This window comes from Euryhalocaulis caribicus, from assembly GCF_000412185.1.
GTDB lineage: Bacteria > Pseudomonadota > Alphaproteobacteria > Caulobacterales > Maricaulaceae > Euryhalocaulis > Euryhalocaulis caribicus.
The window spans coordinates 56,396-109,377 of sequence record NZ_ASJA01000006.1 but is presented as its reverse complement, the minus strand read 5'-3'; the positions used below and the strand labels follow the sequence as shown (position 1 = coordinate 109,377).

Here is a 52,982-nt window from a genome sequence, read left to right as displayed (position 1 = left end):
CCGGTCAGCCAGCCGGCCATCCAGAACGCGCTGACAATCCCGACAGCGAGGCCGAGCAGGATTGCGGCGAACCAGAGGATCAGCGTCTTCATTCGGCCGCCCATTGCTCTAGATACGAAACCACGGACTCCAGCGATCGGCTGTGCGAATTGCGCAATTCCCGGACGCTTTCAGGGTTCAGAAGCGTCTCGTCCGGAGAGACGAGCAGAACGCTTGGCGTATTGGTGATTTCCATGACGCCGAAGCGTTCGGCGACGTCCAGATTGCGATTGCGCATGCCCACATCGACCCAGACCAGCTCATAATGATCGGCGATCAGGGATTTCAAAGGCTCCTGCTGTGTCTTGGCGGCCAGGCCGCGGCTGTCATGACACCAGTTGCCGCCCAGAACCAAAAGCGCATTGACGCCGCGCGCCTCAGCCGCCGCCAGCGCGGCGTCGACGTCCGCCATGGCGTCAGCAGAGGCGGAAAACGGCCGCGGCTCGGCCTCGCCGCTGACATCGGTGGCGTGGGACGCGGCGCAGGCCGCCAGGGCCGCGGCTGTCAGGAGAACAAAAACGCGAAGCAATCCGGTCATGGACCGATTAGAACGCGACTCCGCCGCCGCGCCAATGCCTATTCGATCAGTCGCGCCGCTTCGGTTCCCGTGAGCGCGCGCAACTGTTGCAGTTGCCAGGGCTGCACGCGCCCCTGCCCGTGGACATTGTAGAGGCTGTCCACTTCCAGCTCAGACTCGTCCAGCCACTCGACGAACCACGCCGACAGGGGGACGGATTCGACAAGCGGAAAATCGCTTTCCGGAACCGGATAGATGAACGCCGTGGAATAGAGCAGCTTCTCGTCCGGCAGATAGACCACAAGATGGCCTTCCGATTTCGGATTATCGCCGGGCAGTTCAATCAGCCGAACCTCCATCGACATGTCCTGAATCGTGCGCTGGTTGCGGACCACCAGAATGCCGGAATCGTCTTCATCCGCCTCGCCGTCCAGCGCAACGGGAGCGCCGGTCTTGCCGATGGCGCCGCGCGCCAGCTCGGCGGCGGCCTCGCCCGCCAGAATGGTCGCGCCCTGCCGCACGAACGGCTCAAGCCCGCCGATATGGTCGCTGTGATGATGGGTCAGAACCAGATAGCGCACCGGCTTTCCGGGCGCGGTCTGCCGGATGGCGCGCAGGAATTTCTCGCCCAGCGAGCCCGCGTCATCGCCCTGCGCCCAGTTCATCGGCGGGATTTGCGTCATCTCGTACCAGCCGGCGGGGGCGTCGACCGCCATCACGAAATCGTTGAACTCGATAAACACCGGATGGAAGCCGGGCCGGAGATTGCGCACCATGTGCACGCCCGGCGCGATGGTCTCCACCTCCGGCGCGCGGTCGCCATAGGGCACGAAATCATCGCGGCCGCCCGGCGGCGGCGCGGCCGGGGTTTCGATCCCGCGCGGGGCGGAGAAACTGCGGTCATAGACATCGGTCGTGGTGATCATGTCCGCCCGGCTCAGCAGCTTGCCGTTCAGGAAAGACATGAAGCGCCCCGGCACGGTCAGGCCGTCCTGTTCCTTATATTCCGACCAGCGCCACTGAATGACGGAGGCGCCCAGAAGCGGCATGTCCAGCGGCGCGCTGGCCGCGCTCAGAAGATAGGTTTGCGGATCAATGAAAAGGGTCAGCGGATCGCCGGCGGCGCTCTGATAGGTCACGGCCAGCGCCGGGCCGTCCTCACGCTGAACGGTCTCGGCCCGGGCGCTTTCCGGCGTGTGCGCCAGCGCGTCCGCCAGGAAGAAATTGGGCAGGATGCGCTTGAACCGCGCCTGATCGTCCTCGACCGGCGCGTAGGGCATCCATTGGGCCGTTTCGTTGCGCTTGTCCGCGAACAGGATGCGGCCCTCCGCGTCATGCACCTCGCGAAGGTCCTGTTCGGACTGATAATAATTACGCCAGCGCAGATCATAGGCGACGCGTTCGCCCGCCGTATCGACCGCGATCATCTGGCGCATCGGCGTCATCTCGCTTTCCAGGGTTTGCCCCTGAAGGCGCACGCCTAGATCGAATTCGCCATCCAGAAAGAAGGTCGCGCCGCCCGCGGCTTCTATCTCGTCCAGTCCGCCATGCGCCTCGAAGCTGCGCAGCAGCGTGTCGCGGGCCGATTGCGCGGCGGCGGCCGCCGGCGACAATACGATCAGCAGAGCCAGCGCGGCGCGCATGGCCTGATTAATACAACGCATCAAACAATCCCCTTGGCGTCCCTCGCCATCCCTTGCCACTCTAGCCGGTACGGCGCGCGGTGCGAACATACAAGCCTGTTAGCGGTTTCAGACATTGCTGAATACAGCCCGCGCCCTTAATTGATCGGCCCATGGCCGCGCCCCTTCTCTCTCTCCAGGACATCCATCTGCGATATGGCCGCGACGAATTGTTCGCGGGCGCAGACATGCAGGTCTTTGAACGCGACCGCCTTTGCCTTGTCGGGCGTAATGGCTCGGGCAAATCGACCCTGATGAAAATCGCCGCCGGGTTGGTGGAATCCGATAGCGGGGAGCGCGTCGTCGGCAATGAGGCGACGCTGCGCTATCTGGAGCAGGAGCCGGATTTCAGCGGCTTTGCCTCCACCTATGAATATGCCGCCGCCGGTCTGACGGCCGGCGACGAAGCCTGGAAGGCCCGCGCCCTGCTGGAAGAGCTGGGCCTGACTGGCGACGAGGACCCGGCGCGGCTGTCCGGGGGAGAAGCCCGGCGCGCCGCCCTGGCCCGCGCCATGGCGCCGGAGCCCGACATCCTGCTTCTGGACGAGCCGACCAACCATCTGGACCTGCCCGCCATTGCCTGGCTGGAGGATCGCCTGAAGCGGACAAAATCCGCCCTTGTCCTGATCAGCCATGACCGCCGCTTCCTACAGACCCTGACAAAACGCACGCTGTGGATCGACCGCGGCGTCACCCGGGACCTCAATCGCGGCTTCGAAGCGTTCGAAGCCTGGCGGGATGAGACGCTGGAGGCCGAGGCGCTGGACGCCCACAAGCTGGACCGCAAGATCGCCGCGGAAGAAGACTGGGTCCGCTACGGCGTCACCGCCCGGCGCAAGCGCAATGTTCGCCGCATGAAAGAGCTTCAGGGCCTGCGTCAGCAACGCAAGGAGGCGCGGCGCACGCCCGGCTCCGTCACCATGGAAGCCGCCGAAGCCGGCAAGAGCGGCAAGCGGGTGATCGAGGCGGAGACCATCTCCAAGACCTATGATGGCCGCCCCGTGGTCGATGAATTTTCCACCCGCATCCTGCGCGGCGACCGCATCGGCTTTGCCGGCCCCAACGGCGCGGGGAAGACGACGCTGCTCAACATGCTGATCGACGAACTGGCGCCCGATAGCGGCGAGGTGACGATGGGCGCCAATCTGGAGCGGGTGACTCTGGACCAGCGCCGCGCCGCCCTGAAGGAAGACCAGCGCGTGGCGGACGCCCTGACCGGCGGCGACAGCGATCAGGTCATGGTAGGCGGCAAGCCGCGCCATGTTGTTTCCTACATGAAGGATTTCCTGTTCCCGGCGGACCGCGCGCGCCAGCCCGTCTCCGCCCTCTCCGGCGGGGAGCGCGGCCGCCTGGCTTTGGCGATAGCGCTGGCGCGGCCCTCCAATTTGCTGGTGCTGGACGAACCAACCAATGATCTGGATCTGGAAACGCTGGATCTGCTTGAGGAAGTCCTGAACGATTATGCCGGCACGGTCCTGCTGGTCAGCCATGATCGGGATTTCCTCGACCGTACCGTCACCAGCCTGATCGCCCCCGATCCGGACCGCCCAGGGCGCTGGACCGAATATGCCGGCGGCTATTCCGACATGCTGGCCCAACGCGGGGGCGACGCCGGCATGACCGCCCTGACCCGCGATCCTTCGGGCCGCGCAGCGTCAAAATCACCGGATGCGTCCGCGCCCGCCCGCGCCGCAAAGGCCAAGCTGAGCAATAAGGAGCGCTACGCCCTGAAGGAGCTACCGGGCAAGATGGAGGCGGCTCAAACCAAAATCGGCAAGCTTCAGGAGGCCCTGGGCGAGCCAGACCTTTATTCCAGCGATCCGGAGGGCTTTCACGCCCTGACCGAGGCGCTGGAAAAATGCCAGACCGAGCTCGACCGGATGGAAGAGGAATGGCTGGCCGCCGAGATGCGGCGCGAAGAAGTCGAGGCGGGGTGAGTCGCGCCGTGTGCAGTTCGCCGGGCGCGTCCGGAACAGGCGTTATATCTAGTAATATTTCACGCGCCGCGATTGTATTCGGCACTCGCCGCCGGGCAAATCGCCGCAATCGCCCGGCCTGCCGCCAATAGCGCGAAATCACGCATGAGAATTAGGCGCGGCGACCATCCTTTTACCAAGGAATTGCCCGCCAGATCGCCAGAAATCGCCGCATTCGATGCGTTTTTCTGCCCATGAACAACTGTCGAAACCACGACGCTTTTTCCGATTTCGGAAAGGAGTCCCGGATAGCCATGGGCAATAATATCGCTCATACGCTTAATCACAGCCCGTTCGCGCGGCGTCTGCAGAACTGTGGCGGCATGGCCGACGCAGATCTGGGCGCGCTGGACGGCATCCATCAGGATCTCGTGCGCCTCGGCAAGGGAGAGACCCTTGCCACGGCCGGCCATGCGCCTGACCGCATCCTGGTGATCGAGGATGGCTGGGCGTTCCGTTTCCAGCTTCTGGATGACGGCGGCCGCCAGATCACCGAGATTCTGGCGCCCGGCGACATGCTGAACTGCGAGGCGCTGTCGCGCCTGTCGCCCGGCCATGCGGCGGAGGCCCTGACCCCGGTGACGATGCGCGCCTTTCAGGCGCAGGAATTCCTGAAGACCGTCCAGACGACGCCGGGCATTGCCGCGGCGCTGTGGTGGAGCGAATTCCAGATCGACAACATGTTGCGCGAGCAGATCACGCGCCTTGGCCGCCGCGACGCGCAGAGCCGCATCGCGCACTTCTTCCTTGAGCTGTTGATGCGGGCGCGTTGCGCAGGCGTCATCCGCGGCGGAATGATCGAGGCGCCGCTGAGCCAGTCGCACCTGGCCGACCTGCTGGGCCTGACGCCGGTTCATGTCTCGCGCACGCTGCGCCGGCTGAACGGCATGGTGAAATGGACCCGCCGCTCTGTCTGCGTGACCGATGAGGACGCCCTGTGCCGTGTGGCGGGCTTCGATGCGGCCTATCTCAACCTGCAGAACTACGCGAAATACCGCATGCGCGGTCAGCAGGCCGTGGCGGAATAGGCGCCCTTCGGATCCGGCATATGAAAAGGCCGTCCCGGATAATCCCCGGGACGGCCTTTCTTCTGGATGGCGTCTCGCCCTAGCGTTGGTCGGCCAGCGCCTGGACGATCAGCTGCGTAGCGGCCTGCACCAGCAGGACTTCGCCATCGACCTGCGCGTAATAATGGCCGCGGGGCGGCGGCGCGTAGCCATAGCGCTGGTAATCGCGGATCACGCGATAATCGACATCGTCGCGCAGATACTGGCCTTCGCGAATGCCGTCGCGGAAGCCTTTTTCATAGGCGCGGCGTTCCTCGTGATAATCGTCACGGTCGTAGCGATCATAGCGGTCGCGGTCATAGCGGGCGTCGCGGTCGCACCAGCCTTTCTTGGCGTGGCCCGGCGGGCAGTGCGACGGATCAGCGAACGCGGCGGCCGGGGCGGCCAGCAGCGCGCCCGCGCCGGCGACGATCAGAATGGGTTTCAGGGCTTTCATGGCAGCCTCCTTGAGTTAATCCCTCGGCGGGAGAACGGCTGCCGCTAAAGCGGGTTCCGGCGTGGCTTAGGCGCTGGCGGGGTGATTTGGCGCCGGAAACAAGGCGGGCGGCGCACAAATCGCGCGCCCCCCGCTGTTTTTTCCGGCTTTCCGGAGAAAAACCTATTTGGCGCCTTCGGCGGCGTCTTCCACGGCGTCGCCGGCGGATTCCACGTCACGGCCCGCGCCGGCGATGGTGTTGCAGGCGGTCAGGGTGAGGGCCATCAGGCCGGCCAGGATGATTGCGAATTTTTTCATGATCTCGAAAAACTCCCGATTCCCCGTCGTGCCGGGGGTGTGAATGAAGGCGGTCAGGATAGCCCGCCCGGCGGATAAGAGAAGCGAAACTTCGCCTTGACCGGTGGAAATCCCTGCCGCTAGGTCGGCGGTCACGCGAAACGGCGGGCGGCAGGGGCAAGACATGGCGCGGACACTGGATTTCATCGTCTATGGCGTTCCGCGCAGCGGCACCTCGGCGCTGGGCCACGCGATCAATCTGGAGCCGGAGATTTTCTGCGGCCTGGAATATTTCCCGCTGTGGCATGATTTCGAGGGTGTGGACGTTCCCGCCGCCTTCCTGAACGCGGTGCCGCGCACCGACGCGGACAAGGCGGAGGCCAGCCGCAAGGTGCTGCGCCAGAAGCTGCGCGCGGGCGCGGTGAAACGCTATGGCGACAAGAATCCGCGCTTCTATCTGACGCTGGACGCGGTGAACCGGGCCAATGACGGGCCGGCCAACGTGTTCCTGCACCGCCCGGCGCGGGAGACCTGCGAATCCTGGACGCGGCGGGCGCAGGATCCGGAGACGCCGTGGCGCAGCGGCGAGAGCGGGATCTACGCCATCGCCGAGAGCGTCTTCGCGCTGGCCGAGGCGTTCCACCCGGACCGCGATACGCTGGTCGCCGATTATCAGACGCTGTTCTTCGGCGATGAGGGCGCCATGCGGCGCGTTGTGGGCGCCATCGCAGGGCCGCCGCCGCATGAGTTTCCCTACCCCGCATTCAAGAAGCAGTTTTTCGACCAGGAGAAATTCCGCAATCGCGCCGGGGCGCCGCGCGAGACGGAGGCGGCGCTGATCGAAGCGCTGGGCCTTGGCGGGATCGACGCGGCCATCGCGGCGCGGGGCGTGGCGCCGGCGCGGGATTTCTACGCGGAGATCTATGGCGCGCTGGCCCCGGCGGCGGCGCAGCTGGGCGCGCGGTTGGCGGAGGCATTGCCGGGCCTGCCCGCCGAAGAACAGGCCTTCTTCCGCAACTGGAAGATGATGGTGCTGCGCGGCGCCTATCGCAGCGACATCGCCCGCATGGCGGCCAGCGGCGTCGCGGCAGTCGAGGCGCCGAAACCGGGCGGCTGACGAAAGCGCGGATTCCCTGCAACCGCGCGGAACGTGGACAAGATTTAATCGCCCGGCGTCTTGAGCCGATTCCGCGCTGCGGCAATGATTGGCGTCGGGGACGGGGCTCGAGGAGAGCGAGCAGGTTTTTGTCATGTCGCAGGAAGAATCCAGAGTCGTCGCCTTCACCGCCATGGGCGCGGCGGTCGCCGTCTTTGCCGCGCTGATCGCCAGCCTGGCGGCGCTGGCCGCCGTGGTCTCGCTGGGCGAGCGCGAATCCGCCGCCCTCGGCGGCGGCGCGGACGCGCGCTTCATCGTCAGCGCCTACCCCGCCTATATGGAGCCCCGCGCCTCCGCCCCCTGCCCGATTGAGACCCGCGCCATAACAGTGCGGGTTTAGGGTTTCCCCTCGCCCCCTTAGAGGGGGAGAGAGTTTTCTTTTTCGCCCTCCACCTCTTTCTACCGTCATCCTCCGGCTTGACCGGAGGACCCAGGGATCGTGGGGCGGGGAGATTTAAACTGGGTCCTCCGATCTCCGCTTCGCTTCGTCGGAGGATGACGGGGTTGGTTGGGTTTCCGGTTACGCGTTTGGCTCCACGGCGCATCCGCCGCAGAGGTTAGGGAAGAAACACGACCCCTCTGATCAAGTCAGAGGGCAAGGGTGGCGCGGCGCGTCTTTCGGGACGCCGGTTACCGTGTGTTTGTATGTTTCGCGCCCACAAAGAGACGCGCCGCGCGGTTCTTTTGCGGAGGGCGGGAGTCGCCTCGACCGGCCTCTCCATCCGCTGCCGCCAGAGTCTTAATAGCCAGGGCATTTCAGCCTCAGACTGGCGCCTGGCGGTGCGCCGGGACGCGCACGGACTCGGTCGAGCCATGCCGTATCCCGGGAACCGCGTTCACTCCGTCCCTCGGGCGACCGGATCCGAAGCCCCTCGCATGACGGCGAACAGGGACGAGCTTACGCCGTCCCGGAGGCCGGTCTGATATTTTCGGGATTGTCCCTGTTTTCTGGCCCTTCGAGACGCCGCGCCCTCGGCGCGGCTCCTCAGGGAAAGGGTGATAGGAAGGGATGGAGAAACAATAACCTACAACCCCACCCTTAGCCTGAGGAGCTGCGGAGCAGCGTCTCGAAGGCGGACTTCGGAAAGCACGACTGTCCTCGGGAAATCCGGCGGAATTTCCACGGCGCAACCGGGTCCTCCGGTCAAGCTAAGAGGATGACGGCGGGAGAGCGGGGTCAGCGATACCGCCGCATGAACCGCTCATCCAGCCAGCGTTTGAGCCATTGCATCGCCCTCCCCTTCGCCCAGAGGGGGCCGTAGCGGGCGAGGGCGGAACCGTTGCCGAGGTCGAGGGCGGAGAACCATAGGGGCTGCGGGCGGTAGCGGCGCAGGGGCTGGCCGTTGGCGGCGGCGAGGAGGTTGCGGGCGAGCGTGGGGGCGGCGCGGACGCCGAAGACGCCGAGGTTCGGGCGCGAGTGGCCGGCGATGGCGGCGCAGTCGCCGGCGGCGAAGATGGCGGGGTCTTCGGGGCTTTGCAGGGTCTCGGTGACGGTCAGCCCGGCGCGGGGGTCTTGAGGGAGCCCTTCGTGACGCCCCGGCAAGCCGGGGCTCCTCAGGATGAAAGATTCAATGAGAGGCGGCACCTTCAGGCCGGTGGCGATGAGGGCGTGGGTGAAGGGGAGGGTTTCGCCGGATTGCAGGCGGGCGGCGCCGGGCGCGAGATCGGCGACGGGGGCGTTGAGGCGGAGGGTCGCGCCATGGCGCGTAAGGAAAGCCGCCATGGCGCGGGCGGCGTCGGGCGGCCAGTCTTCGAGCAGGCGCGGGGCGGAGCTTGCGAGCGTGACGCGGAGATCGCGGCCCGTGCGGCGGGCGAGCGCGAGGAGATTGGCGGCGCATTCGCACCCCGCCGCGCCGCCGCCGATCACCAGGATATCCGCCGCGCCCTCCCCCGCCTCCAGCGCGGCGCGCAGGCGGTAGAGGTTCTCGATCGGCTTGACCGGCCAGACACCGGGGGCGTCGAGGGCAAAGGGGGCGGCGGTGACGCTGCCGATGTTCAGGGACAGGAAATCGTAGGGGAGCGTCTCTCCGCTCTCCAAGGTGACGGTCTTCGCCGCGCGGTCGATGGCGGCGGCGGCCCCGGCGACAAAGCGCCCGCCCGCGCGGCGGATCAGCGGGGCGGGGTCCAGCCGGTCGGCCTCCGCGCCCCAGGCCCCGCCGAGCATCCCGGTCGCCATGCCGGAATACCAGAAAGCGCCCGGATCGATCAGAGTGAGGCTGTGGCCGGCCGCGGCGAACTCACAGCCGCGGCGGGCGACTTCGAGATGCGCGTGGCCGGCGCCAAGGAGGAGGATGTTGGCGGGACGCGATGCCCTCAAAAAGCAATTCCAAAAATCACTAAAACCAATCCAATGTTACTCTTGGAACGATCTAGCCCAATGTAGAAAGCGCATAGCATCGTATCACTCCCGCCTTTACACCATTTGACCAAGCCCACACACCCTTGCATAGTCCGCTAAAAATCTGTACGTTCCTCTTTTGTTCTCTTGGAGGTTGTGTGCGCGGCGTCACAAGAACCCTTTTCATCGGCATCGGCCTCGTTGCTCTGTCTCTCATCTCGGGATTAGTCGGCTCCTTTATATCTAAAACCTATATCTCTTCGAGCCCAAATATTTCTTATACAGATTTTATTTCGCTGATGCTTACAGCAATATCTGTATTAATGACTATTTTAGCTATATTTCTGGGTGCACTAGGTATTATTGGATGGAACGCCATATCCTCTAAAGTTCGCAGTAAAACTGACGAATTCTTGTCCGATGGATTCGAAGAAGGAAATCACCTTCACGATATCCTTAGAAGGCGAGCCACTGAAATTATGTATGAAGGCGTTGCGCCACTAAGACCCGAAAATGGCGAAGAGGAATATACAGATGAAGGAGCCGAGGAATAGAAATGGGAGAATTTTTGTTCAATCGTATCGATGACGATAAGTTGGAAATCGTGCGTCGACATGTGGCCACTCATCCGGTCAAAGTTGGCGCTTTAGCTAACGCACTTGGCCTTAAGGTTGTTAGAGCACCCTTACCTCCCAAAATATCTGGACTTATTCAACCATGTAAGGAATCCGCATCAGGATACGAAATAAAAGTTAATAAATTTGAAGTACCAGAACGACAAAGGTTTACGGTGGCGCATGAAATTGGACACTACTTACTACATGAACCTCACATTAAGAGTGGCATTGTGGATAGTATAATGTACCGATCTAATCTTTCTTCAAAGAAAGAGACTGAAGCGAATAAAATTGCTGCCGAGATTATTATGCCGAGAATCGAGTTAGAAACGGCTCTGGACAGAATGGGCGGCTTGACATCTGATGATGATGTTTCTCAACTTGCACATGATTTCCGAGTCTCGCTCCCGGCAATGAAAATTCGACTGGGTGCGCAATGATGGATCGTCATGATAGAGCATATCGAATATTGTCCGACGCTTTATACGCGTATTTCTGAGGTCAAGGCCCTTTTAAATTTACCAACCTCTTCAAAGGACCGTATTTTCCCACTGCTGCTATTACGTCCTTGGCCTAATGCAAATTACTTACAATCGTCGTGGGATAAAATTAGAGAAGCGATCGGTGATCGACCGTTTGCAGTCGATCTTGATTTCAACAAATTCCAATCAGGCAGCCATAAGCAAGCTGCAACGGAATTCGATCACTTATTTAACTCCAACAGCGGATTCGAAAATTACTTTGATGCAATCGAACGCATCGAATCAGCTGTGCCGGTCATCCAACTTGAAGCCAAAGGTAGCGATTACTCTAAACAGCTGGCTCACGCTGAACAGTTAGATCGCGGGTTTTTTATCCGCATACTTAGTGGCAAGCCGAGCACGGCACGGATGCTTAGCGAACAAACTCTTGGAAATGACATTCCGAAAGTAGTCTTTATAGATGCGGAGTGGACGCGCGATCCATTGTCGCGGGAAGCTTGGCTTTCGGGAGCTATCAGACGTGTGACGGATATTGATCCTGGAACGGAGATCGTAGTTGCAGGTAGCAGCTTTCCCGAATCATTTTCTGAATACGGCCCTCGCGGTGAGGAGCCGCTTCTCGAACGGCAGCTATTCAATCGTCTTGTACGGCAACATAACGCCGCATCCCTCACGTACGGAGACTGGGGCAGCACACGACCTCCTATGGAGCCTACCCCTATGAAAACTGTTCCGAGGATCGATTTACCCAACTCTAATGGGTGGCACTTTTTTCGGAGTACTGATGAAGAAACTTACGCGGATGTTGCTGTTCGCACGATGAATGACAAGGAATGGCCAAAAGACCTAGAAATTTGGGGAACATACGCAATCGGCTGCACGGCTAGTGGCGAACCTGGTGCTATTAAAGCCCCCTCGACGGCAACAGCGGCCAGAGTAAACATTCATCTTCATCTACAGGCACAGCACGGGGCAGAAATCATCGAAAGCGATAACGAAGAACCGTTCACTGACGATCTTTAGTTACTTTGGCCTCCACATAAATCTCCCCGCCCTTCGCCTTGAACTCCTCCGCCTTCCCGGCCATGCCCTCCTCGGCTTCCGCCTCTGAGGCGGCGCGTTCGGCGGTGGCTAGCGCTTCCGGGTTCGCCTTCGCAAAATCTCTCACTTCCTGGCTGATCTTCATGGAGCAGAATTTGGGGCCGCACATGGAGCAGAAATGGGCCACCTTGTGGGCCTCTTTGGGGAGGGTCTGGTCGTGGTACTGGCGGGCAGTTTCGGGGTCGAGGGAGAGGTTGAACTGGTCTTCCCAGCGGAACTCGAACCGGGCGCGGCTAAGCGCGTCGTCGCGGAGCTTGGCCGCCGGGTGGCCCTTGGCGAGGTCGCCGGCGTGGGCGGCGATTTTATAGGTGATGACGCCGACCTTCACGTCATCCCGGTCGGGCAGGCCCAGATGCTCTTTCGGGGTGACGTAGCAGAGCATGGCGCAGCCGAACCAGCCGATCATCGCCGCGCCGATGCCGGACGTGATATGGTCATAGCCGGGGGCGATGTCCGTGGTCAGCGGCCCGAGCGTGTAGAACGGGGCCTCGCCGCAGGCCTCCAGCTGTTTCTCCATATTCTCCTTGATCTTGTGCATGGGCACGTGGCCCGGCCCCTCGATCATCACCTGGCAGCCATGATCCCAGGCGATCTGGGTCAGCTCGCCCAGGGTCTTCAGCTCGGCGAACTGGGCGGCGTCGTTGGCGTCGGCGATGGAGCCGGGGCGCAGGCCGTCGCCAAGGGAGAAGGAGACGTCATAGGCGCGGCAGATCTCGCAGATCTCGGCGAAATTCTCATAGAGGAAGGACTCGGCGTGATGGGCCAGGCACCACTTGGCCATGATCGAGCCGCCGCGTGAGACGATGCCGGTGACGCGGCTGGCGGTCAGCGGCACGAAGGGCAGGCGCACGCCGGCATGGATGGTGAAATAATCCACCCCCTGCTCGGCCTGCTCGATCAGGGTGTCGCGGAACACCTCCCAGGTGAGGTCCTCGGCGACGCCGTTCACCTTCTCCAGCGCCTGATAGATGGGCACGGTGCCGATGGGGACGGGCGAATTGCGGATGATCCATTCGCGCGTGTTGTGGATGTTACGCCCGGTGGAGAGGTCCATGACCGTGTCCGCGCCCCAGCGGATGGCCCAGACCATCTTCTCCACCTCCTCCTCCACCGAGGACGCGACGGCCGAGTTGCCGATATTGGCGTTGATCTTGGTGAGGAAGTTGCGGCCGATGACCATCGGCTCCAGCTCCGGGTGGTTGATATTGGCCGGGATGATGGCGCGGCCTCTTGCGACCTCGTCGCGCACGAATTCGGGGGTGACGAATTCGGGGATCTCGGCGCCGAAGCTCTCGCCGTCGGCGAGGCGGGCCTTCGCGTCCTTCAGCGCGGCCTGACGGCCGAGATTTTCGCGCTCGGCGGCATAGACCATCTCCTCGGTGATGAGGCCGGCGCGGGCGCATTCGATCTGGGTCAGGGGGGCGTCGCCGCGCTTGCGGTAAGGGGCGTTGCGGACGGGGAATTCGCGGGCGAGGTGCTTTCCGCTCGCGCCGCCATTGTCCTCCGGCTTCACCTCGCGGCCCTCGTAAGTCTCGACGCCGCGCTGGACGATCCAGTCATGGCGGTGGCGGGGGAGGCCGGCCTCGACATCTATGGCCACGTCCGGGTCCGAATACGGGCCGGAGGCGTCATAGACGGGCAGCGGGGCCTCGCCGCTGGAGGGGTGGAGCTCGATCAGGCGGCGGGGGACGCGAAGCTGCGGCGCGGCTGCCGGGTTCGTATAGTCCTTGCGGCTGGCGGGCAGCGGGCCGGTGGTGACCCTGGGCGTCTCGAACGCGGCCTGGTTCACGGGTTTGTTCATGGGGGATGGCTCCTCGTCAAACGTGACGACCCGGAGCCGGAGAAGGCGGTTCGGCGCGAAAGGGTTTGCGGGCGCCGAAGTGTTCCGTCCCTTCGCCGGTGCGAACCGGATCAGGTTCTAAGGGTGCTGGACCAGCATCAGGCCCATCTCAGCGGCGTGCGGCGCCGCGCCCCTCGGATTAATCGAAACGGAGACTAGCAGAGGGCGGCGAGTCGCTAAAGGGGGATCAGTCGCGCGGCGGGCGGGCGCGGATGCGCTCGGACATCGCTTTCGTGATCTCGGCCAGCGGGCCTGCGCCGAGGGCGTCCATGCGCGAAATGCGGAATTCGGCATAGGCCAGCAGCAGGTAATAGACCGCGCCCATGGCCAGCGGGACCTGCGGCATTTCGGGGAAGATGCCCTCGGCGGTCATCAGGTCGCGATAGCCCGAGGCGTCCAGATAGTCGCCGGTGAGACCGAAAGCGGGCACCAGCCCCGCGCCCATCGCGAACACGAAGACACAGGCGAAATAGATGCCGGCCGCGGCGACGGACGTGGCGACCGTGCGGGCGCGGACCTCGTCTGACGCGTCCGAAAAGGCGTGGCGGGCGCGCACGGCGACGACGGCGAGATAGATGAACAGGATGGAGAGATTGCCGGCCGAGGCGGTGAAGGCCAGCGCGAACAGGCCGTAGAACGGCACGAAGATCAGCATCGACCAGCGGCGCGGCATGACGGCCATGAAGACGCCGGAGTGAACCATCACGAATTCGAACGCCATCAGGATGGTGAGCGTGTAGATGCGCGCCGCATCGCCCGGCCCGGGCGCGATCCACAGGCGCAGCATCTCGAACGCCAGCAGGGCATAGAAGACAAGGTTCAGCCACTGGAACAGCGGTATGCGGCCTGGCGGCATGGCGCCCCTCCCCTTTCAGGCGTTTCCGGGCCTTTCGGCGCGGCGGGGGCATGATAGTCTGCGCGGCGGCGGGGCGCGAGAGGGACGCGAATTATGAGACGGCGGGATCTGTTGAAACTGGCCGGCGGCGCGGCGGCCGTGGCGGCGGCGCCGGGGCTGGTCCAGGCGCAGGGAGAGGCGGCGCCGGCGGTGCGCCTGCCGAAGCTGGATGTCTCCCCCGACCGTGTGACGCGCACCATCGTGGGTCTGCGCCCCTATCGCCCGGCGGGCTTCGTGGTGGCGGCCGAGCGCCTGACAAGGCGCAAGACGGTGGTTCATAATTACGGGCATGGCGGCTGCGGCATCACGCTGAGCTGGGGCACGGCGGCGCTGGCGGTGACCGAGGCGCTGGGCGCCACGGACGAGACGCGCTGGGCGGTGATGGGGGCCGGGGTGAACGGCCTGACCACCGCGCTGATGCTGCTGCGGCGCGGGTTCGAGGTGACGATCTATGCCGAGGACCTGCCGCCCTATACGACGTCCAATATCGCGGCGGCGGTATGGGGGCCGGCGACAATCTATGACGAGGCTTCGGTCAGCGACGCCTTCATGGCGCAGTTCGTCTATGCCGCGCGCTACGCCCAGCGGACTTTCCAGCACTATGTGAACGACCCGTCCTACGGCGTGCGCTGGATCGACGAATATTATTTCCAGCGCCGCGTGCGGTCCGGCCCCGGCGAACCGCCGCCGGAGGGCGCGGACCTGTATCCCGGCTCTCACGGCTATCGCGAACCGGACCGCTGGTTCGGCTTTCCGTCCGTACTGGCGCGCAAGACGCTGATGATCGACCCGGACATCTATCTGCGCGCCCTGATGCGCGACGTGGAGAACGCCGGCGGGCGCATCGTGCGGCGGCGGTTCGAGAGCATCGAGGATGTCGAACGGCTGGACGAGCGGGCGGTGATGAACTGCACGGGGCTGGGGTCGCGGGCGCTGTTCGGGGACGAGGCGATGATCCCGGTGCAGGGCCAGCTGACCATGCTGCTGCCGCAGCCGGAGATCAATTACGGCTATGTGACCGGCACGGACCAGGGCACGCTCTACATGTTCCCGCGTCAGAGCGGCATCGTTCTGGGCGGCACGCACAAGCGCGGCGAATTTTCCACCGATGTGGACTGGTCAGAGCGCGACCGGATGCTGGCCGGTCACGCCGCGCTGGCGAACCGGATCGGCGCCTAGACTTCCGCGTTGAACCCCGCCGCCAGCAGCCAGACGCCGAGCAGGATGGTGATGGCGGAGAAGATGAAGATGGCGGCGCGCGAACGGACCAGAGCCGAAGCGGCGGCCATGAGCGGGCCGGGGAAAGCCAGCATCACCGCGCCTTCGATCAGCGCCGCCCAGCCGATCAGGCTGATCGCGATGGATGGCGCGCCGGCCCAGATATTATGAAGGGCGACGGTGGCCCCGCCGACCGCGAAGGCGGCCGCGCCGCCCAGATAGGTAAGCGCGGCATTGTCGCGGAACTGCTCCATCGCGCGCATGTAGCGCCCGCCGCCCAACAACAGGCCCACGCCGCCGGCCAGCAGGTAGAGCCCGTAGAGCCGGGCGAAAATCGCGGTTTCAGGAACGGTGATGTCGAACATGGCGGCCTCCCTCGCCTGCTATTCACAAGCGAGGGTGACTCCGGGGCCGCTTCAAGTCAAAGCAGATCGAGCGCGCTTCGCGTGTCTTTCGCCCAGCCGACATGGATGGCGCCGCCCGCTTCGACCACCGGGCGCTTGATGAGGGTGGGCAGGGCGCAGAGCACCTTGACCGCGCCCTCTTCTGTCAGCGCCGCTTCCTTCTCCGCGTCCGTCATGCCGCGCCACGTTGTGGAACGCTTGTTGACCAGCTTGTCCGGGCCGGCGGCGGCCAGCCAGAGCGGAACCTTCTTCTTCAAATCCGCTTCGGTGCGGATATCGACGAAGGTGACAGTCCGGCCCGCCGCGTCCAGTTCGGCCAGCGCCTTGCGGCAGGTGTCGCAGCTTTTCAGGCCGTAGACGGGGATGTCGTCCATGCCCTACTCCGCCGCCGCTTCAACGGCGCGCATGACGCGGCGCAGGTTTCCGCCCCAGAGCTTTTCGATCTCTTCTTCCGAATAGCCGCGCTTGACCAGTTCGGCGGTGACGTTCGGGGTTTCGGCGGCGTTGTCCCAGCCGGTGACGCCGCCCCCGCCGTCGAAGTCCGACGAGATGCCGACATGGTCGATGCCGGCGACCTCGACCGCGTGGTCAATGTGGTCGACCACGTCCGCGACGGTGGCGGGCGGAAATTCCGCGTCCAGCGCGTTGATGCGGGAATAATATTCGCGGCGCTTTTCCTCGCTGGCGGCCTGACGATCGGCCGAGCTTTCCATACCCATTTCGGCGCGGATCGCCTCTTCCGCGTCGATGCGCGCGTCGGAGGGGCGCTTCACGTAGGAATCGAAGGCCACCATCTGCGCCACGCCGCCATTTTCGGCCAGCGCGCGAAGCTGTTCATCATCCAGATTCCGGGGATTGTCGGAAACCGCCTTGGCGCCGGAATGGGAGGCGACGACCGGGGCGGTGGAGAGTTCCATCGCCTGCATCGTCGTCTGTTTCCCGACATGGGAGATATCGACCATGATCCCGAGGCGGTTCGCCTCTTTCACCAGTTCGCGGCCGAGATCCGTGAGGCCGTCATTCTGGCCCGGCTCATCGCCCAGATCGAAGCGAAGATTGGAGGAATCGCCGAACTGGTTGTGCCCCATATGGGTGATGCTGACATAGCGGACCCCGCGGTCGCGCCACATCTCCAGATCCTCGACCGAGGGGCCGAGCGGATAGGCGTTCTCCATGCCGATCAGGGCGACGCGCTTGCCGGTGGCGGCGATGCGCTCCACGTCATCGGCGGTCAGCGCCAGCTCCACCTGATCCGGATAGGCGTCCAGCATGCGGCGGATGCGGACATATTTGTCCTCGGCCTTGGCGCGCGCCTCTGCATAGCCCGCCTCCGTGACCTCGTCTTGACCGACATAGACAATGAAGAACGCGGCATCGAGGCCGCCGGCGCGCATCTTGGGCAGGTCCACCTGCGCGGCCGTCATCGTGCCCGGGTCCAGCTCATACGTGGCGTATTTGCCGTCGATGTCGACATGGGTGTCCATGGTCAGCACGCGGTCATGAAGATCGCGCACGGACTCACCCGGCACCTGACTCTCAAATTCCTGAGCAAGGGCGGGCGTAGCGAGGCAGAGCGCGGCGAGCGCCACGCCGGAAATAATGGTCTTCAACGGAATTCCCCTGACAGGTGCTAGGTGCGTTTGATCGGCTCCAAGCTAACCCCAGGCTTGAACGCGCCGCAAGGCGGCGAAACGCGCTGGACGCGCAAACTTCTCAAGCTTTTGAGCCGCGAGGGTCTGAAGGCGGCGATTCAGCCTGTTTCGCGTGTTGGGCCAGCAACGCCATCAGCTCCCCGCGCGGTTCCGCCAGATCGGCCAGGGTCACCCTGTCCAGTTCATCCAGAAAGGCGTTCAGAGCGCGGCCCAGAGTCTGTTTGAGACGGCAAGCGGGCGTTATGGGGCAGGTATTGCGCTGGCTCGAAAAACACTCGACGAGGTTCAGATTCTCCTCGGTCATACGCACTACCGCGCCGGCCGTGACCGTTTCCGGATCACAGGCCAGCTCCAACCCGCCGCCCCGGCCGCGCATGCTGCGGATCAATCCATGCTCGGTCAAAGTCTGGGCCACCTTGGTGAGGTGGTTCTTCGATATGCCATAGGCGCGCGAGACTTCCTCCAGCGTCAGGCGTTGCGGCGCGTGCATGGCCAGCTGGATCATCAAGCGCAGGGCGTAATCAGTATGGAGGGTGAGCTGCATCGAACCTCTTTAAACAGGTATTTTATGTATTGCTTTTCTGCGGTGCCCGCAATAAAGATAAACAAGCATATCATATACCGCTTTAAAGGAGCGGCCCGATGCCCGCCATTGAATTCACCGCGAAACCCACGCGCCCCGGACGCAGCGCCCTGCATCCCGATTTCAGCGAGCATCTGATCCGCCGCGTCGTTTACCGCTTTTACGAGCGCGTGCGCGCCGATGCGGAGCTGGCGCCCATTTTCGGGCGGCGCATCGCCCCGGCGGACTGGCCCGCCCATCTGGAGCGGATGACAGATTTCTGGTCTTCGGTGCTGCTGATGAGCGGGCGCTACAAGGGAAAGCCCCTGCCCGCGCACCAGAGAATTAGCGAAGCCCGGCCCGACCATTTCGAACGCTGGCTGGCGCTGTTCTGTGAAACCGTCAAAGGCGAGTGCCGCGCCGAGGCGGCCGCCATCTTTATCGACCGGGCCGAACGCATCGCCCAGAGCCTGCAACTGGCGATGTTCTATTCCCCGGGATCGGCCCGCCCTTCTTCACCCCTCAGAGGAGACGCGAAATGAAAGCGGCTCACCTTCTCATTCTCGCCCTGTCCGGCTTCCTGGCCGCCACAATCGCGATGGCGGTCTGGATGTGGAACAGCATGGGCGCGACGCATATCAGCGGACATGGCTGGGCGGCGCTGACCGCCGGCGTGGCGATTTCCCTGCTGGTGGGCGGCGGCCTGATGGCGCTGGTCTTCATAAGTTCGCGGCGCGGTTATGACGACGGCGTCCGCTGACGCTTCGCTTTCACCAATCCATCCCGGTCCAGAACGGAGTCCTTCCATGACCGAACCCTTCATCGACCTCGACGTGCATCACAAGGCAAAGGGCGTGCGCGACCGCGTCGCGTTCGGCTTCGTCAAGGCGCTGCGCCTGTTCGCCGACACCTTCTTCGCCAAACGTTACGGCCACCGCGCAGTGGTCCTGGAAACCGTGGCGGCCGTGCCCGGCATGGTCGGGGCGACGCTGAACCATCTGAAATGCCTGCGCCGCATGTGCGACGACCGTGGCTGGATCAAGACATTGATGGACGAGGCGGAAAACGAGCGCATGCACCTTATGACCTTTATCGAGGTCGCGCGCCCCAACCTGTTTGAACGCGCCATGGTGCTGATCGCGCAGGGCGTGTTCTATAATTTTTTCTTCCTGCTGTATCTCGCCTCGCCGCGCACGGCGCATCGCGTGGTCGGCTATTTCGAGGAAGAAGCTGTCATCAGCTATACCCACTATCTGGCGGAGATCGACGAGGGCCGCAGCGAAAACGTGCCCGCGCCCGAGATCGCCAAGCGTTACTGGGGATTGCCGGACGATGCGCGGCTTCGTGACGTGGTGCTGGTGGTGAGAGCAGACGAGGCGCATCACCGCGACGTCAATCACGGCTTTGCCAATGAACTCGCCGGCCTGCCGCAAGGCGCGGTCGCGCCCTGCCCGCCGCATGAAGAATTGCAACCGAACTGGAAGGCGCAAGCCAGCGCGTAACCGCCTGCGCCATCAAAGTCGATACAGCCGGGACGGCGGGAACATTGTTTCCGCCGTCCTTTGCGTTGCAGAAAACGCCGCCTAACGCCCCCGGAACGGGTCCTTCATCAGGATGACGTCTTCGCGTTCAGGGGAGGTCGAAAGCAGGGAGACCTGGCAGCCGATCAGTTCCTCGATCCGGCGGACATATTTGACGGCGTTGGCCGGCAGGTCCGCCCAGGAGCGGGCGCCCTTGGTGGAGCCGTCCCAGCCCTCGAATGTCTCATAGACGGGCTGCAGGGCTTCCTGATCGACGCGGCTGACGGGGAAGCGGCGGATGCGCTTGCCGCCCAGCTTGTAGCCGACGCAGACCTTGAGTTCGGTGAAGCCGTCCAGAACGTCCAGCTTGGTCAGGGCCACGCCGTCAATGCCGGTGGTGGTGACGGCCTGTTTGACCATCACCGCGTCGAACCAGCCGCAGCGGCGCTGGCGGCCTGTGACGGTGCCGAATTCATTGCCGCGCTCGCCCAGCTTGTGGCCGATATCGTCCGACAGCTCGGTCGGGAACGGCCCCTCGCCCACGCGGGTCGTATAGGCCTTGGCGATGCCGAGCACGAAGGAGAGGTCGCGCGGTCCGACGCCCGAGCCCGCCGCGGCCTGACCGGCGACGGTGTTGGACGAGGTGACGTACGGATACGTGCCGTGATCGACGTCCAGCCAGACGCCCTGCGCGCCTTCGAACAGGATTTTCTGGTCGCAACGCACGGCCTGATCCAGCTTTTTCCAGACCGGGCCGACAAAGGGCAGGATCGAGGGGGCGATCTCCATCAGGGCGGCGACCAGCTCCGCCGGGTCGTATTCCTCCCGGCCATAGCCGCGGCGCAGCGCATTATGGTGATGCAGCAGGTCGTTCACGCGATTGGTGAGGAATTCCTCGTCCGCCAGATCGATGACGCGGATGGCGCGGCGGCCGACCTTGTCCTCATAGGCCGGGCCGATGCCGCGGCGCGTGGTGCCGATGGTCATGCCGTCATCGCGGCTTTCGCGCAGCTCGTCCAGGTCCCGGTGGACGGGCAGGATCAGCGCGGCGTTTTCGGCGATGACAAGGGTTTCCGGGGTCGGCTTGACGCCCTGGCCCTTCAGGCGCTCCAGCTCCTTGGCGAAGGCCCACGGGTCGATGACCACGCCGTTGCCGATCAGCGATGTCTTTCCGCGCACCACGCCGGAGGGCAGCAGGGAGAGCTTGTAGGTCGTCCCGTCGACCACCAGCGTATGGCCGGCATTATGGCCGCCCTGAAAACGGGCGACGAGATCGGCCCTGTGAGAGAGCCAGTCGACGATCTTTCCCTTGCCTTCGTCGCCCCATTGGGCGCCGACCACGACGACATTGGCCATGACCTAAAACTCCGAGTGCGGTGCTTGAACCGCGCCGCTCTAGCCCGGACCGGCCCTTCGCCTCAAGCGCGCATAGCCGTTAGAAGCGGCGGGCGACCCGCACGCCGACATTGTCCAGGCCCTCATTGGCGCCGTCGGAGAGGATATTTCCGTGGCTGAGATGCTCGTAAAACACCTCTCCCGACCAGGTCGGGGTCATGCGGACGCCAAGGGCCAGCTGTTCGCGGAACAGGATGCGGCTGCCGAATTCGATATTCTCCGAATTCTCGCGGATGCGGCGGGCGTTTTCCTCCGGCGACAGGCCGGGTTCGGCGTCCGGTATTTCCTTCTCGCCGTCATGGACGACAAGGCCGAATCCGAAATCGACATAGAAGCTGTCGGTGAAATTGGCGCGCCAGTTGAGGCCCGCGCCGCCGAAGCTGGTCTTGCCCTCAAGATGGATATTGCCGCCGATATAGGGGTGCGGAGACAGGAGCCAGTTGGGGCCGTCGAAGCGGTCCCACATATATTCCACATTGATCGCCGAGCCGCTTTCCTTGCCGCTGACGCCGGCGTCCAGCCCGTCAATGTCATGCGCCACGGCGCCCAGACGGATTTCATCCGCGGACGCGGCGGCGGGCGCAATCAGAATGGTCGCCGCAGCGGCGGCGCAGAACAGAGTTTTCATGTGGACCAGCCCCCTCGAGAAATGAATCGGGGGGAAGATACACCGCCGCCCGCGTGCGGGAAACCTGTATGCGTTGAAATCGCCGGTCAGGCGCCCATCAGTTCTTTCGCCGTATCGCGATAGGCCCAGTCCAGCCAGGGCAGCAGCTTGTGCAGATCGTCCGGGTCCACGGTGGCCGCCGTCCAGATGCGCAAGCCGGACGGGGCGGTGCGGTAGGCGCCGCAATCCACCGCGACATCTTCTTCCGCCAGGCGCTTCAGCATGCCGGCCTGAAGCGCGTCGTGATCCAGCGAACCGTCCGTGAAACGCAGGCAGACGCCGGTATTGGAGCGCAGCGCCTTGTCCTTGCACAGATGCACGCACCAGTCGCTGGCTTCGATAAAGTCGTCGATGATCTTGGCGTTGCTGGTGGCCTTGGCGTGCAGGGCTTTCAGGCCGCCCTGCGCTTCCGCCCAGTCGAGGGCGACGAGATAGTCCTCGGTGCAGAGCAGCGAGGGGGTGTTGATGGTCGAACCCTCGAACACGGACTCGTCCAGCTTGCCGTCCTTCACGAGGCGGAACAGCTTGGGCAGCGGGCGCGGGGGCGTGTAGGTCTCCAGCCGCTCCACGGCGCGCGGGGAGAGGATGAGCATGCCGTGCGCGGCCTCCCCGCCCAGCACTTTCTGCCAGGAATAGGTGACGACATCGAGCTTGTCCCAGTCGAGCGGCTGGGCGAAGGCGGCCGAGGTGGCGTCGCAGATCGTGATTCCCTCACGCCCGGCGCTGATCCAGTCCGCGTTCGGCACGCGCACGCCGGCCGTGGTGCCGTTCCAGGTGAAGACGATGTCGCGATCCGGTTGCGCGGCGGACAGGTCCGGCAGCTCGCCATATTCGCCCTCGAACGTGCGCAGATCATCCAGATCCAGCTGTTCGATGGCGTCTGTGATCCAGTCCTTGCCGAAGGCCTCCCACGCGAAGACGTCCACGCCGCGTTGCCCCAGCATGGCCCACATGGCCAGCTCCACCGCGCCGGTGTCGGAACCGGGGACGATGGCGATGCGGTGCGTGTCCGGCACCTGCAGCACCTCGCGCGTGCGGTCGATGGCGCGCTTGAGCTTGGCCTTGGCCGGGGCGGAGCGGTGATTGCGGCCCAGCGCGGCGTTTTCCAGCTTCGACAGGGTCCAGCCCTTCGGCTTGCGCGTGGGGCCGGGCGAGAAGCGCGGATCTTCGGGTTTGACGGTCGGCTTTGGATTGTTCGTCATGGCGGAAAGGCTTACCGAGGCACTGGCGCGGGTCAACCATGATTGACGCGGTGCAGCACAAATTCCGGCAGAGGCGAGGCGTCATGCTTTCCAATCAGCGTCATGTTTTCGAGGTTCCGGGCGATGTCGCCTATTTCAACGCCGCCTATATGGGGCCGCTGCTGAGCGCGGCGGCGAAGGCGGGGCGCGAGGGGCTGGAGAGCCGGGCCGCGCCCTGGAAGACCACGCCGCCGGACTTTTTCTCCACCAGCGAGCGGGTGCGGGAGCTGGCCGCGAAGCTGTGGGGGGCGAGCGCCGATCACGTGGCGCTGGTCCCCGCCGCCTCCTACGGCCTCGCCACGGCGGCGCGGAACCTGCCGGTGGAGAAGGGGCAGACGATCCTGACGCTGGCCGACCAGTTTCCCTCCAACATTTATGTCTGGCGGAAGCTGGCCGCGGCGCGCGGGGCGAATGTGCGCATGGCGGCGCGTGGCGCCAATGAAAGCTGGACCGACGCGGTGCTGAATGCGCTGGACCGGGGCTGCGCCGTGCTGGCGCTGCCGCAGGTGCACTGGGTCGATGGCGGGCGGCTGGATCTGGAGAGGATCGCCGCCGCCGCGCGCGAGGCAAACGCGGCGCTGGCGCTGGACCTGACGCAGTCGCTGGGGGCGCTGCCGTTCGACGCGGCGGCGGTCGATCCCGATTTCGCGGTGGCGGCCTGCTACAAGTGGCAGCTGGGCCCCTACTCCACCGGGACGCTGTATGTGGCCGAACGGCACTGGCGCGGACAGGCGCTGGAGGAGAACTGGATCGTGCGGCGCGGGGCGGAGGATTTTGCCGGGCTGACAAACTACGCCGACGATTACGAGCCGGGGGCGCGCAAGTTCGACATGGGGGAACGCTCTAATTTCCAGCTCCTGCCGATGGTCGAGGCGGCGCTGAGCCAGATCGTCGAGTGGACTCCGGAGGCGGTGAGCGAGACCCTGGGCGCGTTCAACGCGACGCTGGCGCGAGCGCTGGAGGAAGCGGGGCTGGATTGCGGCGGCGCGCCGGACCGGGCCAACCACTATCTGACCGCCGCCCTGCCGGATGGCGCGCCGGATACCCTGATCCCACAACTGGCGGAGAAGAATGTCTATATCTCCCAGCGCGGGCCGCGCCTACGCATCACGCCGCACCTGCACGCCAATGACGACGATATCGACCGGGTGACCGGGGCGCTGGCGACGGTGCTGGGCTAGCCACGCCCGAGATCGGACCCGGAACAGGGCCAGGCATGGTTGAGCGGGCCGGCCCCGGCGCCGTAGCCGGGCGCGGTCTCTATCGCGCGCAGCACATAGGCGCGGGCGTCATCGACGGCGGTGGGCAGGTCGTCGCCCTGCGCCAGCCGCGTGGCGATGGCGGAGGCCAGCGTGCAGCCGGTGCCGTGAGTGTGGCGCGTGTCGATGCGGGGGCCGTCGAACATGTGATCGCCCGCCGGGGTCATCAGAACATCGTGGATGGTGTCGCCGGGAATGTGGCCGCCCTTGATCAGCACGGCTTTCGCGCCAGCCTTCAATAGCGCCTCGCCCGCGCGGCGCTGGCCGTGCAGGTCTTCCACCGTCTCGCCGGTCAGCCGTGCGGCCTCCGGCGCGTTGGGCGTTACCAGCGATGCGCCCGGGATAAGGCGGTCCTGCATGGCGGAGACGGCGGCCTCGTCCAGCAGGCTCTGGCCGCCCTTGGCGACCATCACCGGATCGAGAACGAGAGGCGCGTCCAGCGCAGCGGTTTCCAGCGCGTCGGCGACCGCCTCCACGATCTCCTTCACGCCCAGCATGCCGATCTTGATGGCGTCGGCGCCGAGATCTTCCGCGGTGACGGCGATCTGCTGCGCCACGAAGTCCGGCAGGGCGGGATGAACGCCGTGCACGCCCTTGGTGTTCTGGGCGGTCAGGGCGGTGATGGCGGTCATGGCGTAGCCGCCCAGCGCGGTGACGGACTTGATGTCCGCCTGAATACCGGCGCCGCCGCCGGAATCAGAGCCGGCGATGATCAGGACGCGGCCCTTCATGCCGGATCCAGCATGATGGCCGACAGCATGCGGCCGTAATCGCCCTCGCCCTCATGCGTCACGCGGCGATAGGAATAGAAGCGCTCCGGGTCCGCATAGGTGTCGTGCGGGGCAGTTTCTATCGATCCGACGCCGGCCTGGGCGAGGCGCTCGGCGACAAAACTCTTGAGATCGAACTGGAAGCGTCCGCCCTGGCCAGGCGTGAAGAAGCGGTCGAAGGACCAGTCTTCCTTCTGGAAGGTTTCCTTGAATTCCGGACCGACCTCATAGCTGGGCTGAGCGATGCAGGGGCCGACCGCGGCGGCGATCTTCTCCCGCGTCGCGCCGAGCGAGACCATTTCGGAAACGGTGGATTCCACCACGCCGCGCAGCGCGCCTTTCCAGCCGGCATGGGCCGCGCCCACAACGCCGGCTTCCGCGTCCGCCAGCAGGACCGGGGCGCAGTCCGCGGTGAGGACGCCGAGGATCAGGCCGGAAGTTTCGCTGGCCGTGGCGTCGGCCTGCGGACGATCCGCAAAGGGTTCGTCCGCGCGCAGGCAGATGTCGGAATGGACCTGATAGAGCGTAATCAGGCGGTCGGAGGTCCCGCCCAGCCATTCGCTGGCGCGGCGGCGATTCTCCGCCACGGCCTTTACATCGTCATTGGAGCCGACGCCGCAATTGAGACCTTTATAGAGACCTTCGGAGACGCCGCCTTCACGCGTGAAGAAGGCGTGGCGGACGCCGGGCAGGCGGCTGAGGTTTTCGGCCTGTATGGGGATAAGGGTCATGGGCCTGACGCTAGTGATTGCCGGGACGGACTTAAAGATCAAAAGCCGGGCGCGGAGGGAAGTTCCGGCGCGCTGAGGCACATCGCCTTGAACAGCGCTCCCATCTGGTCGTCAGAGGTCAGGCGGTGAAGCTGGCGCACGATCAGGCCGCGATCGGCCTTGCCGGACATGGAGAGCGCGGCGGCGCGCTGTTCGATGCCGAGCGCGGTGAGCCAGGCGCCCTGCTCCACCGGCGCGCTGGCGGAAAGGCCGGCGGCTTCCGCGGCGCGCTTCAGGGCGCCGAAATCGACGCGCGCGGTCAGGTCCGCCTTGCCGGGATCGGTCAGCGGGTCGACTTTCTCGTGACTTTTGATCGCCTGGAACGTGTCTCCGGTTTCGCTGTCCGCCGGACCGTAATCAATCAGCAGGGCGCGGCCCGGATCGGCGCGGAACCGCCGGGCGATGGCATCCACAAGAGACGCATCGCCGGGGCGGGTTTCGACCAGCGCGCCCTCCGGCGCATCGCGCAGGGGCTCGGCGATCTGTTCGATTTCCAGATCGCTGGCCGGGGCGTGCGACAGGACAAAGGCGAGCGCGTCGTCCGTATCGGGCGCAAAACCGATCAGGCGTTCGCGCCATTCGCCGCCATGCTTCACGAACTGGCGCAGAGGCAGGCAGTCCAGAAATTCGTTGCCGAGAATGATGGACGGGCCGGCGGGGACATCTTCCAGCGCATCGGCCCAGCCGATCTGGAACGGCGCGCTGGCCAGCGTCTGGGCCTGCACGTTCTTGAGGGCCGGGCTGGCCTCGACCAGATGCACGCGGGCGGCTCTGGCGAACCCCTCGTCCAGCCTGGCGGCGCGGAGGGCGTCGCTCATCATCGTGCCGCGCCCCGGTCCAAGCTCGATCAGGTGGAACGGGTCCGGCGCGCCCATGCCGCGCCAGGCTTCCACGCACCACAGGCCAATCAGCTCCCCGAACATCTGGCTGACTTCCGGGGCGGTGATGAAATCCGCCCCGGCGCCGATGGGGTCGCGTGTCGCGTAGAAACCCTCCCGCGGGTCGAACAGCGCCTCGGCCATATAGGCGGCGATGGAGACCGGACCTTCGCTGCGGATGCGCCGGATCAGGCGTTCGCGGATTTCCGTCATGCCGTGGCGGGGGCGGCCGGCGTCTTGAACGCGAGACGGATCAGCCAGAGCCCGGCCAGCGCCATGGGAACAGACAGCATCATGCCCATGGTGATTCCGAACGTGTACTGGTCATAGAGCGCCTGCATGTGTTCATCGGGCGCGCGCACGAATTCCAGCAGGATGCGCGAGACGCCGTATCCGACAAGAAACAGACCGGTATTCATGCCGGGGCGGCTGAGCGATTTGAAACGCCAGGTGGCGGCGAAGATCACCGCGAACAGGATCAGCCCCTCCATCAGCGCCTCGTAAAGCTGGCTGGGATGGCGTGGGACATAGTCGCCCGCCGGGAAACGGATCGCCCAGGGCAGATCGGTCTGGCGACCCCAGAGCTCGCCATTCACGAAGTTCGCGATGCGGCCGAAGAAAAGGCCGATGGGCGTTGCGGCGGCGAACAGATCGGCCAGCCGCAGGACGCCGATGCCGCGCGAGCGCGCGAAGAACCAGATGGCGAGGCCGACGCCGATCAGGCCGCCATGGAAACTCATTCCGCCCTGCCAGGTCATCAGGATCTGTAACGGGTTCGTCCAGATCAGGCTGGTATCGTAAAACAGGACATAGCCGAGCCGCCCGCCCGCGATAACGCCGACCACCGCCCAGATGAACATGTCGTCCACCGCCTCAGGCGATATGGGGGATTTGCCCTTTGCGCCGGGTTCGCGCGTCCAGAGCCGGTCGCGCCGCACCAGCATCAGCACATAGCGCCAGCCCAGCAGCAGGCCGGCGATATAGGCCAGCGCATACCAGCGCAGCGGGAACGCCCATTCACGGCCGAACAGCTCCACCGGGCCGATGGTGAAAATATTGGGCTGGAGCCACTCGGGAAAAGGCAGGCCGGCTTCGATCATGCGTGTCGCCTCATGGCAATCGGAGTGTTGGGCCGGGATTAGCGGAAAGCGGACCGGGGCGAAAGGCGCGGCGCCGCGCCATGTGGACCGGAACGCCGCGCAGGAGTAGTTTTCACCCATGCAAAGCAAGAATCCCGTTTTCGAAGATTTCGCCAACCTGATGACCAACGCGGCCGGAGCGGCCAAGAGCGCCGGCGACGAAATGCGCGCCGTGGTGCGCGGCCAGATGGACCGGGTGATCGCGGACATGGACCTTGTGGGCCGCGAGGAATTCGAGGCCATGAAGCTGGCCGCGCTGGAGGCGAAAGAGGAAGCCGCTGCATTGCGCGAACGCGTGGATGCGCTGGAAAAAGCAATGTCCACAGCGAAGAAAGCCAGCCCGCGCAAGGCCTCCGCGGCGCGCAAGCCGAAAACCGACTGACATCTAGACTTAGTGTCCACAGGCCATAGCGGCGCAATATGTTGCGCGCGCTCCGGCGGACCCATACCGTTTCTCCTACAGGGCGATTCGAGCCCTGCCGAGCTGGGGGAAGCGACATGGACCAGACCATCGAACAGACATTCGCCAGCGACGAACCGCTGGACATTGTCGAGCAGGTTCTGATGGAAGAGCAGCACCCGTATGAGCGGGACATGCTGGAAGTGCATTTCGCCATCGCCGGGGCGTGGTCCGACCATCAGCTGTGGTTTGCGTGGCGGCCGGACGTGCAGACGCTGCACCTTCATCTGGGCCTGGACATCAAGACCCCGCCTTCGCGGCGCGCGGATCTGTGCGACCTGATGGCGCGCGTGAACGAGCGCCTGCCGCTGGGCCACTTCGATTCATGGGAAGAAGAGCAGGCGATCGTGTATCGCAGCACGCTGCCGCTGATCGGCCAGAATGCGGGGCCTTTGCAGGTTTCCACGATGATTGCCGCGGCCACCGAAGCTGCGGATCGTTTCTTCCCGGCCTTCAATTTCCTGATCTGGGCGGGTAAGTCTCCGAAGGAAGCCGCGGACGCGGCAATGTTCGAGACAGTTGGTCAGGCATAAATGGCAAAACGAGTACGCGCGGCGCTGATCGGCGCCGGCCGGATGGGCGGAGCGCTTCTGGAGCGCTGGCTGGAAGCCGGTTTCGAAGGATCCGAAGTTCTGGTCGTGGACCCCAATCCGGGCGAACGCACGCAGGCCGCGGTGAAAAAGCACGGCGCGCGGCTTGAGGCCGAATGGCCGGAGGGCGTCGAGGCCGATGTCGTCATGATGGGCGTGAAGCCCCAGATGATGGACAAGGTCGGCGGCGCAGTCGCCGGCAAGATCAATGAAGACGCGGTGATCCTTTCCATCGCGGCGGGCCGGACCATTGCCTCCCTGCAGGCGGTGTTCGGCGAGCGCGGCGTGATCCGGGTCATGCCCAACACGCCGGTCGCCATCGGCGCGGGCGTGTGCGGCTTTGTCTGCGCGGACAATGTCACCGACGACCAGAAAGCCAAGGCGCGCAGCGTTCTGGAGCCCGGCGGCTTTGTCGCCGAGGTGGAAACGGAAAACCAGCTGGACGCCCTGACCGCGGTATCCGGCTCCGGCCCCGCCTATATCTTCCTGTTCGCCGAGGCGCTGGCCGGCGCGGCGCGCGCGCAGGACCTGCCCGAGGAGCTGGCGAGCCAGCTGGCGCAGCAGACCGTGATCGGCGCGGCGTTGTTCATGCAGGCCGAGGGCAAGGACCCGGCGGACATGCGCAAGGAGGTCACCTCCCCCGGCGGCACCACCGCCGCGGCGCTGGACGTTCTCTCGCAGAACACCGACACCCTGCCCCGGCTGGTCCGCACCGCCGTCGACGCGGCGGCCCGCAAGGCGAAAGAGCTGGGCCGCTAGGCGCTAGACCGGCAGGCGCACCACGGCGCGAAGGCCGCCCAGCGGCGAATCATCCAGATAGAGGTCCCCGCCATGGCCGCGCGCAATGTCGCGCGCGATGGCGAGGCCGAGTCCGACGCCGTTGCGGTTCTGGTTGCGCGCGGGGTCCAGCCGGTTGAAGGGGGTGAAGGCTTCCTCCCGCATGTCCTGCGGGATTCCGGGGCCGTCGTCGTCGATCAGGATTTCCACTGCCCCCTCGCCCGCCTTCAGGGACAGGCGGACCGTATCGGCATGGGCGGCAGCGTTGGCGATGAGATTGCCGACCGCGCGCTTGATCGCCAGTTCCCGCACCGGGGCGCTGACTTCGTCGCTGCCCTCCACCGCCACGTCCATGCCGCCGCGGGCGGCGTCATCCGCGGCCTGACGCAGCAGGGCGGCGAGATCGGCCGGGGCGGCGTCCTCCACCCCCTGCCCTTTGGCGAAGGAGAGATACTCCTCCAGCATCGCCTCCATCTCCTTCACGTCCTTGCGGGCCGCTTCGCGCGCCGGGCCTTCCGGCATCAGGGCCAGCTGCAATTTCAGGCGAGTGAGCGGGGTGCGGAGATCGTGGCTGACGCTGGCCAGAAGGGCCGTGCGCTGTTCCAGATGGCGGCGGATGCGCTGCCGCATCTGGATGAAGGCGAGCGCGGCGCGGCGGACCTCGCTGGCGCCGGCGGGTTTGAAGCGTTCCGGATCGCGGCCCATGCCGAACTCCTCCGCCGCCTGTGCCAGACGCTCGATCGGCCGGACCTGATTCTTGATGAACAGGATGGAGACCAGCGCCAGGATCACCGTCGCCCCGAACAGCCAGACCAGGAAGATATAGCCGGTGGGCGCGAAGACCTGATCGCGCCGGGCGATGATGCGCATGACGCCCTCATCCACCTGCACGCGGATATCGACATGGTTGGGATAGCGCGTGGTGTCGAACCAGAAAGGCTGGTCCAGCCGCCCGGCCAGCGCGCGGCGCAGGGCGCGGTCCAGCGCGGAGAAGAAGGAAGACCGGACATTGTCCGGCAATTCCTCGCCCCGCGAGATCACGGCGGAAATCTGGGTCGCTTCCTCCGCCCGCGCGGCCCATTGGGGAAACTCTTCGGGCGCGTCTTCATGGATGCGCACGAGGAAGGCGACATCGCCGGCCACGCCTTCCGACAGGCGGGCCGTGGTGGCTTGCCAGTGCTCCTCGAAAAAGGAGAAAACGACCAGAGTCTGCATGATGGCGATCGGCAGCAGGATGATCAGGTAGGATCGCCAGTACAGACCCTTGGGGAGATATTTCTTGAGCGGGCTCATTGATGCTAGCCTAGCGCTTTATCAGCCGGAATCGGAGAGAGTTTATGAGCGTCGTTCCTTTCGACCAGCGCGAAGGCGTGATCTGGATGGACGGATCCTTCGTCGACTGGAAAGACGCAAAGATTCACGTGCTGAGCCACGGCCTGCACTATGCGTCGTCCGTGTTCGAGGGCGAGCGCGCCTATGACGGCGAAATCTTCAAGAGTCAGGCCCATACGGACCGGCTACTGAATTCGGCGAAACTGCTGGACATGAAGGTCCCGTTCAGCGGCGCGGACATCGAGGCGGTCAAGCGTGAAACGCTGGAAAAATGCGGGCTGGAGACGGCCTATCTGCGCCCGGTGATCTGGCGCGGCAGCAACCAGATGGGCGTGACCGCCGACCCCGATGACGTGCGCGTGGCCATCGCGGCGTGGCCGTGGGGGGATTATTTCAAGGACCGGGAGAAAGGCATCCGCGTGACGCTGTCCGACTGGCGGCGGCCCGACCCGAAGACGATCCCGGTGAAGGCGAAGGCGGCGGGCCTGTACATGATCTGCACCCTGTCCAAGCACGCGGCGGAGCGGGAAGGTTTTTCCGACGCCATGATGCTGGACTGGCGCGGTCTGATTGCCGAATGCACGGGATCGCACATCTTCTTCCTGAAGGATGGCGAGCTGCACACGCCCAAGGGCGACTGCATCCTGGACGGCATCACGCGCGCCACGGCCATCGCGCTGGCCGAGCGACGCGGCGTCAAGGTCAATCGGCGCGATATCCGGCCGGAGGAATTGTCTGATTTTCAGGGCTGTTTCGTCACCGGCACCGCGGTGGAGATTACCCCGGTGCGGGAAATGGCGGGCGTGGAGTTCGAGGTCGGCCAGCTGATCCGCGATCTGGCGCAGGATTATTCCGACCTGACGCACGGGCGGCTGAAGCTGTAGCTCAACCGCCGTCTTCTTCCGCCTCGGCGATCAGCTTGTAGCCGGCGCCGCGGACGGTCTGCAGGTGCAGGGCGGCGCGGGGGTCGGCTTCGATCTTTCGGCGCAGGCGGGCGACCTGCACGTCCACGGCGCGGCCCGAACCCGCGCCGGTGCGGGCGGCCAGCGCCTCGCGCTCCATCGGCTTGCCGGGATTGGCGGCCAGCGCGGTCAGCAGCGCCGCCTCCCCTTGAGTCAGGCGCACCGAGTCCTCGCCATCCTCCCGCGCCAGCTCCAGCGATTCCAGCGCGTAACGAAAATCGCCAAAGCGCACGGTTTCCGGCTTCGGCGCGGGCTGGGCGCGGCGCAATATGGCGTCGATGCGCAACAGCAGCTCCTCCGGCTCGAACGGCTTGGCGAGATAGTCATCGGCGCCGGCGGTCAGCCCCTCGATCCGGTCGGTGGATTCGCCGCGCGCGGTCAGCAGCAGGATCGGCACGCGGGATTTCTCCCGCACGCCCTTGGTCAGCGAAAACCCGTCCTCACCCGGCATCATGACGTCGAGGATCAGCAGGTCGAAATCGAGGCTGAGCATCAGGGACCGCGCGCGCGCCGCGTTGGCAGCGGTTGAGACGCGGTAGCCGTTATTGCCGAGATAATCCTTCAGAAGCGACCGGATGCGGTCGTCATCATCGACGACAAGGAGGTGCGAGCCCTTGCGGGCGTCTTCCCGGCTGTCCTGGCTCATCCGGCTTTCCTCATGGAGAGAAGATATTGCGCGCCGGTATAGGCCGACAACGCCCCGGCGAGCCACAGCGCGGCGAGTCCGCCCATATAGAGCGCGCCGCCGCCATCAATGGGCGAGACGATGAGAAGGGCCAGCGCCACGAACTCCGCCGTGGTTTTCCACTTGGCCAGCCCGGTGACGGCAAGCGAGACGCCCGCCTTGGCTGCGTACTCGCGCACGCCGGAAATCAGAATGTCGCGCAGCAGGATCATGCCGGCGGGGATCAGGTGCCAGGTTTGCAGCATCCCGGAACCGCCCAGCGCCAGCAGCACCAGCGCAACCAGGATCTTGTCGGCGATGGGGTCCAGCGCCGCGCCGGAGGCGGATTCGGTCTTCATGGCGCGGGCGATTTTTCCGTCCAGAAGATCCAGAAGCGCCGCAAGGATGAAAAGCGACACGGCGGCGGCCGGCCAGCCGGCGATGATGAGGGCGGCGACCAACGGGGCGAGCGCCACGCGGCCGAGCGTCAGAATATTGGGAAGCGAGGTCAAAAGGCGGTCCTTTATTCGCGGAACCAGTCATAAATCTTGCGGGCGAGCGCGGTTGAAACGCCCGGGGTCTTCTCAAGGTCCGCCAGCGCGGCGCGGCTGACCCCGCGGGCCGAACCGAATTGCGCCAGCAGCGCCTTCTTGCGCGACGCGCCAACGCCCGGAATTTCGTCCAGCGGGTTCTGGCTGGCGGCCGATTTGCGCCGGGCGCGGTGGCCGCCGATCACGAAACGGTGGGACTCGTCCCGCAGGCGCTGGAGATAATAGAGCACCGGGCTGCCGGGTTCGAGCTTCATCGTCGGGCGGCCGCGCATGAAGAAGGTCTCCCGCCCCGCGTCGCGGTCCGGCCCCTTGGCGATGGCGACCAGCGGGATGTCGGCCAGACCCAGCTCGTCCATCACCTCGGTCACCGAGGAAAGCTGCCCGCGGCCGCCATCGATCAGCACAAGGTCCGGGCGGTTGCCCGAGCCTTTCTCTTCATCCTTCATCAGGCGGGAAAAGCGGCGGGTCAGGACTTCCTGCATCATGGCGTAATCGTCGCCCGGCTCGGTCTCGTCCCACTTGATGTTGAACTTGCGGTACTGGCTTTTCTCGAAGCCTTCCGGCCCGGCGACGATCATCGCGCCCAGCGCGTTCGTGCCCATGATGTGGGAGTTGTCGTAAACCTCGATCCGCTTGGGCGGCGCGTCCAGATCGAAAGCCTCGGCCACGCCGCGCAGCAATTTCTCCTGCGTCGAGGTCTCGGCCATCTTGCGGACCAGCGCCTCGCGCGCATTGTTTTCCGCCTGCCCCAGAACGCTGGCCTTTTCGCCGCGCCGGGCGGGGCGGATTTCCACCTTGCGCTCGGACCGCACGGTCAGGGCCTCGCCCAGCAGCTCCCGCTCCTCGAAATCGTGATTGACCAGGACCAGGCGCGGGGCCGGCTTGTCGTCATAGAATTGCGCCAGGAAGGCCCCCAGAACCTCGCCTGCTTCCGCGTCATTGTCGTGGCGCGGGAAATAGGAGCGCGTGCCCCAGTTCTGCCCGGCGCGAAAGAAGAAGACCTGCACGCAGGACTGCCCGCCTTCCATGGCCAGCGCGATGACGTCCGCTTCCTCGATCCCCTGCGGGTTGATGCCCTGGGTTTCCGTGACGGCGGACAGGGCGCGGATGCGGTCGCGATACTGGGCGGCCTGCTCGTAATTCATGTCCTCGGCGGCGGCGGCCATCTTCTTCTGAAGTTCGGCGACCAGCTCCACCGACTTTCCGCTCAGAAAGTCGTTCGCCTGCTCGACCAGCTTGTTGTAGTCGGCCTCACTGATCTCTCCCGTGCAGGGGCCGGAGCAGCGCTTGATCTGGTGCAGCATGCAGGGCCGCGAACGGCTGTCATAGACGCTGTCCGAACAGGTGCGCAGCAGAAAAGCCTTCTGGAGAATGTCCAGCGTGCGGTTAACCGCCCCGGCGCTGGCGAACGGGCCGTAATAGTCGCCCTGTTTCTTGCGCGATCCGCGATGCTTGAGGATTTGCGGCGCTTCATGGTCGCGCCGCACGAGGATGTAGGGGAAGGATTTGTCGTCCCGCAGCAGCACGTTGTAGCGCGGCCGGTAGCGCTTGATGAGGTTCGCTTCCAGCAGCAGCGCCTCGGTCTCCGTCGCCGTAACCACGAATTCCATGGAGGCGGTTTCGTGGATCATGCGGGAGATGCGGTTCGAGTGTCCGGCATATTTGGTGTAGCTGGACACGCGCTTTTTCAGATTGTGCGCCTTGCCGACATAGAGGACGTCGCCGGTCTCCGACAGCATGCGGTAAACGCCCGGCTTTCCCGGCAGGCGGCGCACATAGTCGGCGATGACGCCGGGGCCGCGCGCTTGCGTGCGCGGCGTCTTTGCGTCATCACCCGCGCGATCTTTGTTTTCGGATTCAGGGGCGCCGCTCATGGCAGACAAAGTCGCTCTGGTTACCGGCGCTGGCAAGCGTATCGGGCGGGCGATCGCACTTGGTCTTGGCCGCGCCGGGTGGCGGGTGATCGTTCACTACAACAGTTCGGACGAAGCGGCGCGCGCGGTCCGGGACGAGATCAGGGATGCGGGGGGACATGCCGATCTGGCCGGATTCGACCTCGAGGATGTCGAGGCTGCGCGCGCCTTCATCTCTGATATCGGGATTGTCCACGCGCTTATCAATAACGCCTCTGTTTTCGAGGCCGACACGCCGCAGGACGTGGCGCCGGACCAGTTCCTGACGCATCTGAAAGTGAATCTGATGGCGCCGGTGCTGCTGGCCAGCGAAATGGCGAAAGCGCACACGCAGCGCGCCTCGGGCTGTGTGATCAATCTGCTGGACCAGAAGCTGTTCGCCCTGAACCCGGACCATTTCAGCTATACGCTGTCCAAATACGCCCTGCTGGGCGCGACCAAGACGATGGCGATGTCGCTGGCCCCGGCGGTGCGGGTGAACGCCATCGCGCCGGGCCTGACCTTGCCCGCGCCGGGCCAGAGCGACGCCCAGTTCGAAAAGGCGCACCGCATGAACCCGATGCAGGGCGGCGCGCAGCCGGAGGACCATGTGCGGGCGGTCGAGTTCATCCTGGCCACGCCCTCCATGACCGGACAGGTCATCACCATCGATGGCGGCGAGCACCTGTCGCAGCGCCAGCGGGACGTGTCCTATCTGGTCGGGGACGAAGACTAGGCCAACAACAGCTCAAGGCGCGGCCGCGCCCGGCCGCTTTGCGAAAGCGGGACAGTCGGCCGGTCCCGGCGACGGCACCCCGGGCCGTTCGGGGCACGCCGCGCCTGTGTGCGCTTGCTGGTGACCGGCGTGCGAGTGGACGTCCGGCAGGACCAGGGTCGCCGCCAGCATCAGGAGACAGGTCGCGCCGAACGCGACGCCGCGCCCCGGCGTGAAGCGGCGGGTCTCCCGCCATGTCATCGCCGCCCCCGAATAAACCAGCAGACCGGCCGAGCCCCCCAGAACCAGCCCGAGATCATTCGCTTGCAGATCAGCCATGACCCAGGGGGCGCTGAAGGCGGCAAGCGCGGACACGCCCCCGATTACAAGGATGCTGCATGTCGCGGCGAAAACCGGGCCGGCGCCAGACGCGCGCGCGAGACTGGTTACGATAAAGGCGGCCGGAACCTTGTGAATTACAATGCCAAGGGCCGCGCCAAGACCGGCCGCCGCGTGGGCGTGCATCGAGGCGGTGAATACCAGGCCATCGACAACGCTATGCAAGGCCAGACCGGCAAGGACAGTCCAGCCCGCGCGGTTGCCGCCGAATGTCCGGCTCGCCAGCCGGTCAACAAGGAATCCGACGCCAACCCCGAGCGCGACAGCCAGCATCGCCGTCCGGGTCATCCGCGCCGCCTCCGGCGCCAGGTGGCCGAGCGCGATGAAGATCAGAATCGCGCCGGTAATGCTGGCTGAATAACCGGACAGCGCGGCGGATAGCGGACGCGGCAAGCGGAGCAGCGCGCCGATCAGCGCCGCAGCAAAACAGGCTGCGGCGAAAGCGGAAAGGACGGACATGGACGATTGACCGGATTTTTAATGTTACTTTATAACATATCACCTAACATGTCGTTTGTAACAACGCTACGGCCAGCGGCGCCGGGGACGGGAAGGACCAATGACCAGTTCGCCAATTTCGAGAGGGCGGCTATGCGCAATTTTCATGGCGGCGGCGACCATAGCCCCGTCAGCCCTGACCGCAGACGCTGCCGCGTTTCAGGGATCGGCCCATGAGCATGGCGTCGCCGAGCTGAGCTTTGCCGTTGAAGACGGCCAGGTGCAGGCCGAATTGCATACGCCGCTGGCGAACCTGGTCGGGTTTGAGCACGAACCGCGCACCGAAGCGCAAAAGTCGGCGTATGAAAATGCGCTGGCGGCGCTCCGCCAGGACGACCTGTTCACGTTCGAGGGCGCGCGCTGCGCCCTGTCCGACGTGACCCTGGACACGCCCGGATATGAATCGCCTCACGCCGGAGACGAACACGGCGATCACGAGCACCACGGCGGCCATGCCGAAATCGTCGCCCGCTACGTGTTCGCTTGCGACAAGGCAGACCGTATCCGCAGCGCCGGAACGCGCCTGTTCGACCGCTTTGAGGGCTTTCAGGAAATCACGGTAATCTTTCTCGGCGCATCCACGTCGGTTGGAGAACTGACGCCGGCCAGGCCCGTCCTGGAGGTGGAATGATGGCGATGCCCGGCCCCCTTGCCCGAATCCGTATTTTTGCCTTCGCGATCTTCCTCATTCCGCTCATCGCGGCCGCAGCGCCGCAGGAAATGACCTGGGACGATCTGATGCCGGAGGGCGAGTTTGAAAAGCTGGACGAAATGTACGCCGATTACATGGCCGAGCTTGAGCGCCAGATGCGCGCCAGTTCCCGGCCCCTGTCCCAGACGACGCCCGACATGGTCGCGGAAGGCAGCGATCTGGACCAGATGGAGCAGATCGGGACCTTCAATACGGTCGAGGCGCTGGACGGCGCGGATATCAGGCTGCCCGGCTATGTCGTGCCGTTCGATTTCGATTCTGGCAACGAGTACAGCGAGTTCCTGCTGGTCCCCTATTTCGGCGCCTGCATCCATTCCCCGCCGCCGCCGCCCAACCAGATCGTCTATGTGAAGACGAAAAAGCCGGTGACGGTGGAAAATATCTGGTCCCCGGTCTGGGTGGAGGGGCGCCTGACGACCGAGAAGAATCTCAATGACACCGGGGATGCGGCCTACACGCTGGACCTCAAGAAGGTCGAACCCTATTAGGCGGCCCGCAGCGTCTAGAGCTTGGCGGTCGCCGTCAGGGCTTCGGCGTTGACGGTCTGCGGGATCTTGGTGACGCGCACTTCGGCGCTCTCCACCGGCCCCATCGCCACGACTTCCTTGCAGATATCCACGGCCAGCGTCTCTATCAGGTCGTGATGGCGGCGGTCGGCCACCATCTGCGCGGCCTTGGCGATATCGTCATAGCTGGCGGTCTCTTCCAGCTTGTCATGCTGCGGCGTGGCGTTCAGCCAGGCGGTGATGTCGATCTCTATCGGCTGGGGGGTCGTGCGCTCCCGCGCCCAGACGCCAATGGAGGCGACAATCTTCAGCGCCTGTATCTGGATGGAAACTTGAGCCATGGGCGAGGTGTTGTTCCTGACAAGAATGCGCGAAAGAAGCGTGCTTACGGGCTTGCGCCGCGCGGTTCAAGCGCAGGCGAAAGCTGCCCGCGCGGCCTTTTATCGTCCATACATGCCGCGTAGATTCGCGCCGATAAGAATTTTCACGCCCTTTAAAGGAGATCCCGCATGGTTGAACTCCGCGTTCCGACATCCGATCCCGTCGTCCAGCGCCAGGTCGAGCAGGGAAAGGTCAATGACGACTATTCCATCGATCAGTGCTGGGACGAGTACACGTCCGGCGAGCACGAGATGTGGGAGAAGCTCTACAAGCGCCAGACCGGCATGCTGGGCGGCCGCGCCTGCGACGAGTTCTATGACGGGCTGAAACAGCTTGGCATCGACAAGGGCGGCATCCCTGATTTCCGGGAGCTGAACCCCAAGCTGGAGGCGCTGACCGGGTGGAACCTGGTGCCGGTGCCCGGCCTGATTCCGGACGAGCCCTTCTTCACCCACCTGGCCAATCGCCGCTTCCCCGTGGGCCGTTTCATCCGCAAGCCGGAAGAGATGGATTATCTGCAGGAGCCGGACATCTTCCATGACGTGTTCGGCCATGCGCCGCTGCTGGCCCTGCCGGAGTTCGGCGACTACATGGCCGCCTATGGCCGCGGCGGCCTGCGCGCCATGGAGTTCGGCACGCTGGAGAATATCACGCGGCTCTACTGGTACACGGTGGAGTTCGGCCTGATCGGCAAGCCGGGCGACATGAAGATCTATGGCGCGGGCATCGTCTCTTCCTACGCCGAATCCGTCTTCTCTCTGGAGGCGCGCAGCCCGAACCGCATCGCGTTCGACATTCCGCGCATCATGAAGACGGAATACCGCTATGACGACTTCCAGCAGACCTATTTCGTGATCGATTCGTTCAAGCAATTGCTGGACGAGACCACGGGGCAGGACTTCGCGCCGATCTATGAGCGCATCAAGCAGATGGAAGACATCCCGGCCAGCAAGACGCGGGACGGCGACACGGTCTATCAGGAAGGCACGCAGGAATATGCCGAGGCCGGCGGCCGCTGGGAAGACGCGCCGCAAGTGTAATGGAAAATTTATTTATATTTTTAAGCTTCTTAAGCGCCCTAACTATAGCACTACTAAGTGCTTATGTTGGACATACACTTGGGCTGCGCGGATTTAAAAAGGAAAAATGGTGGTCTAAACGGTTTGAGAATTACGTAAATATTTTTAATGCAATAAACACGCTATTTGAAGAGTTTGATTATTATATAGAACGGGAAATTAAAGGACTTGGAATTGAAGAATCACAGCAAAAATATTTTCAAGATAGGTCTAGAGAGGCAAAGAAAGAAATCGAGAAGCAATGGAGAATTGGATCCTTTGTTCACACGGCAGAAGCGTGTGAGGCAATATCTAACGGGATTATACCCTTGACGCAGGTAGGGCGTTAAGCCCTGTGTCCGCCATAGACGGCAGGGCGAGCGGCAATAACCTTCCCCTTTCCGTTTCTAATGGTTGCCGGCAAGGGATGTTGCCGTAGCCGCCCTGCGGTAAGCTCAGTTTTGCCGCTACACTCTGCGCTTAACTCTCTCGCGACAGACAGACGCTTGGGCGGAGCAACCAAATAAACGACCGTTTCGGGAAATGTGGAGCGAACACGCTTCACCATAGGAATCTGATCGCTGTCTGAGGTGATCAGGACAATGCGCTCTGTGCCCAACTCATAGCAGTCGGAAAGCACTTCCACCGCTATCGCTACATCCGTCTGCTTTTCTTCGCGCAGCGGGCAATAGCGGCCCTGATCATGACAATGTTTCTGAACCTTATCGAAGCGCGACAGCACCAACTCTACCCCATGCGCCTGGAGGGCATTGGTGTAGTTTACATGCCTGCCACGCTTCCCCTGATCCCAAGTGTTAAATGCGGTAAAAAACACCGTGCGGATCAATTCATCGTCATCCCTGAGATACGATTGCGCGAGGCTTCTCAGGTCTGTCCACTTTAAGCGGTCATCATTGAGAGCGTCTATCGCGTGATAGAGATTGAAACCATCGATATAGCAGGCAACACGCATACGGACCCAGATAGTAAAGAGGCCGCCCAGTTTCCCGGAACGGCCCCTTAGCCAGCAAGTCCTGCCTGCTGGGTGGATGCGAATTAGATAATGTTTGATGGACTCATCTATCAAGTGTCAAACGAAAGGCGACATCACTCATACTCCTGCGCCTTGCGCATGAGAGAATCGTATTGTAAGGAGGGGGTATGAGCTCGACCTTGGACGATCTGGTTAAGGGCCTTCCCACGTCTGCGGATGTCCGCAAGTGGGAAGAGGCCTCTGCGCGGCTAGGCTCGGAGATTGATAAACTCTCCGAACAGAAAGAGCGTGTTGATAGGTTGATAGAGCGAGCGAAGCTTATTTTTGAGGGTGAGTTTGAGCCTTCTCCCGCCTCCCTGAAAGAAGAGCCTGAAACTAAAGCCGTTCAAAAGACGCCTTCGGGGCGAATGCCTAGGGGGATATGGACGAGCTCTCTTAAACAAATCGCCGATGATCATCCGTCTGGCATTTCTTATGAGCGGGCCAAGGAGCTTCTGCCTGAATCGCTTCAGGAGCAAATCGCGAAAGATAATACCAAAGCCTTCTATGGCGCGCTGAGGCGGCTTGAACAGGACGAGCACGTCGTGCGGTTCAACAGCCATATATTCACACCGGAAGGCTTTGAGAAATTCAAAGGATCGTCAGGTTATAAAACGTTGGCGAAGAAAGGCTCCGCCACGCGTGGATCTCCTATCAGTGACGCCTTGAAGTCCTACCTGGCCGAAGCCGGGCCATCCAAGGCTCTCGCCATCAAGGAGCATTTGTGTCGCGATTCAGAGTTCCGAGGCCCGCTTAAGCGCAACAACTCGTATTTGCATAACATCCTCCGACGGCTCGTGGAGCGAGAGGAAGTCCATCATGACCGGGAGAATGCTTTGTATTCCTTGGTCGAAAAGAAAGAGCCGCCCCGCGACGAACGAGGCGGCTCTGAATCGGGTGAGGATAAGGCCTCATCCAAAGATAGCCGGTCACTCTTTCGAGTAGTCGGCTGAACCCCGTCGCCTCACGCGGCAGAAGAAGAAAGGAGAGAGCATGGCTTGGCAAACCATCCGGAGATTACCGGATAGCGGCCTTTCGGCCGCCTGACATACTCCCTACCCCCTTCCACAAGGGGTAAGAGCGGCGGTGCGCCTCCCGGTCCAACGGGGGTGCGCCGTCGTGCATCTATATGCTATCATTCCGTATAGCAGTCAAGGGATTCTTGGAGCCAAAACAAGATGTTAACCCTCGAGAGGGCCGTAAAAGACGGGCGATTACAAGACTTTATCGATCAGGCTGAGGCCAGATTGAAGGAGCTTGACCTTGATCATCCGGACGCGGACGAGGTTGAAAACAACCTCGCAAGCGCGATCACAGAGCGGCAATCAAAAGGTCGAACATGGCGTTCCCCATCTGGCGATGGTTCGAGCGGAACGTGAATTCGCCAAGGTAGCGGTCCATGTATTTCGGCGACACGTGAATGTGCGTGGAGGCGATGGACTTCTTGAACAGACGCCAGAAGCTTTCAACGTTGTTCACGTGGTGAACCGCGTCCGTCCGATAGTCGTAATAAGCCCACTCTTTCGCGCCGTGCTTCACGGTGCCGTGCTTATAGCCGTCGCCGTCCAGTAATCCGTAGGACATGAGTTCGTCCGTCGAAACGATGGTGCCCGGCTCGACATTTTCCAGCACCACGCCGCGCAGCGTGTCCTTGCGGACGTTCGGGATGACCTTGGCGGACATACGGCCATCACGCTCTTTCAGGCCCATGACAATCGTCTTGCCTTCGGCGCCGCGACCGCGCTTGCCGGGGCGGCGACCGCCAACATACGCTTCGTCCAGTTCGACGTGGCCTTTCAGGACTTCAAAGCCGTTCGCGGCGGTCATGAGTTCGCGGATTTGTTTCGCCATGCGCCACGCGGTTTTATAAGTCACGCCAAGCTGGCGCTCGAGCTCCTTGCCCGAAACGCCGTGGCGCGTGACCGTGAAAAGATAGATCGCGTAGAACCAGGATTGCAGCGGCGTCCGCGTATTCTCGAAGATCGTGCCAGCGCAGGGATAGACGTGCGCGCCGCAGCGGGAGCACGAGTAGGCCGGACGCTTCGCGAGACGGTGAAACGTGGCGTCCTGACCGCAAGAGCCGCACTCATGGCGCAGGCCATACCGGACTTCCATGACGTGCTCGAGGCAGACTTCGTCATTCGGGAAGCGGTTGAAGAATTCGCGGACTGTGAGTTGCTTGGACATCGTTTCCTCCGATGTCCATAAAGTAGCCTATCGGCTTACGTGCGTCAAGGGGATAATCCCGATATCTAATCTAATTTATGACTTAGATGAGGCTTCACAGGCCGATGATTGGGATAGCTTAGTCGACAATATGCTAGAGACTCTAAGCAACCATAATGAAAAACTGTCTCACCTAGCTCACAAAGAATTGTCCAGCAGGCATAAATTTCTTTTCATATTTTGACGACCGCCCGTTCGCCGCAGGACGGGCGGCGGACCTCTACGGCCACCAGGCCCGGCAGGTCGTTCTCCAGACGGTCGAAAATCCAGGCGGCGAGCGCCTCCAGAGAAACGCGGTCCAGTCCCTCGACGTCATTGAGAAGGGTGTGGTCGAGCTTCGAGACCACGGCGCCGACGGTTTCCTCTATCTTCCAGAAATCCTTCACCCAGCCGGAATCGTCCTTCAGCGGGCCGGAGAGAGTCACCGAGCCTTCGAAGGAATGGCCGTGCAGGTTCTTGAAAGGATGGCCGTCAGGCTTGTGCTCGAAATAGTGAGCGGCCTCGAACTTGAAATCCTTTGAGATTTCTATGCGCTTTTGAGTCATGGCTGGTGGCGCGAACAGCTGATAACGATGTGCGAAGCGCGCCGTTTCGCGCGGAAATCAGCCCAAAGTCAAGCGGGCCAGCCAGTAGATATAGCCCGCATAGCCGGCCAGCATGGCAAAACCGATAAAGCGGTTGAGCTTGGTGCGCATGAAGATCAGTAACGCCAGAAGTCCGGTGGTCCCCAGCATCAGCCAGAACTCCACGGCGAAGAATTGCTGGGTCACGGGGATATCGCCGACCATCGAGGCGATCCCGCCGACCGCCAGAATATTGAACAAATTGGAGCCGAGGACATTGCCGATGGCGACTTCCGCATGGCCGCGCGCGGCGCTGATGACGCTGGCCGCCAGCTCCGGCAGGGAGGTGCCGAGCGCGAACAGGGTCAGGCCGACAACGGCGGGCGGAACACCTGCCGCATAAGCCACGCCCATGCCGCCCTTCACGATCATCACCCCGCCCAGCGGCAGGCCGATAACGCCGATCAGGATCATCCCGGCAATGCGCAGCCAGGAATGGGGCATCGCCTCCATTTCCTCGAAATCGGTCAGTTCCGCGATCTGCGGGTCGGCGATTTCCGGCTTGCGGGCGTCGCGATAGAGCCACAGCAGATACAGGATCAGCACGGCGAGCAGGATCAGCCCGTCCCGGAGAATAACCAGCCCGTCCCAGCTGAGCCCGATCAGCAGAACGGTGGCGGCGAAAGCCACGATGGCGTTGCGCCGCAGGCCCGGCGTGGTGACGCCGATGGCCCCGAAAATCAGCGCCGGCACGCCCAGGATCAGCAGGACATTGGCGATGTTGGAGCCGATGATGTTGGCGAGCGCGACGTCCGGCTGTCCCTCCAGCACCGCGTCCACGCTGACCGCCAGCTCCGGCGCCGAGGTGCCGAAGGCGACAATGGTCAGACCGACCAGCAGTTTGGGCACGCCCCATTTCCGGGCCAGCGCCGCGGCGCCGCGGATCAGGTAGTCCGCCGTGACCAGAAGTAGGACGAAACCGCCCAGCAACAGCGCGAAAAGGATGGGAAGAGACATGCCGGCGAACGCCGTTCGATCAGTCGATGCGGCCGGACTGGATCACGTTGAGAACGGCGAAAACGGCAACAAAGAGAAGGATGGCGTAAATCGCGGCCATGAGAGCCCCCGAACAAAGGATGGATTGGATTTCCCCCGAGATATAGCCCGTCCGCCGCCCCGCGTCCAAGCGGGAAGGCGCATATCGCTTGACTCATTTTCGTTCCTGTTTTGTTCTGCATGACGGAGGATTTGTCATGCGCCTGCCCGATCAGCTTGAACGGCTCTACATGGATTTCGACAGCTTCTTTGCGAGCGTCGAACAGCAGGACGATCCGGCCCTGCGCGGGCGCCCCGTGGGCGTGATCCCGCTGGATACGGACGGCACCAGCCTGATCGCGGCCAGCAAGGAGGCGAAGGCGGCGGGCGCCACGCGCGGCGTTTCCGTGCGGGAGGCGCGCCAGCTCTGCCCCGGGATCGCGCTGCGCACGGCGCGGCATGACCGCTATGTGGTGGTTCACAACGCCATTCTGGCCAGCGTGGGCGCCATCCTGCCGATCCGGAAAGTGTGGTCGGTGGACGAGGTGGAGTGCGCGTTGCTGGGCTGGGAGCGGCGGGAGCCGGAACGGCTGGCCGCCACGCTGAAGGCGCGGCTGGCCGCCGATATCGGCCCGGCGGTCACTTGCTCCATCGGGTTCTCCACCAATCAGTTCCTGGCGAAAGTGGCCGCGGAGATGAACAAACCGGACGGTCTGGTCATATTGCGGGCGCAGGATCTGCCGGGGCCGTTATTCTCGCTGCAGCTGACCGATCTTCCGGGGATCGCGAAAAGCATGCAGCGCCGGCTTCTGGCGGCCGGCGTGGACAGCGTGGAGGCGCTCTGGAACCTCTCGCCCAAGCATGCGCGGGCGCTGTGGGGATCGGTGAACGGCGAACGCTTCTGGGCGCAGCTGCGCGGGTTCGACGTGGAAATTCCCGATACCCAGCGCATGATGTTCGGCCATGGCCGCATCCTGACGCCCGACTGGCGCGGGCCGGGCCGGGCGCGGGCCTGCGCGCGGCTGCTGGCGGCCAAGGCGGCGCGGCGGATGCGCCGGGCGGGCTATTACGCCCGCTCCCTGAGCCTGTCCCTGACATGGGAGGACGAGGAAGCCGGACGCTGGGGCGCGGACGCGCATTTCGACGCCGCCTCCGACGATCACAGCGTGTTGCGGGCGCTGGACGGGCTGTTCGCCGAGGCGCTGGGACCGCACCGGACGCGGCGGATCAAGAAGGTGCATGTCATGCTGCACCGGATCATCCCGGCCGACGCGCGGATTGAAAACCTGTTCGAACCGCCGGAGGCGCGCAGCCGGCGGCATCGCTGGGAGGCGGCGACCGGGGCGATGGACAAGCTGAACAAGCGGTACGAGAGCTGCGTGCTCAGCGTCGGCCCGCGCGCCAAGCCGCCGGGCGGCTATGCCGGCGCCAAGATCGCCTTCGGACGCATTCCGGACATGGAGGATTTCTGAAAGCCCGCGTTCAGCGGTCGAGATATTCGGAGCGGATATCGATGCTGGATTCCTTGCCGATACGGTCGAAACACTCGTCCAGCCAGTGCGCGGCGGTGTCGCGGCCGCGGGCGAACAGATCCTCGATAAAGCCGCGGTCGGTGCGGTACTTGGTGTCCGCGCCGAGGCCGGACAGCGCCGCATCCGCGCGGATGGAATGGATGCGCATGTCGCGATAGCGCTTATCCACGTCGCCGGAGAGCCATTTCTCCCGGCGCAGCTTCTTCACGAAATCTATGGCGCGCAGCTCCGCCTGAAGCGAGGTGTTGAAGGTGATCTCGTTGACGCGGTTGACGATGTCGGCGGCGGTGGTGGGCGGTCCCTCATTCCGGTTCATCGGGTTGATATGGACGATGACGATGTCGCTGGGCGTGTCTTCGTAGAAGAACGGCCACAGCGCCGGGTTCGCCGTATAGCCGCCATCCCAGTAATGCTCCCCGTCAATCTCCACCGCCTGAAACAGGAAGGGCAGGCAGGCGGAGGCGAGGATGGCGTCCACCGTCAGTTCGTCCTTGCGGAAGATGCGCGCCTTGCCCGTGCTGACATTGGTGGCGGCGATGAAGAGTTTCAGATCCGCGCAGGCCCGCGCGCCCTCCACGTCCAGCGTTTCCTCCAGAATGTCGCGCAGCGGATTCAGGCCCAGCGGGTTGAGATTGTACGGGCTGGTCAGGCGCGTGAAAGCGTCCATCCAGCCAAACATCATGCGCTGGAACGGCCCGCCCATGGTGTTGGGGGCGAAGACGTTGGAAGTGCTGGCGATCTGCCCCCAGACGCGGCGCATACGCTCCCGCGCGCCCTCCGCCCCGTCGGCGTGATAGCCGCTGGCCCAGGCCGCCGCATTGACCGCGCCGGCGCTGGTCGCAGACATGGCGGTGACGCCAAGGCGGCCATCCTCTGCCAGCTTGTCCAGAACGCCCCAGGTGAAAGCCCCGTGCGCCCCGCCGCCCTGAAGGGCGAGGCAGACGGGTCTGGGGCCGTTCGCCGCCACCGGCCTAGTGCGTCAGCCAGCCGCCATCGACGGGAATCGCCACGCCGGTGGTGGACGCGCCCGCATCCGAGACGAGATAGCGCAACAGGCCGACCAGCTGGTCATAGTCGGTGAATTTCTTGGTGAAGGTGTCGGCGAGGAAGACTTTCTCGACGACCTCTTCCTCGCTGATCCCCCGGCTTTTGGCCTGGTCCGGGATCTGCGCCTCGACCAGCGGCGTCTTCACATAGCCAGGGCAGATGGCGTTGCAGGTGACCCCGAACTCCCCGCCTTCCTGCGCCACGGTCTTGGTCAGGCCGACCATGCCGTGCTTGGCGGCGACATAGGCGGACTTGAAAGGCGAGGAGATCAGGCCGTGCACGCTGGCCAGGTTCACGATCCGGCCCCGGCCCTGCGCCTTCATTACAGGCATGGCGTGCTTGATGGCGTGGAAGGCGGAGGAAAGATTGATCGCGATGATCGCGTCCCATTTCTCCTTCGGAAAATCCTCGATCTTCTCGACATGCTGGATGCCGGCATTGCAGACGAGGATGTCCAGCCGCCCGAATTCCGATTTCGCGAACGCCACCATGTAGGCGATCTCGTCCGGCTCGAGCATATTGGCCGGGTGATAGCGGACCTCGACGCCGCATTCGCTGGCAAGCTCCGCGCGCGTCTTCTCGATTTCCGCTTCATCGCCAAGGCCGTTCAGGACAATGTTCGCGCCCGACTCGGCGAGGCCTTTCGCGAACTGGAGGCCGATACCGCTGGTCGATCCGGTGATCAGGGCCGTCTGGCCGTCGAGACTTCTGGACGCTGACATGGGCGGTGTGCCTCCTTGTTATTCCTGAACCGTGCGGCGCGGCTTACTCTATGACCGAGATTGCCGCCATGCGAAACCGCCGCGGTTCAAGACGCCGCAGGAATTTGCCATGAGATTATGGAGCACAGCGTTTCTGGCCGCCCTCGCCCTGCTGACCGCTTGCGGCCCGGCGGTCGACGAGAACGGCAGGCTGGTCGAAAAACCGCCCAGCCGCACCGCCGCCGATGACCTGTATTACTGCGCCGGCTTGATGATCGCCGCGCGCGAACGCGGCGAAGTGGAGAAATGGCTTGGCGCGGGCGTCAGCGAGACGGACGCCCTGGCGGCGCGGCTGGAAGAGGAAGCGAAGCAGGCGTTGCGCAATTCCGGCCAGATTCGCTGGGAAGAAGACGTGCGGACCGCGCGCTATCGCACTGCCCGCGCCGATCTGGCGATCGGCTTGCCGGGTATTCCGCCTGAAGACTGTGTGGAGCGCGGGCGGGCCTTGCAACCCTAGCCGTTCTTCGGCGCGGGCTTGGGCCGGGTGAACACCCATTCGTCATCGCTGGAGAGCGCCTTGTCATAGGCGTAGCCCTCGCCCTTGAAATTGGTCAGGGAGGCCGTGTCGTCGATACGGTTTTCGATGATCCAGCGGGTCATCGCCCCGCGCGCATACTTGGCGTAGAACGCCATGACGCGGGGTTCGCCCTTGTCCGTGATTTCCTTGAAGACCGGCGTGATGACCCGGCCCTTCAACGCCTTGCGGTCCACCGATTTGAAATATTCGTTGGAGGCGAGGTTCACGATCACATCGTCTTTGGCGGCCTCGTTCACCGCCTCGGCGATATCGGCGCCCCAGAACTCATAGAGATTGGCCTTGCGGCCGATTTTCAGCTTCGTGCCCATTTCCAGCCGGTAGGGCTGAATGCCGTCCAGCGGACGCAGCAGGCCGTAGAGTCCCGACAGGATGCGCACATGGTCCTGCGCCCATGTCATGTCGTCCGCGTTCAGCGACCGCGCATCGAGGCCGCGATAGACGTCGCCCGCGAAGGTCAGGGCGGCGGGGGCGTTGGCGTCGCGGTCCGCCTCGAAACTCTGGAAACGCTGATAGTTCAGGTCGGCCAGATCGTCCGACAGGTTCATCAGCTTCTTGATCTTCGGGCGCGTCAGCTTCGACGCCGCCTTGGCGATTTGCGCCGTGCGGTCGGGAAAGGGCGGCTTCGAAGCCTTCACTTTCAGGCCATGGGCGGAGAAATCGAGCGACTTGGCGGGGGAGAGAAGAATGATCATGCGTCTTTTCTTACAATCTGCGGACCGATTCTGAACACCCATGCAGATAGGGCGGGCGCGGGAATTGTGAAACCGGACTGCCTAATCGGTCAGCATGACGCGCGGATTCATGATGTTCTTCGGGTCCAGAGACCGTTTCACGGCGCGCAGCATGTCCATCTCCACCGGCGATTTGCGCGCGGGCAGCTCGTCCCGCTTCATCACGCCGATGCCATGCTCTGCGGAGATGGAGCCGTTCAGCTCGCCCACCGCCTCATGCACGGCGGCGCGGACCGTCTCGCCATATTCCTCGAAGAAGGCCCTGTCGTCCTCGCCCTCCGGCGGGCGGACATTGAAGTGCAAGTTGCCGTCGCCGACATGGCCGAACACGATCAGGCGGGCGTCCGGCGTGACCGCCCTCACCTTTTCGGCGGCGCGCTCATAAAGCTCCGGCATCAGGGAGACGGCGGAGGAAATGTCGTGCTTGATGGAGCCGCCCTCCACCTTCTCGGCCTCGGGCAGGGTTTCGCGGATGCGCCAGAAATCCTGCGCTTCGGTCTCGTTCTTGGCGATGGCGGCGTCCTGCACCACGCCCGCCTCGAACGCCTCGGCCAGCGCCGCCTCCATGGTTTCTTCCGCGCCTTCCTTGCGGCCGAAGCTCATCTCGACAAGGCAATACCAGGGATGAGGCTCGCTTAAGGGGTCGCGCGTTCCGTCGATCTTCTGAAGCACCAGCTCCACGCCGTTGCGGGGAACCAGCTCGAAACCCGTCACCGCGCCGCCCGAGGCCTTCTTGGCCATGCCCAGCAGCTTCACCGCGTCCCCTATGCTTCCCACGCCCGCAAAGGCGACGGCGCGGGCTGCGGGGCGCGGATAGACTTTCAGTGTGGCGGCGGTAACCACGCCCAGCGTGCCCTCCGCCCCGATGAAAAGCTGCTTCAGGTCATAGCCGGTATTGTCCTTGCGCAGGGCGCGCAGGCCGTTCCAGATGCGCCCGTCGGGCAGCACCGCCTCTATCCCCAGCACCAGATCGCGCATCATGCCGTAGCGCAGCACGGCGACGCCGCCCGCGTTTGTGGAAATCAGCCCGCCAATGGTCGCCGTGCCCTCCGCCCCCAGGCTCAGTGGGAACAGCCGGTCCGCCTCTTCGGCGGCGTCCTGCACGGCGGTCAGCACGCAGCCGGCCTCCACCGTGATGGCGTCGTTCAGCGGGTCGGTTTCGCGGATGGCGTTCATGCGGCGCAGGGACAGCAGAACTTCCCCTTTGGGCGTGGAGCCGCCGACAAGGCCGGTATTGCCGCCCTGCGGGGTGATGGCGACGCCGCTTTCCGCGCAGATCTTCACAGCCGCCGCGACCTCATCGGTCGAGCCGGGGGTCAGCATGATCGGGGTTTCGCCCTGATAGCGGCCGCGCCAGTCCTCGATATAGGGGGCGATCTCTGACGGGTCCTCCGTCCAGCCTTTCGGGCCGAGAGCGGATTTGAGGGCGTCGCGAATTTCGGGTGTCATATCGGTCACGGGCTCTGGTATAGGCGTCCCGCGCCCCGCGTTTCAAATGATGCGGGCGCGTTGTTGCAGTGCATATCGCGGTTTTCGCCGGCAAGGGAGCGACTTCATGCCCAAAATCGACCTGGATAAAGCGCCCGCGGGCGGCGGCTCCACCTATCCCGCGCCCTTCAACGAACCCTGCCTGGGGCGGGAAGGGGTGCGGCTGGGCGCGGCGGCGGACCTGACCCAGTTCGGGGTGAATCTGGTCACGCTGAAACCCGGCGTATGGTCCAGCCAGCGCCACTGGCACGCGAAGGAAGACGAGTTCGCCTACGTGCTGGAGGGCGAGGTGACGCTGGTCGAGGATGACGGCGAGCAGGTTCTGAAAGCCGGCGACTGCGCGGGATGGGCGGGGGGCGTCCGGAACGGCCATGTCCTGAAGAACCTGTCGGACCGCGACGCCGTCCTGCTGATCGTTGGATCACGCGATGACAGCGATCACGGCGAATATTCCGACATCGACATGAAGTTCAAACCCGGCCGCTATAGCGGCACAGGCGGCTACACGCGCAAGGACGGCACGCCTTACGACTAAGAGCGCAGCAGCTCGTTCACGGAAGTCTTGGCGCGGGTCTGTTCGTCGGCGCGCTTGACGATAACCGCGCAGGAGAGCGAGGGGCCGCCATCCTTGCCCGGCAGGCTGCCCGGCACGACGACGGAATATTCCGGCACCTCGCCGCGATAGATCTCGCCGGACTCGCGGTCGACGATCTTCGTGGAGGCGCTGATGAACACGCCCATGGAGAGCACCGCGCCCTTGCGGACGATCACGCCCTCGGCGACTTCGGAGCGGGCGCCAATGAAGACATTGTCCTCGATAATCGTGGGGGAGGCCTGCAGCGGCTCCAGCACGCCGCCAATGCCGGCCCCGCCGGACAGGTGCACGCCTTTGCCGATCTGGGCGCAGGAGCCGACGCTGGCCCAGGTGTCGATCATCGCGCCCTCATCCACATAGGCGCCGATATTCACGAAGCTGGGCATCAGCACGCAGTTCGGCGCGATATGCGCGCCGCGGCGCACGATGGCGCCCGGCACGGCGCGGAAGCCGGCGTGTTTGAACTGCGCCTCGTCCCATGTCTCGAACTTTGACGGGACCTTGTCCCACCAGACGCCGCCGCCCGCGCCGCCATTGATCACGCGCATCGGCGAAAGGCGGAAGCTGAGCAGCACGGCTTTTTTCAGCCACTCATTGACGGTCCAGCCGCCCTGCCCGTCCGGTTCGGCGACGCGCGCCTCCCCCGAATCCAGGCGCGCGAGCGCGAAATTGACGGCGGTCGGGATTTCGCCGGGCTGGTTCGGTTTCAGGTCCGAACGCTGTTCCCAGGCGTCTTCGATTACGGGTTTGATGTCGTCGAGCGTCATGGATGCGGGTTTGGCCGAGGGGGGCCGAACGGTCAAGCCGCCTTCCTGACCTTCAGATCGCCCAGAAACGCGGTCAGGTCATCGGTGACGTGGTCGACGAAGTCCGGCGCCTCGCCCGCGGCGGCGGGGCGCGCGCCCTCCGGCTCATGGCTCCAGTCCTTGCCGGTGGTCACCAGAACGGTGGTGAAGCCGAGTTCGGCGGCGGGCTCCAGATTGCGGGCCAGATCTTCGAACATCGCCGCGCGCCGCGGCGCGACGCCGGTCGCCTTCGCCATGCGGTCGAACGCGATGCGGGCGGGTTTGGGCTCGAACCCGGCGGCCTGAATGTCGAAAATGGCGTCGAAGAGATCGGCCAGGCCGCGCTTTTCCAGCACGCGTTCGGCATGGCGGACCGAGCCGTTGGTGAACACCACGCGCGCGCCGGGCAGCGCGGCGATGCGCTCGGCCAGCAGGGCGTCATGCTCCAGCACGTCCAGCTCGATCTCGTGCACATAGTCCAGATACGGCCCCGGATCGGCGCCGTGCACGGCCATCAGGCCCTTCAGCGTGGTGCCGTGATCGGCGTAATAGCGTTTCTGGATAATGCGCGCCTCGTCCGGCGAGACTTTCAGGAAATCGGCCACCCAGTCGCGCATGCGCACGTCGATCTGGGCGAACAGATCGCATTCGCTGGGATAGAGGGTGTTGTCGAGATCGAAGACCCAGGCCTCGACATGGCTGAAATCGGGGGCGCTCACCGGCGCAGCGCCGGGCGGTCTTCCGGCTCCTCCGCGCCTTCGAAATCGCCAGGGCCAAGCGTGATGGTCACGCCGCGATCCTCGCCCGTGGCGACGCGCATGAAGCGGCCCTCGTCATAGCCGCGGTCGGAACACTCCTCCCGGCCATTGATGGAAAACCGGGTGGGGGCCAGGCAGAAAGCCTCGGTCGCGGACAGCAGCATGTGGTCGTCAGCCGCCGGATCGTCCGCGGGCAGGCCGGCATAGATGAAATACTTGCCCGCGGCCTGCAGCGGCTCGCCCAGCACCTTGGCGCAGGCCCGGGGGGCGATGGACCACCAGCCGCGCGAACGGCCCGTATCCTCGTCCTCGCGCCCATAGGCGGTCCAGATGGTCCGGTCCGCCTGATTGCAGATGCTGAGGCCTTCCGCCTCCCGCTGTTCGCGGGCAACGGTTTCCAGCCAGTCCATCCAGGCGGCGCGGTCCTCCGGACGCTCGCCCTTCTCATTGGCCAGCACGGTCTCCGCGGCGCGCACGGCGCGGCTCTCGGAAAGCG

The 52,982-nt window shown here is 64.2% G+C and carries 62 protein-coding genes and 1 riboswitch (2 of these 63 running past the window's edge); of the genes, 25 read left to right on the top strand and 37 right to left on the bottom strand.

Translation table 11 applies throughout. The features are described 5' to 3' along the window. The 3 genes in view from L338_RS06940 to L338_RS06930 are tightly spaced (at most 38 nt apart) and all read right to left on the bottom strand, a layout consistent with a single transcriptional unit that may run on beyond the window. A protein-coding gene (locus L338_RS06940; RefSeq protein ID WP_027068349.1) for a DUF1214 domain-containing protein crosses the window boundary here: on the bottom strand, positions 1 to 92 show its start. Its footprint begins 517 nt before the window's first position; only the first 92 of its 609 coding nucleotides appear in the window; its start codon is at positions 90 to 92; its stop codon lies off the left edge, out of view. After that, complete coding sequence (locus L338_RS06935; protein WP_022697643.1) at positions 89 to 577, bottom strand: thioredoxin family protein; 489 nt, start codon at positions 575 to 577, stop codon at positions 89 to 91. The genes L338_RS06940 and L338_RS06935 overlap by 4 nt, the downstream gene beginning before the upstream one ends. Before the next feature lie 38 nt (positions 578 to 615). Further along, a complete protein-coding gene (locus L338_RS06930; protein WP_161624607.1) occupies positions 616 to 2,220 on the bottom strand; it encodes an MBL fold metallo-hydrolase in 1,605 nt (534 codons plus the stop codon). A gap of 131 nt (positions 2,221 to 2,351) precedes the next feature. On the opposite strand from L338_RS06930, the gene L338_RS06925 reads away from it, so the two are divergent. Next, positions 2,352 to 4,175, top strand: a complete 1,824-nt coding sequence (locus L338_RS06925; RefSeq protein WP_022697641.1) for an ABC-F family ATP-binding cassette domain-containing protein — start codon at positions 2,352 to 2,354, stop codon at positions 4,173 to 4,175. A 59-nt stretch (positions 4,176 to 4,234) separates the two neighbouring features. Here the strand turns inward: L338_RS06925 and L338_RS17340 are convergent, their stop codons facing one another. Then, positions 4,235 to 4,489, bottom strand: coding sequence for a hypothetical protein (locus L338_RS17340; RefSeq protein WP_161624606.1), 255 nt, complete (start codon positions 4,487 to 4,489; stop codon positions 4,235 to 4,237). A gap of 48 nt (positions 4,490 to 4,537) precedes the next feature. On the opposite strand from L338_RS17340, the gene L338_RS06915 reads away from it, so the two are divergent. Further along, positions 4,538 to 5,242, top strand: coding sequence for a Crp/Fnr family transcriptional regulator (locus L338_RS06915; protein WP_022697639.1), 705 nt, complete (start codon positions 4,538 to 4,540; stop codon positions 5,240 to 5,242). Positions 5,243 to 5,321: 79 nt separating this feature from the next. On the opposite strand, the gene L338_RS06910 is transcribed toward L338_RS06915, so the two are convergent. Both L338_RS06910 and L338_RS16980 read right to left on the bottom strand, forming a co-directional pair. Continuing rightward, entirely contained in the window at positions 5,322 to 5,717 is a 396-nt protein-coding gene (locus L338_RS06910; RefSeq protein WP_022697638.1) for an RcnB family protein, read from the bottom strand. 162 nt (positions 5,718 to 5,879) lie between these two features. Beyond that, positions 5,880 to 6,014, bottom strand: coding sequence for an entericidin A/B family lipoprotein (locus tag L338_RS16980; RefSeq protein ID WP_027068347.1), 135 nt, complete (start codon positions 6,012 to 6,014; stop codon positions 5,880 to 5,882). 163 nt (positions 6,015 to 6,177) lie between these two features. Between L338_RS16980 and L338_RS06900 the strand changes: the two genes are divergently transcribed. Together L338_RS06900 and L338_RS06895 are read left to right on the top strand one after the other, a co-directional pair. Continuing rightward, a complete protein-coding gene (locus tag L338_RS06900; RefSeq protein ID WP_022697636.1) occupies positions 6,178 to 7,110 on the top strand; it encodes a sulfotransferase family protein in 933 nt (310 codons plus the stop codon). Between the two features lie 133 nt (positions 7,111 to 7,243). Further along, entirely contained in the window at positions 7,244 to 7,489 is a 246-nt protein-coding gene (locus tag L338_RS06895; RefSeq protein ID WP_022697635.1) for a hypothetical protein, read from the top strand. A gap of 837 nt (positions 7,490 to 8,326) precedes the next feature. Here L338_RS06895 and L338_RS06890 read toward each other — a convergent pair. Further along, complete coding sequence (locus L338_RS06890) at positions 8,327 to 9,466, bottom strand: NAD(P)/FAD-dependent oxidoreductase (RefSeq protein WP_022697634.1); 1,140 nt, start codon at positions 9,464 to 9,466, stop codon at positions 8,327 to 8,329. Between the two features lie 179 nt (positions 9,467 to 9,645). On the opposite strand from L338_RS06890, the gene L338_RS17335 reads away from it, so the two are divergent. The 3 genes from L338_RS17335 to L338_RS16970 are packed head-to-tail and all read left to right on the top strand — an operon-like array spanning position 9,646 to position 11,609. Further along, complete coding sequence (locus L338_RS17335; RefSeq protein ID WP_152485837.1) at positions 9,646 to 10,041, top strand: hypothetical protein; 396 nt, start codon at positions 9,646 to 9,648, stop codon at positions 10,039 to 10,041. Between the two features lie 2 nt (positions 10,042 to 10,043). Continuing rightward, on the top strand, positions 10,044 to 10,544 hold the full coding sequence (locus L338_RS16975; RefSeq protein ID WP_081639512.1) for an ImmA/IrrE family metallo-endopeptidase: 501 nt from the start codon (positions 10,044 to 10,046) through the stop codon (positions 10,542 to 10,544). A gap of 9 nt (positions 10,545 to 10,553) precedes the next feature. Beyond that, positions 10,554 to 11,609, top strand: coding sequence for a beta family protein (locus L338_RS16970; RefSeq protein ID WP_081639511.1), 1,056 nt, complete (start codon positions 10,554 to 10,556; stop codon positions 11,607 to 11,609). Here the strand turns inward: L338_RS16970 and thiC are convergent. Beyond that, a complete protein-coding gene (thiC, locus tag L338_RS06885) occupies positions 11,593 to 13,488 on the bottom strand; it encodes a phosphomethylpyrimidine synthase ThiC (protein WP_022697633.1) in 1,896 nt (631 codons plus the stop codon). The two genes, L338_RS16970 and thiC, sit on opposite strands and share 17 nt — an antisense overlap. Before the next feature lie 70 nt (positions 13,489 to 13,558). Further along, positions 13,559 to 13,672, bottom strand: a riboswitch (TPP riboswitch). 42 nt (positions 13,673 to 13,714) lie between these two features. Continuing rightward, complete coding sequence (locus L338_RS06880; protein WP_022697632.1) at positions 13,715 to 14,383, bottom strand: hypothetical protein; 669 nt, start codon at positions 14,381 to 14,383, stop codon at positions 13,715 to 13,717. 93 nt (positions 14,384 to 14,476) lie between these two features. On the opposite strand from L338_RS06880, the gene L338_RS06875 reads away from it, so the two are divergent. Next, entirely contained in the window at positions 14,477 to 15,601 is a 1,125-nt protein-coding gene (locus L338_RS06875) for an FAD-dependent oxidoreductase (RefSeq protein ID WP_022697631.1), read from the top strand. Here L338_RS06875 and L338_RS16455 read toward each other — a convergent pair. The 4 genes from L338_RS16455 to L338_RS06855 form a co-directional block, all read right to left on the bottom strand. Beyond that, positions 15,598 to 16,005, bottom strand: a complete 408-nt coding sequence (locus L338_RS16455; RefSeq protein WP_022697630.1) for a hypothetical protein — start codon at positions 16,003 to 16,005, stop codon at positions 15,598 to 15,600. The genes L338_RS06875 and L338_RS16455 overlap by 4 nt on opposite strands. A 56-nt stretch (positions 16,006 to 16,061) precedes the next feature. Continuing rightward, positions 16,062 to 16,418 (bottom strand): ArsC/Spx/MgsR family protein, encoded by a 357-nt coding sequence (locus L338_RS06865; protein WP_022697629.1) that lies wholly within the window; start codon positions 16,416 to 16,418, stop codon positions 16,062 to 16,064. Between the two features lie 3 nt (positions 16,419 to 16,421). Beyond that, on the bottom strand, positions 16,422 to 17,654 hold the full coding sequence (locus tag L338_RS06860) for a dipeptidase (RefSeq protein ID WP_022697628.1): 1,233 nt from the start codon (positions 17,652 to 17,654) through the stop codon (positions 16,422 to 16,424). Positions 17,655 to 17,757: 103 nt separating this feature from the next. Further along, positions 17,758 to 18,240 (bottom strand): RrF2 family transcriptional regulator, encoded by a 483-nt coding sequence (locus tag L338_RS06855; protein WP_022697627.1) that lies wholly within the window; start codon positions 18,238 to 18,240, stop codon positions 17,758 to 17,760. A gap of 98 nt (positions 18,241 to 18,338) precedes the next feature. Between L338_RS06855 and L338_RS06850 the strand changes: the two genes are divergently transcribed. The 3 genes from L338_RS06850 to L338_RS06840 are packed head-to-tail and all read left to right on the top strand — an operon-like array spanning position 18,339 to position 19,760. After that, positions 18,339 to 18,800 (top strand): group III truncated hemoglobin, encoded by a 462-nt coding sequence (locus L338_RS06850; RefSeq protein WP_206740799.1) that lies wholly within the window; start codon positions 18,339 to 18,341, stop codon positions 18,798 to 18,800. Further along, positions 18,797 to 19,018: a hypothetical protein gene (locus L338_RS06845; RefSeq protein WP_027068346.1), complete on the top strand. Its 222-nt coding sequence runs from the start codon at positions 18,797 to 18,799 to the stop codon at positions 19,016 to 19,018. The genes L338_RS06850 and L338_RS06845 overlap by 4 nt, the downstream gene beginning before the upstream one ends. A 46-nt stretch (positions 19,019 to 19,064) precedes the next feature. Beyond that, positions 19,065 to 19,760 (top strand): alternative oxidase, encoded by a 696-nt coding sequence (locus L338_RS06840; RefSeq protein ID WP_022697626.1) that lies wholly within the window; start codon positions 19,065 to 19,067, stop codon positions 19,758 to 19,760. 81 nt (positions 19,761 to 19,841) lie between these two features. On the opposite strand, the gene L338_RS06835 is transcribed toward L338_RS06840, so the two are convergent. The 3 genes from L338_RS06835 to L338_RS06825 all read right to left on the bottom strand — a co-directional run bounded on the left by L338_RS06835 (position 19,842) and on the right by L338_RS06825 (position 23,042). Next, positions 19,842 to 21,134, bottom strand: coding sequence for an adenylosuccinate synthase (locus tag L338_RS06835; protein WP_022697625.1), 1,293 nt, complete (start codon positions 21,132 to 21,134; stop codon positions 19,842 to 19,844). 79 nt (positions 21,135 to 21,213) lie between these two features. Then, positions 21,214 to 21,801 carry an acyloxyacyl hydrolase gene (locus tag L338_RS06830; RefSeq protein WP_022697624.1) on the bottom strand — a complete coding sequence of 196 codons (588 nt, stop codon included), beginning with the start codon at positions 21,799 to 21,801 and terminating at the stop codon, positions 21,214 to 21,216. A gap of 86 nt (positions 21,802 to 21,887) precedes the next feature. After that, entirely contained in the window at positions 21,888 to 23,042 is a 1,155-nt protein-coding gene (locus L338_RS06825; protein ID WP_022697623.1) for a phosphoserine transaminase, read from the bottom strand. A gap of 83 nt (positions 23,043 to 23,125) precedes the next feature. On the opposite strand from L338_RS06825, the gene L338_RS06820 reads away from it, so the two are divergent. Continuing rightward, a complete protein-coding gene (locus L338_RS06820; protein ID WP_022697622.1) occupies positions 23,126 to 24,262 on the top strand; it encodes an aminotransferase class V-fold PLP-dependent enzyme in 1,137 nt (378 codons plus the stop codon). Here the strand turns inward: L338_RS06820 and thiD are convergent. From thiD to lgt, 4 genes are read right to left on the bottom strand one after another with little or no spacing between them, the layout of a single operon-like run. Further along, positions 24,259 to 25,071 carry a bifunctional hydroxymethylpyrimidine kinase/phosphomethylpyrimidine kinase gene (gene thiD / locus L338_RS06815; protein ID WP_022697621.1) on the bottom strand — a complete coding sequence of 271 codons (813 nt, stop codon included), beginning with the start codon at positions 25,069 to 25,071 and terminating at the stop codon, positions 24,259 to 24,261. The genes L338_RS06820 and thiD overlap by 4 nt on opposite strands. Continuing rightward, positions 25,068 to 25,841, bottom strand: a complete 774-nt coding sequence (gene pgeF / locus L338_RS06810) for a peptidoglycan editing factor PgeF (protein WP_022697620.1) — start codon at positions 25,839 to 25,841, stop codon at positions 25,068 to 25,070. Before pgeF ends, thiD begins: the two co-directional genes overlap by 4 nt. Before the next feature lie 38 nt (positions 25,842 to 25,879). After that, the gene (locus tag L338_RS06805; protein WP_022697619.1) at positions 25,880 to 26,971 is read right to left on the bottom strand and encodes a class I SAM-dependent methyltransferase; all 1,092 of its coding nucleotides are present in this window, start codon (positions 26,969 to 26,971) and stop codon (positions 25,880 to 25,882) included. Beyond that, on the bottom strand, positions 26,968 to 27,858 hold the full coding sequence (gene lgt, locus L338_RS06800; protein WP_022697618.1) for a prolipoprotein diacylglyceryl transferase: 891 nt from the start codon (positions 27,856 to 27,858) through the stop codon (positions 26,968 to 26,970). The genes L338_RS06805 and lgt overlap by 4 nt, the downstream gene beginning before the upstream one ends. A 118-nt stretch (positions 27,859 to 27,976) precedes the next feature. Here lgt and L338_RS06795 point away from each other — a divergent pair, with 118 nt between their 5' ends. The 3 genes from L338_RS06795 (at position 27,977) to proC (ending at position 29,706) form a co-directional block, all read left to right on the top strand. Beyond that, positions 27,977 to 28,279 (top strand): accessory factor UbiK family protein, encoded by a 303-nt coding sequence (locus tag L338_RS06795; RefSeq protein WP_022697617.1) that lies wholly within the window; start codon positions 27,977 to 27,979, stop codon positions 28,277 to 28,279. A gap of 116 nt (positions 28,280 to 28,395) precedes the next feature. Continuing rightward, the gene (locus L338_RS06790; RefSeq protein ID WP_022697616.1) at positions 28,396 to 28,890 is read left to right on the top strand and encodes a type III secretion system chaperone family protein; all 495 of its coding nucleotides are present in this window, start codon (positions 28,396 to 28,398) and stop codon (positions 28,888 to 28,890) included. After that, positions 28,891 to 29,706, top strand: a complete 816-nt coding sequence (proC, locus tag L338_RS06785; RefSeq protein ID WP_022697615.1) for a pyrroline-5-carboxylate reductase — start codon at positions 28,891 to 28,893, stop codon at positions 29,704 to 29,706. It abuts the gene before it with no gap. Positions 29,707 to 29,709: 3 nt separating this feature from the next. Here proC and L338_RS06780 read toward each other — a convergent pair whose 3' ends face one another. Beyond that, positions 29,710 to 31,017, bottom strand: coding sequence for an ATP-binding protein (locus tag L338_RS06780; RefSeq protein WP_022697614.1), 1,308 nt, complete (start codon positions 31,015 to 31,017; stop codon positions 29,710 to 29,712). A 44-nt stretch (positions 31,018 to 31,061) separates the two neighbouring features. Here L338_RS06780 and L338_RS06775 point away from each other — a divergent pair, with 44 nt between their 5' ends. After that, positions 31,062 to 31,940 (top strand): branched-chain amino acid aminotransferase, encoded by an 879-nt coding sequence (locus tag L338_RS06775; protein ID WP_022697613.1) that lies wholly within the window; start codon positions 31,062 to 31,064, stop codon positions 31,938 to 31,940. A gap of 1 nt (position 31,941) precedes the next feature. Here L338_RS06775 and L338_RS06770 read toward each other — a convergent pair whose 3' ends face one another. From L338_RS06770 to uvrC, 3 genes are read right to left on the bottom strand one after another with little or no spacing between them, the layout of a single operon-like run. Beyond that, positions 31,942 to 32,664, bottom strand: a complete 723-nt coding sequence (locus L338_RS06770) for a response regulator (protein ID WP_022697612.1) — start codon at positions 32,662 to 32,664, stop codon at positions 31,942 to 31,944. Further along, a complete protein-coding gene (locus L338_RS06765; protein WP_022697611.1) occupies positions 32,661 to 33,194 on the bottom strand; it encodes a CDP-alcohol phosphatidyltransferase family protein in 534 nt (177 codons plus the stop codon). The genes L338_RS06770 and L338_RS06765 overlap by 4 nt, the downstream gene beginning before the upstream one ends. A gap of 11 nt (positions 33,195 to 33,205) precedes the next feature. Further along, on the bottom strand, positions 33,206 to 35,107 hold the full coding sequence (gene uvrC / locus L338_RS06760) for an excinuclease ABC subunit UvrC (protein WP_022697610.1): 1,902 nt from the start codon (positions 35,105 to 35,107) through the stop codon (positions 33,206 to 33,208). On the opposite strand from uvrC, the gene L338_RS06755 reads away from it, so the two are divergent. Next, complete coding sequence (locus L338_RS06755; protein ID WP_022697609.1) at positions 35,106 to 35,861, top strand: SDR family oxidoreductase; 756 nt, start codon at positions 35,106 to 35,108, stop codon at positions 35,859 to 35,861. The genes uvrC and L338_RS06755 overlap by 2 nt on opposite strands. A gap of 12 nt (positions 35,862 to 35,873) precedes the next feature. On the opposite strand, the gene L338_RS16450 is transcribed toward L338_RS06755, so the two are convergent. Next, the gene (locus L338_RS16450; RefSeq protein WP_022697608.1) at positions 35,874 to 36,698 is read right to left on the bottom strand and encodes a ZIP family metal transporter; all 825 of its coding nucleotides are present in this window, start codon (positions 36,696 to 36,698) and stop codon (positions 35,874 to 35,876) included. 100 nt (positions 36,699 to 36,798) lie between these two features. Here L338_RS16450 and L338_RS06740 point away from each other — a divergent pair, with 100 nt between their 5' ends. Continuing rightward, positions 36,799 to 37,368, top strand: a complete 570-nt coding sequence (locus L338_RS06740) for a ZrgA family zinc uptake protein (protein WP_081639510.1) — start codon at positions 36,799 to 36,801, stop codon at positions 37,366 to 37,368. Then, the gene (locus L338_RS06735; RefSeq protein WP_022697606.1) at positions 37,365 to 37,937 is read left to right on the top strand and encodes a DUF3299 domain-containing protein; all 573 of its coding nucleotides are present in this window, start codon (positions 37,365 to 37,367) and stop codon (positions 37,935 to 37,937) included. Before L338_RS06740 ends, L338_RS06735 begins: the two co-directional genes overlap by 4 nt. Before the next feature lie 14 nt (positions 37,938 to 37,951). On the opposite strand, the gene L338_RS16445 is transcribed toward L338_RS06735, so the two are convergent. Continuing rightward, the gene (locus L338_RS16445) at positions 37,952 to 38,296 is read right to left on the bottom strand and encodes a dihydroneopterin aldolase (RefSeq protein WP_022697605.1); all 345 of its coding nucleotides are present in this window, start codon (positions 38,294 to 38,296) and stop codon (positions 37,952 to 37,954) included. A 168-nt stretch (positions 38,297 to 38,464) separates the two neighbouring features. On the opposite strand from L338_RS16445, the gene phhA reads away from it, so the two are divergent. Both phhA and L338_RS17330 read left to right on the top strand, forming a co-directional pair. After that, positions 38,465 to 39,376: a phenylalanine 4-monooxygenase gene (gene phhA, locus L338_RS06725; RefSeq protein WP_022697604.1), complete on the top strand. Its 912-nt coding sequence runs from the start codon at positions 38,465 to 38,467 to the stop codon at positions 39,374 to 39,376. Beyond that, on the top strand, positions 39,376 to 39,744 hold the full coding sequence (locus L338_RS17330) for a hypothetical protein (protein WP_152485836.1): 369 nt from the start codon (positions 39,376 to 39,378) through the stop codon (positions 39,742 to 39,744). Before phhA ends, L338_RS17330 begins: the two co-directional genes overlap by 1 nt. On the opposite strand, the gene L338_RS06720 is transcribed toward L338_RS17330, so the two are convergent. Further along, positions 39,741 to 40,367: an NYN domain-containing protein gene (locus tag L338_RS06720; RefSeq protein WP_022697603.1), complete on the bottom strand. Its 627-nt coding sequence runs from the start codon at positions 40,365 to 40,367 to the stop codon at positions 39,741 to 39,743. The two genes, L338_RS17330 and L338_RS06720, sit on opposite strands and share 4 nt — an antisense overlap. 200 nt (positions 40,368 to 40,567) lie before the next feature. Here L338_RS06720 and L338_RS06715 point away from each other — a divergent pair, with 200 nt between their 5' ends. Next, complete coding sequence (locus tag L338_RS06715) at positions 40,568 to 41,380, top strand: hypothetical protein (RefSeq protein ID WP_152485835.1); 813 nt, start codon at positions 40,568 to 40,570, stop codon at positions 41,378 to 41,380. A gap of 358 nt (positions 41,381 to 41,738) precedes the next feature. Here L338_RS06715 and L338_RS06710 read toward each other — a convergent pair whose 3' ends face one another. The 3 genes from L338_RS06710 to L338_RS06700 form a co-directional block, all read right to left on the bottom strand. Continuing rightward, a complete protein-coding gene (locus L338_RS06710) occupies positions 41,739 to 42,614 on the bottom strand; it encodes an IS1595 family transposase (RefSeq protein WP_022697601.1) in 876 nt (291 codons plus the stop codon). A gap of 212 nt (positions 42,615 to 42,826) precedes the next feature. Further along, on the bottom strand, positions 42,827 to 43,198 hold the full coding sequence (locus L338_RS06705) for a 6-pyruvoyl trahydropterin synthase family protein (protein WP_022697600.1): 372 nt from the start codon (positions 43,196 to 43,198) through the stop codon (positions 42,827 to 42,829). Positions 43,199 to 43,255: 57 nt separating this feature from the next. Continuing rightward, positions 43,256 to 44,233, bottom strand: coding sequence for a calcium/sodium antiporter (locus tag L338_RS06700; protein ID WP_022697599.1), 978 nt, complete (start codon positions 44,231 to 44,233; stop codon positions 43,256 to 43,258). 236 nt (positions 44,234 to 44,469) lie between these two features. Between L338_RS06700 and L338_RS06695 the strand changes: the two genes are divergently transcribed. Then, complete coding sequence (locus L338_RS06695; protein WP_022697598.1) at positions 44,470 to 45,723, top strand: Y-family DNA polymerase; 1,254 nt, start codon at positions 44,470 to 44,472, stop codon at positions 45,721 to 45,723. A 10-nt stretch (positions 45,724 to 45,733) separates the two neighbouring features. Here the strand turns inward: L338_RS06695 and L338_RS06690 are convergent, their stop codons facing one another. Next, complete coding sequence (locus L338_RS06690) at positions 45,734 to 46,750, bottom strand: patatin-like phospholipase family protein (protein WP_022697597.1); 1,017 nt, start codon at positions 46,748 to 46,750, stop codon at positions 45,734 to 45,736. Between the two features lie 4 nt (positions 46,751 to 46,754). Then, positions 46,755 to 47,552 carry a 3-hydroxybutyrate dehydrogenase gene (locus tag L338_RS06685; RefSeq protein WP_022697596.1) on the bottom strand — a complete coding sequence of 266 codons (798 nt, stop codon included), beginning with the start codon at positions 47,550 to 47,552 and terminating at the stop codon, positions 46,755 to 46,757. Between the two features lie 109 nt (positions 47,553 to 47,661). Here L338_RS06685 and L338_RS06680 point away from each other — a divergent pair, with 109 nt between their 5' ends. Continuing rightward, a complete protein-coding gene (locus L338_RS06680; RefSeq protein ID WP_022697595.1) occupies positions 47,662 to 48,048 on the top strand; it encodes a hypothetical protein in 387 nt (128 codons plus the stop codon). Here the strand turns inward: L338_RS06680 and yaaA are convergent. Together yaaA and L338_RS06670 are read right to left on the bottom strand one after the other, a co-directional pair. Further along, positions 48,045 to 48,821, bottom strand: a complete 777-nt coding sequence (gene yaaA, locus L338_RS06675) for a peroxide stress protein YaaA (RefSeq protein ID WP_022697594.1) — start codon at positions 48,819 to 48,821, stop codon at positions 48,045 to 48,047. The two genes, L338_RS06680 and yaaA, sit on opposite strands and share 4 nt — an antisense overlap. An 81-nt stretch (positions 48,822 to 48,902) precedes the next feature. Further along, entirely contained in the window at positions 48,903 to 50,309 is a 1,407-nt protein-coding gene (locus L338_RS06670) for an FAD-binding oxidoreductase (protein ID WP_022697593.1), read from the bottom strand. A 106-nt stretch (positions 50,310 to 50,415) separates the two neighbouring features. Between L338_RS06670 and L338_RS06665 the strand changes: the two genes are divergently transcribed. Then, positions 50,416 to 50,883: a cupin domain-containing protein gene (locus L338_RS06665; protein WP_022697592.1), complete on the top strand. Its 468-nt coding sequence runs from the start codon at positions 50,416 to 50,418 to the stop codon at positions 50,881 to 50,883. Here the strand turns inward: L338_RS06665 and dapD are convergent. The 3 genes in view from dapD to L338_RS06650 are tightly spaced (at most 32 nt apart) and all read right to left on the bottom strand, a layout consistent with a single transcriptional unit that may run on beyond the window. Then, the gene (gene dapD, locus L338_RS06660; protein ID WP_022697591.1) at positions 50,880 to 51,710 is read right to left on the bottom strand and encodes a 2,3,4,5-tetrahydropyridine-2,6-dicarboxylate N-succinyltransferase; all 831 of its coding nucleotides are present in this window, start codon (positions 51,708 to 51,710) and stop codon (positions 50,880 to 50,882) included. The genes L338_RS06665 and dapD overlap by 4 nt on opposite strands. 32 nt (positions 51,711 to 51,742) lie before the next feature. Continuing rightward, positions 51,743 to 52,447, bottom strand: coding sequence for a pyrimidine 5'-nucleotidase (locus tag L338_RS06655; protein ID WP_022697590.1), 705 nt, complete (start codon positions 52,445 to 52,447; stop codon positions 51,743 to 51,745). Then, positions 52,444 to 52,982 carry the 3' portion of a DUF1036 domain-containing protein gene (locus tag L338_RS06650; RefSeq protein WP_022697589.1) on the bottom strand. The gene runs 475 nt beyond the window's last position, so only the last 539 of its 1,014 coding nucleotides appear in the window; its start codon lies beyond the right edge, outside the window; the stop codon is at positions 52,444 to 52,446. Before L338_RS06650 ends, L338_RS06655 begins: the two co-directional genes overlap by 4 nt.

What these genes read in the sequence shown, in the direction of transcription:
- L338_RS06935 (WP_022697643.1), bottom strand. Translation starts at nt 577, where the DNA reads ATGACCGGATTGCTTCGCGTTTTTGTTCTCCTGACAGCCGCGGCCCTG.
- L338_RS06930 (WP_161624607.1), bottom strand. Translation starts at nt 2,220, where the DNA reads ATGCGTTGTATTAATCAGGCCATGCGCGCCGCGCTGGCTCTGCTGATC.
- L338_RS06925 (WP_022697641.1), top strand. Translation starts at nt 2,352, where the DNA reads ATGGCCGCGCCCCTTCTCTCTCTCCAGGACATCCATCTGCGATATGGC.
- L338_RS17340 (WP_161624606.1), bottom strand. Translation starts at nt 4,489, where the DNA reads ATGAGCGATATTATTGCCCATGGCTATCCGGGACTCCTTTCCGAAATC.
- L338_RS06915 (WP_022697639.1), top strand. Translation starts at nt 4,538, where the DNA reads ATGGCCGACGCAGATCTGGGCGCGCTGGACGGCATCCATCAGGATCTC.
- L338_RS06910 (WP_022697638.1), bottom strand. Translation starts at nt 5,717, where the DNA reads ATGAAAGCCCTGAAACCCATTCTGATCGTCGCCGGCGCGGGCGCGCTG.
- L338_RS16980 (WP_027068347.1), bottom strand. Translation starts at nt 6,014, where the DNA reads ATGAAAAAATTCGCAATCATCCTGGCCGGCCTGATGGCCCTCACCCTG.
- L338_RS06900 (WP_022697636.1), top strand. Translation starts at nt 6,178, where the DNA reads ATGGCGCGGACACTGGATTTCATCGTCTATGGCGTTCCGCGCAGCGGC.
- L338_RS06895 (WP_022697635.1), top strand. Translation starts at nt 7,244, where the DNA reads ATGTCGCAGGAAGAATCCAGAGTCGTCGCCTTCACCGCCATGGGCGCG.
- L338_RS16975 (WP_081639512.1), top strand. Translation starts at nt 10,044, where the DNA reads ATGGGAGAATTTTTGTTCAATCGTATCGATGACGATAAGTTGGAAATC.
- L338_RS16970 (WP_081639511.1), top strand. Translation starts at nt 10,554, where the DNA reads ATGATAGAGCATATCGAATATTGTCCGACGCTTTATACGCGTATTTCT.
- thiC (WP_022697633.1), bottom strand. Translation starts at nt 13,488, where the DNA reads ATGAACAAACCCGTGAACCAGGCCGCGTTCGAGACGCCCAGGGTCACC.
- L338_RS06880 (WP_022697632.1), bottom strand. Translation starts at nt 14,383, where the DNA reads ATGCCGCCAGGCCGCATACCGCTGTTCCAGTGGCTGAACCTTGTCTTC.
- L338_RS06875 (WP_022697631.1), top strand. Translation starts at nt 14,477, where the DNA reads ATGAGACGGCGGGATCTGTTGAAACTGGCCGGCGGCGCGGCGGCCGTG.
- L338_RS16455 (WP_022697630.1), bottom strand. Translation starts at nt 16,005, where the DNA reads ATGTTCGACATCACCGTTCCTGAAACCGCGATTTTCGCCCGGCTCTAC.
- L338_RS06865 (WP_022697629.1), bottom strand. Translation starts at nt 16,418, where the DNA reads ATGGACGACATCCCCGTCTACGGCCTGAAAAGCTGCGACACCTGCCGC.
- L338_RS06855 (WP_022697627.1), bottom strand. Translation starts at nt 18,240, where the DNA reads ATGCAGCTCACCCTCCATACTGATTACGCCCTGCGCTTGATGATCCAG.
- L338_RS06850 (WP_206740799.1), top strand. Translation starts at nt 18,339, where the DNA reads ATGCCCGCCATTGAATTCACCGCGAAACCCACGCGCCCCGGACGCAGC.
- L338_RS06845 (WP_027068346.1), top strand. Translation starts at nt 18,797, where the DNA reads ATGAAAGCGGCTCACCTTCTCATTCTCGCCCTGTCCGGCTTCCTGGCC.
- L338_RS06840 (WP_022697626.1), top strand. Translation starts at nt 19,065, where the DNA reads ATGACCGAACCCTTCATCGACCTCGACGTGCATCACAAGGCAAAGGGC.
- L338_RS06835 (WP_022697625.1), bottom strand. Translation starts at nt 21,134, where the DNA reads ATGGCCAATGTCGTCGTGGTCGGCGCCCAATGGGGCGACGAAGGCAAG.
- L338_RS06830 (WP_022697624.1), bottom strand. Translation starts at nt 21,801, where the DNA reads ATGAAAACTCTGTTCTGCGCCGCCGCTGCGGCGACCATTCTGATTGCG.
- L338_RS06825 (WP_022697623.1), bottom strand. Translation starts at nt 23,042, where the DNA reads ATGACGAACAATCCAAAGCCGACCGTCAAACCCGAAGATCCGCGCTTC.
- L338_RS06820 (WP_022697622.1), top strand. Translation starts at nt 23,126, where the DNA reads ATGCTTTCCAATCAGCGTCATGTTTTCGAGGTTCCGGGCGATGTCGCC.
- thiD (WP_022697621.1), bottom strand. Translation starts at nt 25,071, where the DNA reads ATGAAGGGCCGCGTCCTGATCATCGCCGGCTCTGATTCCGGCGGCGGC.
- pgeF (WP_022697620.1), bottom strand. Translation starts at nt 25,841, where the DNA reads ATGACCCTTATCCCCATACAGGCCGAAAACCTCAGCCGCCTGCCCGGC.
- L338_RS06805 (WP_022697619.1), bottom strand. Translation starts at nt 26,971, where the DNA reads ATGACGGAAATCCGCGAACGCCTGATCCGGCGCATCCGCAGCGAAGGT.
- lgt (WP_022697618.1), bottom strand. Translation starts at nt 27,858, where the DNA reads ATGATCGAAGCCGGCCTGCCTTTTCCCGAGTGGCTCCAGCCCAATATT.
- L338_RS06795 (WP_022697617.1), top strand. Translation starts at nt 27,977, where the DNA reads ATGCAAAGCAAGAATCCCGTTTTCGAAGATTTCGCCAACCTGATGACC.
- L338_RS06790 (WP_022697616.1), top strand. Translation starts at nt 28,396, where the DNA reads ATGGACCAGACCATCGAACAGACATTCGCCAGCGACGAACCGCTGGAC.
- proC (WP_022697615.1), top strand. Translation starts at nt 28,891, where the DNA reads ATGGCAAAACGAGTACGCGCGGCGCTGATCGGCGCCGGCCGGATGGGC.
- L338_RS06780 (WP_022697614.1), bottom strand. Translation starts at nt 31,017, where the DNA reads ATGAGCCCGCTCAAGAAATATCTCCCCAAGGGTCTGTACTGGCGATCC.
- L338_RS06775 (WP_022697613.1), top strand. Translation starts at nt 31,062, where the DNA reads ATGAGCGTCGTTCCTTTCGACCAGCGCGAAGGCGTGATCTGGATGGAC.
- L338_RS06770 (WP_022697612.1), bottom strand. Translation starts at nt 32,664, where the DNA reads ATGAGCCAGGACAGCCGGGAAGACGCCCGCAAGGGCTCGCACCTCCTT.
- L338_RS06755 (WP_022697609.1), top strand. Translation starts at nt 35,106, where the DNA reads ATGGCAGACAAAGTCGCTCTGGTTACCGGCGCTGGCAAGCGTATCGGG.
- uvrC (WP_022697610.1), bottom strand. Translation starts at nt 35,107, where the DNA reads ATGAGCGGCGCCCCTGAATCCGAAAACAAAGATCGCGCGGGTGATGAC.
- L338_RS16450 (WP_022697608.1), bottom strand. Translation starts at nt 36,698, where the DNA reads ATGTCCGTCCTTTCCGCTTTCGCCGCAGCCTGTTTTGCTGCGGCGCTG.
- L338_RS06740 (WP_081639510.1), top strand. Translation starts at nt 36,799, where the DNA reads ATGACCAGTTCGCCAATTTCGAGAGGGCGGCTATGCGCAATTTTCATG.
- L338_RS06735 (WP_022697606.1), top strand. Translation starts at nt 37,365, where the DNA reads ATGATGGCGATGCCCGGCCCCCTTGCCCGAATCCGTATTTTTGCCTTC.
- L338_RS16445 (WP_022697605.1), bottom strand. Translation starts at nt 38,296, where the DNA reads ATGGCTCAAGTTTCCATCCAGATACAGGCGCTGAAGATTGTCGCCTCC.
- phhA (WP_022697604.1), top strand. Translation starts at nt 38,465, where the DNA reads ATGGTTGAACTCCGCGTTCCGACATCCGATCCCGTCGTCCAGCGCCAG.
- L338_RS17330 (WP_152485836.1), top strand. Translation starts at nt 39,376, where the DNA reads ATGGAAAATTTATTTATATTTTTAAGCTTCTTAAGCGCCCTAACTATA.
- L338_RS06720 (WP_022697603.1), bottom strand. Translation starts at nt 40,367, where the DNA reads ATGCGTGTTGCCTGCTATATCGATGGTTTCAATCTCTATCACGCGATA.
- L338_RS06710 (WP_022697601.1), bottom strand. Translation starts at nt 42,614, where the DNA reads ATGTCCAAGCAACTCACAGTCCGCGAATTCTTCAACCGCTTCCCGAAT.
- L338_RS06705 (WP_022697600.1), bottom strand. Translation starts at nt 43,198, where the DNA reads ATGACTCAAAAGCGCATAGAAATCTCAAAGGATTTCAAGTTCGAGGCC.
- L338_RS06700 (WP_022697599.1), bottom strand. Translation starts at nt 44,233, where the DNA reads ATGTCTCTTCCCATCCTTTTCGCGCTGTTGCTGGGCGGTTTCGTCCTA.
- L338_RS06695 (WP_022697598.1), top strand. Translation starts at nt 44,470, where the DNA reads ATGCGCCTGCCCGATCAGCTTGAACGGCTCTACATGGATTTCGACAGC.
- L338_RS06685 (WP_022697596.1), bottom strand. Translation starts at nt 47,552, where the DNA reads ATGTCAGCGTCCAGAAGTCTCGACGGCCAGACGGCCCTGATCACCGGA.
- L338_RS06680 (WP_022697595.1), top strand. Translation starts at nt 47,662, where the DNA reads ATGAGATTATGGAGCACAGCGTTTCTGGCCGCCCTCGCCCTGCTGACC.
- yaaA (WP_022697594.1), bottom strand. Translation starts at nt 48,821, where the DNA reads ATGATCATTCTTCTCTCCCCCGCCAAGTCGCTCGATTTCTCCGCCCAT.
- L338_RS06670 (WP_022697593.1), bottom strand. Translation starts at nt 50,309, where the DNA reads ATGACACCCGAAATTCGCGACGCCCTCAAATCCGCTCTCGGCCCGAAA.
- L338_RS06665 (WP_022697592.1), top strand. Translation starts at nt 50,416, where the DNA reads ATGCCCAAAATCGACCTGGATAAAGCGCCCGCGGGCGGCGGCTCCACC.
- dapD (WP_022697591.1), bottom strand. Translation starts at nt 51,710, where the DNA reads ATGACGCTCGACGACATCAAACCCGTAATCGAAGACGCCTGGGAACAG.